This is a genomic window from Rhizobium sp. LEGMi-198b (assembly GCF_054114205.1).
The window spans coordinates 1-53391 of sequence record NZ_JBSYVH010000011.1 but is presented as its reverse complement, the minus strand read 5'-3'; the positions used below and the strand labels follow the sequence as shown (position 1 = coordinate 53391).

65 protein-coding genes (1 of these 65 only partly in view) are annotated in these 53391 nt (G+C 59.3%); 17 read left to right on the top strand and 48 right to left on the bottom strand.

What is annotated here, in order from left to right; all coding sequences use genetic code 11:
• The 6 genes from ACXHXG_RS29860 to wrbA form a co-directional block, all read right to left on the bottom strand.
• A protein-coding gene (locus tag ACXHXG_RS29860) for a terminase small subunit (RefSeq protein WP_457901624.1) crosses the window boundary here: on the bottom strand, positions 1–370 show its 5' portion. It extends 218 nt beyond the left edge of the window; only the first 370 of its 588 coding nucleotides appear in the window; it begins with the start codon at positions 368–370; its stop codon lies off the left edge, out of view.
• 229 nt (positions 371–599) lie between these two features.
• Positions 600–1262, bottom strand: coding sequence for a DUF1376 domain-containing protein (locus ACXHXG_RS29855; RefSeq protein WP_457901623.1), 663 nt, complete (start codon positions 1260–1262; stop codon positions 600–602).
• A gap of 439 nt (positions 1263–1701) precedes the next feature.
• A complete protein-coding gene (locus ACXHXG_RS29850) occupies positions 1702–2025 on the bottom strand; it encodes a hypothetical protein (protein WP_457901622.1) in 324 nt (107 codons plus the stop codon).
• Between the two features lie 83 nt (positions 2026–2108).
• Positions 2109–2771, bottom strand: a complete 663-nt coding sequence (locus ACXHXG_RS29845; protein WP_457901621.1) for a hypothetical protein — start codon at positions 2769–2771, stop codon at positions 2109–2111.
• Between the two features lie 15 nt (positions 2772–2786).
• On the bottom strand, positions 2787–3977 hold the full coding sequence (locus ACXHXG_RS29840; protein WP_457901620.1) for a tyrosine-type recombinase/integrase: 1191 nt from the start codon (positions 3975–3977) through the stop codon (positions 2787–2789).
• Positions 3978–4273: 296 nt separating this feature from the next.
• Positions 4274–4873, bottom strand: coding sequence for an NAD(P)H:quinone oxidoreductase type IV (gene wrbA / locus ACXHXG_RS29835; RefSeq protein WP_457901619.1), 600 nt, complete (start codon positions 4871–4873; stop codon positions 4274–4276).
• 242 nt (positions 4874–5115) lie between these two features.
• Here wrbA and ACXHXG_RS29830 point away from each other — a divergent pair, with 242 nt between their 5' ends.
• The 4 genes from ACXHXG_RS29830 (at position 5116) to ACXHXG_RS29815 (ending at position 12209) form a co-directional block, all read left to right on the top strand.
• Complete coding sequence (locus ACXHXG_RS29830; RefSeq protein WP_457901618.1) at positions 5116–5889, top strand: competence/damage-inducible protein A; 774 nt, start codon at positions 5116–5118, stop codon at positions 5887–5889.
• A 116-nt stretch (positions 5890–6005) separates the two neighbouring features.
• A complete protein-coding gene (locus ACXHXG_RS29825; protein WP_104822884.1) occupies positions 6006–6848 on the top strand; it encodes a universal stress protein in 843 nt (280 codons plus the stop codon).
• 291 nt (positions 6849–7139) lie between these two features.
• The gene (gpt, locus tag ACXHXG_RS29820; protein WP_104822883.1) at positions 7140–7637 is read left to right on the top strand and encodes a xanthine phosphoribosyltransferase; all 498 of its coding nucleotides are present in this window, start codon (positions 7140–7142) and stop codon (positions 7635–7637) included.
• Positions 7638–8405: 768 nt separating this feature from the next.
• Entirely contained in the window at positions 8406–12209 is a 3804-nt protein-coding gene (locus ACXHXG_RS29815) for a vitamin B12-dependent ribonucleotide reductase (RefSeq protein WP_457901617.1), read from the top strand.
• Positions 12210–12607: 398 nt separating this feature from the next.
• Here ACXHXG_RS29815 and ACXHXG_RS29810 read toward each other — a convergent pair whose 3' ends face one another.
• Positions 12608–12778 (bottom strand): hypothetical protein, encoded by a 171-nt coding sequence (locus ACXHXG_RS29810; RefSeq protein WP_457901616.1) that lies wholly within the window; start codon positions 12776–12778, stop codon positions 12608–12610.
• A 100-nt stretch (positions 12779–12878) separates the two neighbouring features.
• Between ACXHXG_RS29810 and ACXHXG_RS29805 the strand changes: the two genes are divergently transcribed.
• Positions 12879–14483 carry an anti-phage dCTP deaminase gene (locus ACXHXG_RS29805; RefSeq protein ID WP_457901615.1) on the top strand — a complete coding sequence of 535 codons (1605 nt, stop codon included), beginning with the start codon at positions 12879–12881 and terminating at the stop codon, positions 14481–14483.
• Positions 14484–14885: 402 nt separating this feature from the next.
• Positions 14886–16508, top strand: a complete 1623-nt coding sequence (locus ACXHXG_RS29800; RefSeq protein WP_457901614.1) for an ABC-F family ATP-binding cassette domain-containing protein — start codon at positions 14886–14888, stop codon at positions 16506–16508.
• A gap of 24 nt (positions 16509–16532) precedes the next feature.
• On the opposite strand, the gene ACXHXG_RS29795 is transcribed toward ACXHXG_RS29800, so the two are convergent.
• Genes ACXHXG_RS29795 through ACXHXG_RS29780 form a run of 4 tightly spaced genes read right to left on the bottom strand, consistent with a single transcriptional unit; the run spans position 16533 to position 20809 of the window.
• Entirely contained in the window at positions 16533–17546 is a 1014-nt protein-coding gene (locus tag ACXHXG_RS29795) for an OmpA family protein (RefSeq protein WP_457901613.1), read from the bottom strand.
• On the bottom strand, positions 17540–18565 hold the full coding sequence (locus ACXHXG_RS29790) for a hypothetical protein (RefSeq protein WP_457901612.1): 1026 nt from the start codon (positions 18563–18565) through the stop codon (positions 17540–17542). The genes ACXHXG_RS29795 and ACXHXG_RS29790 overlap by 7 nt, the downstream gene beginning before the upstream one ends.
• A complete protein-coding gene (locus tag ACXHXG_RS29785) occupies positions 18565–19383 on the bottom strand; it encodes a hypothetical protein (protein WP_457901611.1) in 819 nt (272 codons plus the stop codon). Before ACXHXG_RS29785 ends, ACXHXG_RS29790 begins: the two co-directional genes overlap by 1 nt.
• Complete coding sequence (locus tag ACXHXG_RS29780) at positions 19361–20809, bottom strand: hypothetical protein (RefSeq protein ID WP_457901610.1); 1449 nt, start codon at positions 20807–20809, stop codon at positions 19361–19363. The genes ACXHXG_RS29785 and ACXHXG_RS29780 overlap by 23 nt, the downstream gene beginning before the upstream one ends.
• A gap of 313 nt (positions 20810–21122) precedes the next feature.
• Between ACXHXG_RS29780 and ACXHXG_RS29775 the strand changes: the two genes are divergently transcribed.
• The 6 genes from ACXHXG_RS29775 to ACXHXG_RS29750 all read left to right on the top strand — a co-directional run bounded on the left by ACXHXG_RS29775 (position 21123) and on the right by ACXHXG_RS29750 (position 24576).
• A complete protein-coding gene (locus tag ACXHXG_RS29775) occupies positions 21123–22139 on the top strand; it encodes a ketopantoate reductase family protein (RefSeq protein WP_457901609.1) in 1017 nt (338 codons plus the stop codon).
• A gap of 173 nt (positions 22140–22312) precedes the next feature.
• On the top strand, positions 22313–22540 hold the full coding sequence (locus tag ACXHXG_RS29770) for a hypothetical protein (protein ID WP_104822808.1): 228 nt from the start codon (positions 22313–22315) through the stop codon (positions 22538–22540).
• Between the two features lie 12 nt (positions 22541–22552).
• Positions 22553–23494, top strand: coding sequence for a 4-hydroxy-tetrahydrodipicolinate synthase (gene dapA, locus ACXHXG_RS29765; RefSeq protein WP_457901608.1), 942 nt, complete (start codon positions 22553–22555; stop codon positions 23492–23494).
• 141 nt (positions 23495–23635) lie between these two features.
• The gene (locus ACXHXG_RS29760) at positions 23636–23833 is read left to right on the top strand and encodes a hypothetical protein (RefSeq protein ID WP_104822806.1); all 198 of its coding nucleotides are present in this window, start codon (positions 23636–23638) and stop codon (positions 23831–23833) included.
• Between the two features lie 30 nt (positions 23834–23863).
• The gene (locus tag ACXHXG_RS29755; protein ID WP_283050110.1) at positions 23864–24133 is read left to right on the top strand and encodes a hypothetical protein; all 270 of its coding nucleotides are present in this window, start codon (positions 23864–23866) and stop codon (positions 24131–24133) included.
• Between the two features lie 110 nt (positions 24134–24243).
• Complete coding sequence (locus ACXHXG_RS29750; RefSeq protein ID WP_104822805.1) at positions 24244–24576, top strand: DUF1883 domain-containing protein; 333 nt, start codon at positions 24244–24246, stop codon at positions 24574–24576.
• 8 nt (positions 24577–24584) lie between these two features.
• Here the strand turns inward: ACXHXG_RS29750 and ACXHXG_RS29745 are convergent, their stop codons facing one another.
• Both ACXHXG_RS29745 and ACXHXG_RS29740 read right to left on the bottom strand, forming a co-directional pair.
• Positions 24585–25901, bottom strand: coding sequence for a replication-associated recombination protein A (locus ACXHXG_RS29745; RefSeq protein WP_104822804.1), 1317 nt, complete (start codon positions 25899–25901; stop codon positions 24585–24587).
• Complete coding sequence (locus ACXHXG_RS29740; protein WP_457901607.1) at positions 25898–27301, bottom strand: DegQ family serine endoprotease; 1404 nt, start codon at positions 27299–27301, stop codon at positions 25898–25900. Before ACXHXG_RS29740 ends, ACXHXG_RS29745 begins: the two co-directional genes overlap by 4 nt.
• A 175-nt stretch (positions 27302–27476) precedes the next feature.
• On the opposite strand from ACXHXG_RS29740, the gene ACXHXG_RS29735 reads away from it, so the two are divergent.
• Complete coding sequence (locus ACXHXG_RS29735; protein WP_457901606.1) at positions 27477–27824, top strand: lysozyme inhibitor LprI family protein; 348 nt, start codon at positions 27477–27479, stop codon at positions 27822–27824.
• Between the two features lie 125 nt (positions 27825–27949).
• On the opposite strand, the gene ilvD is transcribed toward ACXHXG_RS29735, so the two are convergent.
• Positions 27950–29788, bottom strand: coding sequence for a dihydroxy-acid dehydratase (gene ilvD, locus ACXHXG_RS29730; protein WP_457901605.1), 1839 nt, complete (start codon positions 29786–29788; stop codon positions 27950–27952).
• 343 nt (positions 29789–30131) lie between these two features.
• Between ilvD and msrP the strand changes: the two genes are divergently transcribed.
• Together msrP and msrQ are read left to right on the top strand one after the other, a co-directional pair.
• Complete coding sequence (gene msrP, locus ACXHXG_RS29725; RefSeq protein WP_283050104.1) at positions 30132–31082, top strand: protein-methionine-sulfoxide reductase catalytic subunit MsrP; 951 nt, start codon at positions 30132–30134, stop codon at positions 31080–31082.
• Positions 31082–31735 (top strand): protein-methionine-sulfoxide reductase heme-binding subunit MsrQ, encoded by a 654-nt coding sequence (msrQ, locus tag ACXHXG_RS29720; protein ID WP_457901604.1) that lies wholly within the window; start codon positions 31082–31084, stop codon positions 31733–31735. The genes msrP and msrQ overlap by 1 nt, the downstream gene beginning before the upstream one ends.
• 52 nt (positions 31736–31787) lie before the next feature.
• Here msrQ and ACXHXG_RS29715 read toward each other — a convergent pair whose 3' ends face one another.
• The 5 genes from ACXHXG_RS29715 to ACXHXG_RS29695 form a co-directional block, all read right to left on the bottom strand.
• A complete protein-coding gene (locus tag ACXHXG_RS29715) occupies positions 31788–32681 on the bottom strand; it encodes an efflux RND transporter periplasmic adaptor subunit (protein ID WP_260303842.1) in 894 nt (297 codons plus the stop codon).
• Positions 32678–32887: a DUF1656 domain-containing protein gene (locus ACXHXG_RS29710; protein ID WP_092844950.1), complete on the bottom strand. Its 210-nt coding sequence runs from the start codon at positions 32885–32887 to the stop codon at positions 32678–32680. Before ACXHXG_RS29710 ends, ACXHXG_RS29715 begins: the two co-directional genes overlap by 4 nt.
• 4 nt (positions 32888–32891) lie before the next feature.
• Positions 32892–34964, bottom strand: a complete 2073-nt coding sequence (locus tag ACXHXG_RS29705) for an FUSC family protein (RefSeq protein ID WP_457901603.1) — start codon at positions 34962–34964, stop codon at positions 32892–32894.
• The gene (locus ACXHXG_RS29700; protein ID WP_457901602.1) at positions 34961–35437 is read right to left on the bottom strand and encodes a MarR family winged helix-turn-helix transcriptional regulator; all 477 of its coding nucleotides are present in this window, start codon (positions 35435–35437) and stop codon (positions 34961–34963) included. The genes ACXHXG_RS29705 and ACXHXG_RS29700 overlap by 4 nt, the downstream gene beginning before the upstream one ends.
• A 146-nt stretch (positions 35438–35583) precedes the next feature.
• Positions 35584–36210: a TetR/AcrR family transcriptional regulator gene (locus tag ACXHXG_RS29695; protein ID WP_457901601.1), complete on the bottom strand. Its 627-nt coding sequence runs from the start codon at positions 36208–36210 to the stop codon at positions 35584–35586.
• A 70-nt stretch (positions 36211–36280) separates the two neighbouring features.
• Here ACXHXG_RS29695 and ACXHXG_RS29690 point away from each other — a divergent pair, with 70 nt between their 5' ends.
• The gene (locus ACXHXG_RS29690) at positions 36281–36799 is read left to right on the top strand and encodes a DinB family protein (protein WP_457901600.1); all 519 of its coding nucleotides are present in this window, start codon (positions 36281–36283) and stop codon (positions 36797–36799) included.
• A 4-nt stretch (positions 36800–36803) separates the two neighbouring features.
• Here ACXHXG_RS29690 and ACXHXG_RS29685 read toward each other — a convergent pair whose 3' ends face one another.
• Positions 36804–37124 carry a ribosomal maturation YjgA family protein gene (locus ACXHXG_RS29685; protein ID WP_457901660.1) on the bottom strand — a complete coding sequence of 107 codons (321 nt, stop codon included), beginning with the start codon at positions 37122–37124 and terminating at the stop codon, positions 36804–36806.
• 297 nt (positions 37125–37421) lie between these two features.
• Here ACXHXG_RS29685 and ACXHXG_RS29680 point away from each other — a divergent pair, with 297 nt between their 5' ends.
• A complete protein-coding gene (locus ACXHXG_RS29680; RefSeq protein WP_457901599.1) occupies positions 37422–38291 on the top strand; it encodes a DUF817 domain-containing protein in 870 nt (289 codons plus the stop codon).
• Between the two features lie 94 nt (positions 38292–38385).
• Here the strand turns inward: ACXHXG_RS29680 and rplQ are convergent, their stop codons facing one another.
• From rplQ to ACXHXG_RS29540, 28 genes are all read right to left on the bottom strand, one after another.
• On the bottom strand, positions 38386–38808 hold the full coding sequence (gene rplQ, locus ACXHXG_RS29675; protein WP_104822795.1) for a 50S ribosomal protein L17: 423 nt from the start codon (positions 38806–38808) through the stop codon (positions 38386–38388).
• A gap of 47 nt (positions 38809–38855) precedes the next feature.
• Complete coding sequence (locus ACXHXG_RS29670; RefSeq protein WP_028753958.1) at positions 38856–39866, bottom strand: DNA-directed RNA polymerase subunit alpha; 1011 nt, start codon at positions 39864–39866, stop codon at positions 38856–38858.
• 103 nt (positions 39867–39969) lie between these two features.
• Positions 39970–40359: a 30S ribosomal protein S11 gene (rpsK, locus tag ACXHXG_RS29665; protein ID WP_004118426.1), complete on the bottom strand. Its 390-nt coding sequence runs from the start codon at positions 40357–40359 to the stop codon at positions 39970–39972.
• A 133-nt stretch (positions 40360–40492) separates the two neighbouring features.
• Entirely contained in the window at positions 40493–40861 is a 369-nt protein-coding gene (gene rpsM / locus ACXHXG_RS29660) for a 30S ribosomal protein S13 (RefSeq protein ID WP_004118424.1), read from the bottom strand.
• A gap of 209 nt (positions 40862–41070) precedes the next feature.
• The gene (locus ACXHXG_RS29655; protein WP_457901598.1) at positions 41071–41730 is read right to left on the bottom strand and encodes an adenylate kinase; all 660 of its coding nucleotides are present in this window, start codon (positions 41728–41730) and stop codon (positions 41071–41073) included.
• Positions 41727–43067, bottom strand: coding sequence for a preprotein translocase subunit SecY (gene secY, locus ACXHXG_RS29650; RefSeq protein WP_104822793.1), 1341 nt, complete (start codon positions 43065–43067; stop codon positions 41727–41729). Before secY ends, ACXHXG_RS29655 begins: the two co-directional genes overlap by 4 nt.
• 224 nt (positions 43068–43291) lie before the next feature.
• Positions 43292–43762 (bottom strand): 50S ribosomal protein L15, encoded by a 471-nt coding sequence (gene rplO, locus ACXHXG_RS29645; RefSeq protein WP_104822792.1) that lies wholly within the window; start codon positions 43760–43762, stop codon positions 43292–43294.
• A 16-nt stretch (positions 43763–43778) separates the two neighbouring features.
• The gene (rpmD, locus tag ACXHXG_RS29640; protein ID WP_007690786.1) at positions 43779–43991 is read right to left on the bottom strand and encodes a 50S ribosomal protein L30; all 213 of its coding nucleotides are present in this window, start codon (positions 43989–43991) and stop codon (positions 43779–43781) included.
• Positions 43992–44004: 13 nt separating this feature from the next.
• A complete protein-coding gene (gene rpsE, locus ACXHXG_RS29635) occupies positions 44005–44574 on the bottom strand; it encodes a 30S ribosomal protein S5 (RefSeq protein ID WP_104822791.1) in 570 nt (189 codons plus the stop codon).
• A gap of 128 nt (positions 44575–44702) precedes the next feature.
• Positions 44703–45065: a 50S ribosomal protein L18 gene (gene rplR / locus ACXHXG_RS29630; RefSeq protein WP_028753963.1), complete on the bottom strand. Its 363-nt coding sequence runs from the start codon at positions 45063–45065 to the stop codon at positions 44703–44705.
• Between the two features lie 12 nt (positions 45066–45077).
• Positions 45078–45611 (bottom strand): 50S ribosomal protein L6, encoded by a 534-nt coding sequence (gene rplF, locus ACXHXG_RS29625; RefSeq protein WP_104822789.1) that lies wholly within the window; start codon positions 45609–45611, stop codon positions 45078–45080.
• Positions 45612–45653: 42 nt separating this feature from the next.
• Entirely contained in the window at positions 45654–46052 is a 399-nt protein-coding gene (gene rpsH, locus ACXHXG_RS29620) for a 30S ribosomal protein S8 (protein WP_104822788.1), read from the bottom strand.
• A gap of 12 nt (positions 46053–46064) precedes the next feature.
• Positions 46065–46370, bottom strand: a complete 306-nt coding sequence (gene rpsN, locus ACXHXG_RS29615; RefSeq protein ID WP_028753966.1) for a 30S ribosomal protein S14 — start codon at positions 46368–46370, stop codon at positions 46065–46067.
• A gap of 33 nt (positions 46371–46403) precedes the next feature.
• A complete protein-coding gene (gene rplE, locus ACXHXG_RS29610) occupies positions 46404–46961 on the bottom strand; it encodes a 50S ribosomal protein L5 (RefSeq protein ID WP_004118404.1) in 558 nt (185 codons plus the stop codon).
• Entirely contained in the window at positions 46954–47262 is a 309-nt protein-coding gene (gene rplX, locus ACXHXG_RS29605) for a 50S ribosomal protein L24 (RefSeq protein ID WP_104822787.1), read from the bottom strand. The genes rplE and rplX overlap by 8 nt, the downstream gene beginning before the upstream one ends.
• Positions 47263–47273: 11 nt before the next feature.
• Positions 47274–47642 carry a 50S ribosomal protein L14 gene (rplN, locus tag ACXHXG_RS29600; protein WP_003573790.1) on the bottom strand — a complete coding sequence of 123 codons (369 nt, stop codon included), beginning with the start codon at positions 47640–47642 and terminating at the stop codon, positions 47274–47276.
• Positions 47643–47867: 225 nt separating this feature from the next.
• Positions 47868–48107 (bottom strand): 30S ribosomal protein S17, encoded by a 240-nt coding sequence (rpsQ, locus tag ACXHXG_RS29595; protein WP_028753969.1) that lies wholly within the window; start codon positions 48105–48107, stop codon positions 47868–47870.
• A gap of 12 nt (positions 48108–48119) precedes the next feature.
• Entirely contained in the window at positions 48120–48320 is a 201-nt protein-coding gene (rpmC, locus tag ACXHXG_RS29590; protein ID WP_007690763.1) for a 50S ribosomal protein L29, read from the bottom strand.
• An 11-nt stretch (positions 48321–48331) separates the two neighbouring features.
• Positions 48332–48745, bottom strand: a complete 414-nt coding sequence (gene rplP / locus ACXHXG_RS29585) for a 50S ribosomal protein L16 (RefSeq protein WP_004118395.1) — start codon at positions 48743–48745, stop codon at positions 48332–48334.
• Positions 48746–48781: 36 nt separating this feature from the next.
• Positions 48782–49507, bottom strand: coding sequence for a 30S ribosomal protein S3 (gene rpsC / locus ACXHXG_RS29580; RefSeq protein WP_104822786.1), 726 nt, complete (start codon positions 49505–49507; stop codon positions 48782–48784).
• Positions 49507–49896, bottom strand: a complete 390-nt coding sequence (rplV, locus tag ACXHXG_RS29575) for a 50S ribosomal protein L22 (protein WP_004118391.1) — start codon at positions 49894–49896, stop codon at positions 49507–49509. Before rplV ends, rpsC begins: the two co-directional genes overlap by 1 nt.
• A gap of 2 nt (positions 49897–49898) precedes the next feature.
• Positions 49899–50177 carry a 30S ribosomal protein S19 gene (gene rpsS / locus ACXHXG_RS29570; RefSeq protein ID WP_004118389.1) on the bottom strand — a complete coding sequence of 93 codons (279 nt, stop codon included), beginning with the start codon at positions 50175–50177 and terminating at the stop codon, positions 49899–49901.
• A gap of 15 nt (positions 50178–50192) precedes the next feature.
• Complete coding sequence (gene rplB / locus ACXHXG_RS29565; protein WP_104822785.1) at positions 50193–51029, bottom strand: 50S ribosomal protein L2; 837 nt, start codon at positions 51027–51029, stop codon at positions 50193–50195.
• Positions 51030–51040: 11 nt separating this feature from the next.
• On the bottom strand, positions 51041–51334 hold the full coding sequence (locus ACXHXG_RS29560) for a 50S ribosomal protein L23 (protein WP_015339600.1): 294 nt from the start codon (positions 51332–51334) through the stop codon (positions 51041–51043).
• Positions 51331–51951: a 50S ribosomal protein L4 gene (gene rplD, locus ACXHXG_RS29555; protein ID WP_104822784.1), complete on the bottom strand. Its 621-nt coding sequence runs from the start codon at positions 51949–51951 to the stop codon at positions 51331–51333. Before rplD ends, ACXHXG_RS29560 begins: the two co-directional genes overlap by 4 nt.
• Before the next feature lie 13 nt (positions 51952–51964).
• Entirely contained in the window at positions 51965–52606 is a 642-nt protein-coding gene (rplC, locus tag ACXHXG_RS29550; protein ID WP_028753974.1) for a 50S ribosomal protein L3, read from the bottom strand.
• Positions 52607–52645: 39 nt separating this feature from the next.
• Positions 52646–52954, bottom strand: coding sequence for a 30S ribosomal protein S10 (rpsJ, locus tag ACXHXG_RS29545; protein WP_003547547.1), 309 nt, complete (start codon positions 52952–52954; stop codon positions 52646–52648).
• Positions 52955–53265: 311 nt separating this feature from the next.
• The coding region (locus ACXHXG_RS29540; protein WP_456320594.1) for an EF-Tu C-terminal domain-related protein at positions 53266–53391 on the bottom strand (126 nt) is incomplete at its 5' end.

The following is a 53391-nucleotide window of genomic DNA, read 5'->3' as shown; positions in this document are numbered from 1 at the left end:
TGGTCGGCAAGGGTGCGGGGGCATGTCGGATGATTTCAAGCTGCGTTGGTGCCAACAATCCAAGTAATTTTGCCTGCAATCCGATGGCGGAAACCACAGCGGCTGGACTTCGGCATCTCTTCGCAAAATCAATGGCCTCATCAAGGTTAACGACCAAGCTTTCGACCGATTTTGCGGTCCGTTTGGCCGCCATTCCCTGCAGTTCGGCGATGCGGGCGGCCACCACAGTATTTCTCAGTAGCTTGGAGCCGTTCACCTCAGCCGTGCGACCGGAAACGTGATAGATGCTGGCATAGGCTCCGGACGCGCTTTCACCCCGGCAGATGGCGCGGCAAAATCCTTCGTGACGTTGATTTCCAAGCGCTGGCATGGGGGTCAGAATACGCGATTGAGGCAGGCTCGCCAACGGTCAACGCGGGCTGCTGCTCACCGATTTGCCTATGGTCATGCTGCTCCTCTCTTAAGCGGGACAAGTTCGCCAGCCTTCCGCGTTGGCGGCCACACCGGCTCAGATGCAATCTTGCGGATAAGCGCAGGCATGATGTCAATAATATCGGCTGAGGGCCGAGACGCCGCCCACTCGAACAGATCAATCTGCTTCATGCCACGCTCTTTCCTTCTGAGAGGATGCCTTCAAGCTCGTACGGGCTGAGATTGCCGCCCATCATTAGGCGAATACACTCGTCCATGCGGGACGGAGGCACGTTCTTGCTATCGAGGAACTGGCGGGCTTTTACTGTTGAAGATGGGACAGCAAAAGCCCGAAACATGCTCCCCCTATCCTCATCTTCCCTTTTATCTAGAGCCAAACCTTGTGCCGGTGGCGCTGATCGTGACGCTGGCGGTAATGGTGATGGTGATGGTGATGAGCTTTCGTTTGGGTTTTGGTTAGCGTTACCCACAGGTTTCGTTTCGGTTTCCGTTAGCTTTTCTTTTGACGTGCGTGGACGGCCACCTTTTTTGCCATTCTCCACCTTGGTTTGACGCAACTCTTCCGATTGACGACGGAGCTCAGCCGTCTTTGCGTGGAGCCACTGCCAATCGAACAAGGGTGCCAAGGCATCACGGATAGGTGGCCACTGATCGCGGTCAATACCGACAATTCGGGCAAGGCGGTCGTCGTCATTAGGAAGCTCACCATGCCGCCATTGATGCAATCTGAGGCGCATGTGAGCGCCATATTCCTCCGGGCTAAGATGGGACGTGTCAGCAAACTCGTCGGCGACGTATATCTGCATCCAAGGGAGAGGGACGTTGGTCATCCGTGTGCCTTTCTGAAAATGCGATACCGATGCGACAGCGCCGCGGCCTCCACCCACGCGGGAAGCCGCTCCGAACTGGCAAGCGCGATGGCATCAGTTTCCCTCCTTCCGTTCGGTGAGAGGCACGGAGAGGCCTCAATCGTGGCATGGTCCATATCAGCACTCATGCAACCCTCCCCCCGATATCGGCAAGCTGGCCTATGAGCCGTGCCGTGGCGGCCGTGGCGACAAATACATCGGCCACGGTTCTTGGTGGTCTCCCAGTCACGCCTGAAGGCTTCGTGCCCGACATTTCAATTGCAATATGGTTGCGGGACATCGTGCACTCTCCATATCGGATGCCACGTTGCGCACGGTGCGGTGCTGGATTATGCTGCCGGTCAATTGGATATAGCCGAATGCATTTGGAGCCCGTCGTCGCGCAAGCGTGGCGGGTTTCTCATGCGGCATCGGCGGAGTTGCGGGCGTCAGCCGTATTCTCGGCAAGCATGTCGCATATTTCTGCTAGGTCGTACTGAGGGCCTTTGAAGCCGAGCGGCCGTGTGTACGCTGGTGGCATGTGTTTGCGTCGGCGAGCCTTCAATGTTGCTGGCAGCACCCCTAGAATGGCAGCCGCCGTTGCGTCATCGACGTGTCCGGGCAATTCAGTATCGGCAGCCAGTGCGCGGAACAGCGCAGCTCCCCGGAGGCCGTTGCCTTGATGATGGCGCTTGCGGCGCTCGAAAAGATGGGAGACTTCGGTTTCAATAATGTTGCTTGCCATAGGGGGGCACCTCAAGCTCCAAGGGAAGGTGTCAAACTATCTACGGCAATTTCCGGCCCATTTCTTATCCACCGGCGCGTTTTTCAGCGGGGCATATGTTCAGGCTTAGTCGTCAAGAACCGATGGATGGTCGCTGATGCGATCTTGATCCCGGCTTCCTTTGCCACTGCTAGAACGAAAGCGATGAAGGGGCTGTAATAGTTTCGCCTGCCTGCCTTATCGACTACTAATGAGGTTGTAGGCCCCGCTCTGAAATGTTTTTCGAATATCGTCCTGAGCTGGTCAATAATCCAATCCGTGGCGCTCTTCTCAACGTTTTCACGGGAGACGGTAAGCATGGCAGCCTTGGCTTCCTTCGTGGAAAGATACGCCATGAGCGCGGGGTGTTCGTGCTGAAGCACAAGATCGGCTTCCCTCGCACCGGCACCGCTCAAGCCCATCAATTCGTGAAGGGTTCGGACCGTTTCGTTAATCCGCATGCTTTGCTTGGTAAGGGCCGATGGATTTTTGATCTCCATGCGTAACCAGTAGCCGCGCGTCGCTGCATCTATATCCTTCCGCAACAGCAGCCGGGGCTTTTTTGACGCCTGCCGCTGATCGACCGGCAACGCCAAAATCTGCTGGCGAGATGGCGTGAGCTTGTCAGGGATTGGAAACTCCTGTTTGCGGTTGCCGCCTCGGACGGCAGCAAGGATCGGATCGAGGTTGCCTACATCGATGTCGGCTTCGTTAACGAACTCGTCCATGCGCGGCATCTCGGATCACGTCTTGAGCTTCAGAACCTCGCCCGCTGGCTTGGAAAAGATGTTGATGGCTTTTGCCGCCTTCTCCGCCCCTGCCCGGCCAAGAGTTTCGGAACGGCTCACGTAGCGGTTCGCCATGGCGAGCGTCCGCCAACCGCCAGCCTCACGCAGTTCATGCGCGGTGGCACCCGCATTTGCCGCCCATGTGGCGAAGGTATGCCTCAGGACGTGGGGGGTGATCCGCGCCACCTCCGCCTTCTCGCAGATGGTCGAGAGGGTCTTGCCCGCCAGCTTGTAGTCGAGTGGGCGACGGCCGTTGCTTGCCGAGAAGACAAAGCCGCTCCGATGCGGCTGCCGGTCAACGATCACGGCAGCGTCGGCCGACAACGGACGATCAATTGCGCCAACCTTGCTGTCTGGAAGGCGTATGAGAAGCCGGGGAAGGTCAACGTCCGCCCAATCCAGCAGCCTCGCCTCCGAAATGCGCCAGCCGCTTACGGCCAGAAAACGCAAAAGCTCCCCGACAGGCGTCTCGATCTCATCCAACGCCGCAAGGAATTTCGGCATTTCCTGCTCGTTCAGCCATGCATCCCTTGCCTTCTCCTTATAGCGTTCGACCTTAAGGCAGGGATTATCCCGCCTGACGCTCTGGCTGATTGCGAACTTCATCATAGCCGAGAGAACGGCCAGCGCCCTATTCGCTTCGGTCGGCGTCCGCCTGTGTTTATGATGGCAGTCGATAACCATCGCCGTCGTTATATCGTCGGCAAAACGGCCCTTGAAGTAAGGCAAGAGAACACGACGGATGCGCCCTTCGTAATCCTTGCGCGTGGCGGGCTTGCGCTTTGAGAGGCGCTTTTCGCGATACTCCTCCACCAGCGTGTCGAACGTCATGCGGGCCTTGCGGGCTGCTTTCTCGCCACGGGGATCGTCACCCCGCTTCACCGCCTGAAGCAATCGCTGCGCCTCCAGTCGGGCCGCGTCGGCATGAAATAGGGCCGCATCACCTATCGCGACCTTGCGGCGAACCTTGCGACCATCCGGCAACGCGACCAAATGATCGATCATGAAGGCCTTGCTTAGCGTTCCATTGGAACGGCGGCGGACACGCATCCAGAAACCCGTGAGCTTGGTATCGCGGACCTCCGCGCTGGTCTTCTCGGACGCCAGTTTATAGCGGGTAACATAGTCTTGGCTAAGAAGCGGCATTTTGTCTTTTCCACCGTTGCAGGGGGCACGTCAGGGGGCACGGAACGCATACCTCGTTGTACATTCACGTTACCCTTGGTTTACTTTTGTATAGCTAAAGCCGTTACAATACAACGCTTTTTGGTAATCTTCAGATACGTATGGTATGCTCCCCCAACTGACTTAAAATCCCTCGGCCTTAGGCTATACGGGTTCGACCCCCGTCGTCCGCACCAAGGACAAATTCCAAATAGGTCCCGACGAAAAAAGGCGCAGCTCTCGCCGCGCCTCGATTCCATGCAATGTCGAAGATCAAATTAGGCGACGAGCTTGGCCGCGATCTTGGCGACGTGGGCGCCCTGGTATTTTGCGGCTTCCAGTTCGATTTCCGAAGGCTGGCGGGAGCCGTCGCCGTTGGTGATCGTAGAAGCGCCGTAAGGCGAACCGCCCTTGACTTCTTCCGTGCCCATCTGGCCCTGGAAAGCATAGGGAAGGCCGACGACGGCCATGCCGTGGTGTAGCAGGGTCGGGATGAAGCCGAGGATGGTGGATTCCTGGCCGCCGTGCTGGGTCGCGGAGGAGGTGAACACCGAGCCGACCTTTCCGACGAGCTTGCCGCCGAACCACAGGCTGCCGGTCTGATCCCAGAAATTACGCATTTGCGATGTCACCGTGCCGAAGCGGGTGCCGGAGCCGACGATGATGGCGTCGTACTTGGCCAGTTCTTCCGGCGATGCGATGGAAGCTTCCTGATTGAGCTTGAAGTAGGAAGCCCTGGCCACCTCTTCCGGCACCAGTTCCGGTACGCGCTTAACGGTTACGTCGGCGCCGGCGGACTTTGCGCCTTCGGCGACGGCATAGGCCATCTTCTCGATATGACCATAGGAGGAATAATAGAGAACCAGAACCTTAGCCATGAACGTCTCCTAGTTGTTGGACGCGTTGATTTTCGGGCTGATTTCTATCAGCGCTAAAACGAAGGCGCAGCCCCAGCAACTAGAACGCACTGTTCACCCGATGAAGACGAAATTTCACTTGCAGTTGCTTTTTCGACCGTCGCCAAGCAAACGAAAACGTCAGTTTGCATTCGCAGCAAACGGCGCTACCTATTTCAAACGTTTTTTCGAACGCGTTACTGCGCAATTCCACGGATATTTCCATGACCAATGAAACCATTGTCACCGCCGCCATGCTGGCTATCGGCGACGAACTGCTCTCGGGCCGGACGAAAGACAAGAATATCGGCCATCTCGCCGATGTCATGCTGCTGTCCGGCATCGATCTGAAGGAAGTCCGTATTGTCGCCGACGACGAAGACGCCATCGTCTCCGCGTTGAACGCCCTGCGCGGCCAATATGATTACGTCTTCACCTCCGGCGGCATCGGCCCGACGCATGACGACATCACCGCCGATGCCATTGCAAAGGCTTTCGGCGTGGCCTGCGAACATGAGGCCGAAGCGATGCGGCTGATGGCGGAGATGTATGCGCGGCGCGAGATGGAATTCACCGAGGCCCGCCAACGGATGGCGCGCATGCCGGTCGGCTCCAAACATATTGCCAATCCGGTTTCGACCGCGCCAGGCTTCAACATCGGCAATGTCTACGTAATGGCCGGCGTGCCGCAGGTCTTTCAGGCGATGCTCGACAACGTCGTCCCGACGTTGCGCACCGGCACCCGCATGCTTTCGACGGCGATTTCCTGCCCTTACGGCGAAGGCGAGATCGGCACGCCGCTCGGCGCCATCCAGAAAGCTCATCCTGATACCAGCATCGGATCCTACCCGCGCTATGTCGGCCAATCCTTCTCGACCGAGATCGTCGTGCGGGGCCGCTCGGCCGAATTGGTTGAAACTGTCGCGGCCGAAGTGCGCGCCATGATCGAAATGATCAGACAGGCAAAAGCAAAGGAAAATCAGTCTACTGAGGCATGACGTTCAGCAAATGCTTTTAACCCGTTGGGGAACCGCGGTCATATCAGCGCATTATTATCGGACGGAACACTGATATAATGCAGCGATAAGGACCTTTCCTCATGGGAGATCACGTCATGCCCTATAAAACCATCCTGGTCATACTCGATACCCCCGACAATACGCGCGTGGCGGTCGATTTCGCCGCCGCGTTCGCTCAGGAGCATGGCGCGCATATCGTGGGTCTGCATGCGGAAATCGTCTCGGCCGTGCCGCTGGTGGCGCCGATGGAGATCCCCGATCCGGTCGCCGTGCAGGCTCTGCAGGACATGGCGCACAGCCAAGCCGTGGAGATCGAGCGGCTGTTCCGCGCGAAAATGGAGCGCGAAGGACTTGCCTATGAATGGCGCAACTTTGCAAGCACCGTCGGCTATGGTTCGGAGCCGCTGATGGAAAGTGCGCGTAGCGCCGATCTGCTGATCGCCGTGCAGCCCGATCCGGCCAAATCTTCGGACTCGCATGTCGATGTCGAAAGCTTCCTGTTCGAAAGCGGCCGTCCCGTGCTGCTCATTCCCTACATCTTTACCGAGCCGAAGCCGATCCATCGCGTACTGATTGCCTGGAACGGATCGAAGGAAGCCGCCCGCGCGACCTTCGACGCCCTGCCGTTCCTGCGGACTGCCGATTCCGTCGAGGTTTTTTCCGTCGACACCTCTGACAGCTCGACGCATTCGCCGAAAGAGACCGGCGTGGAGATTACGGCCACGCTTGTCCGCCATGGCATTCGCGCCAGATTGGAAACGGCGACTTGCGGCGGCAAGACGCCATCGCAGGTCATCGAAAATCGCCTCGCCGACGATAGCATCGATCTGCTCGTCATGGGTGCCTATACACATTCCTGGCTCTGGCAGTTGATCTTCGGCGGCACGACGCGGACGCTGCTGCAATCGATGACGGCGATGACGCTGCTTGCGCGCTGATGCCCATAAGCCTGCCGGATATGCGGTGCAGCGGCGCTCTTGCCTTTTGAGCGCAAATCCAGCAGAAAGCAGCGACCGATGAGAGAATTCCCGCCAGGGAACCCATTCGCGTGGTCCACGGAGCGTGATCCCTAAAGTCCAAAATGGTTTGGGTGGGATCATCTTCGATCGGAGAGCCAGCGAATCGCGTTTCAGGATTTGGTCCTTGGTCCGCGCCCGTCGCGGGGTCTGCTCAGGGTCGCCGGCAGCGCCGGTGCGTTGTTATCCTCTGCCTCCCGGAGCCTTAGAGCCATGTCCCTGCCCGATAAAGCCTTTCCCGTATCCTGGGATCAGTTCCATCGCGATGCCCGCGCCCTTGCCTGGCGACTTGCCGGACTCAATCGCGAGTTCAAGGCGATCGTCTGCATCACCCGCGGCGGCCTCGTTCCCGCTGCCATCATCTCGCGCGAACTGAATATCCGCCTGATCGAGACCGTCTGTATCGCCTCCTACCATGATTATTCCAGCCAGGGCGAAATGAACCTGCTCAAGGGTATCGCGCCGGAACTCACCACCAATGGCGGCGAAGGCGTGCTGGTGATCGACGACCTGACCGACACCGGCAAAACGGCTGTGGAAGTGCGCACCATGCTGCCAAATGCGCATTTCGCCTGTGTCTATGCCAAGCCGAAGGGCGTGCCGACCATCGACACCTTCATCACCGAAGTTAGCCAGGACACCTGGATCTATTTCCCCTGGGATATGGGTTTCACCTATCAGGAGCCGATCGCCAAGGGTCATCGCGGCTGACCGTTAGGAGACTCACCCGAATCAGTTGTGATTCTGTGCGGTGTGCCAAAATCGGACATAGGCATCAGCAATAGATGTGGGCGCGTTAGCGCCCACTATATTTAGTGGTTATCGAGATACCAGGATTACGTGGGATTCAAGGGCTTCGGCGCGAATCATAAGGGGTTGCTGCATGCTTTTGCCCCTCTGCCAATGGTTTCAAGGCCACGGTCACAATATTGTCGCTTTTAATTCCGCCGTCAGTGGTATTCGGCTCATAAGCGGTCGCGCGGAGAACGAACAATTTCCGCCAAGCGCTTGAATCTTTGGGACTCCTGGCGTTTCCCCAATTTCCACAGGCAAGCCCACAAGATATTGTGGTTAAAAATCCGTCGCAAACCACCCCTTGACGGAATCGGGTCTTTCAAAGTTAATGAATGACGTTGCGGCGGCGACTGGACCGGACGGAATAACGGGGGCTGGTCCTTAACTCGAAATCGGATTTGGATTCACGGCGATCATCATGATCGATGGCGCCAGGGAGGCCTTTTGTGCCGAGATCGGTGCTGCCAAAAAAAGACATGCGGGGACTGGCGGCAATAAGCTGTTAATACTATATTTAGTGTTTGCAGCCACCATCACCACAAGATACGGGAAAGACATCTCCGGATGACACCTCCTGTCAGGAAGCGGATTGAACACTGGCTGCGCGCTGAAACCGCGAAGCCGGATCAGGAATTTTGCGCCTTCGTTTCGAGGACGGGCGCCAACGAATTGAGGTAAGGGATCATGCGCATCGAACGTCGATTTACGAAGGCCGGCCAGTCACCTTATGCGGAGATCGAATTCCGCAAGGCGACAAGCGAGATCAAGAACCCTGACGGTTCGATCGTTTTCCGCCTCGAAAACATCGACGTGCCGGCGCAGTTCTCGCAGGTCGCCGCCGACATCTTGGCGCAGAAGTATTTCCGCAAGGCCGGCGTGCCCGCCAAGCTGAAGAAGGTTGAGGAAAACGACGTTCCTTCCTTCCTGTGGCGCTCCGTGGCCGATGATGCGGCGCTGAAGGATCTGCCGAAGGAAAGCCAGACCGGCTCCGAAACCGATGCGCGCCAGGTCTTCGACCGCCTCGCCGGCACCTGGACCTATTGGGGCTGGAAGGGCGGCTATTTCTCCTCCGAAGAGGATGCATCGGCATTCCGCGACGAACTCGCCTATATGCTCGCCACCCAGCGCGTCGCACCGAATTCGCCGCAGTGGTTCAACACCGGCATGCACTGGGCCTATGGCATCGACGGCCCCGGCCAGGGCCATTTCTATGTCGACCCTTTCACCGGCAAGATCACCAAGTCCAAGTCAGCCTACGAACATCCGCAGCCGCATGCCTGCTTCATCCAGTCGGTCGAGGACGATCTCGTCAACGAAGGCGGCATCATGGACCTCTGGGTTCGTGAAGCGCGTCTCTTCAAGTATGGCTCCGGCACGGGCTCCAACTTCTCGCTGCTGCGCGGCGAAGGCGAAAAGCTCTCCGGCGGCGGCCGCTCCTCCGGCCTGATGAGCTTCCTGAAGATCGGCGACCGCGCTGCCGGCGCCATCAAGTCGGGCGGCACGACCCGCCGCGCCGCCAAGATGGTCGTCGTCGACATCGACCATCCGGATATCGAGGAATACATCAACTGGAAGGTCAAGGAAGAGCAGAAGGTTGCCGCCCTCGTCACCGGTTCGAAGATCGTCGCCAAGCACCTGAAGGCGATCATGAAGGCTGCCGTCAATTGCGAAGGCGACAATGACGATTGCTTCGATCCGGCCAAGAACCCTGCCTTGAAGCGCGAAATCCGCGCTGCCAAGAAGGATCAGGTTCCGGAAAACTACGTTCAGCGCGTCATCCAGTTCGCTCGCCAGGGCTACAAGGACCTCGAGTTCAAGACCTATGACACGGACTGGGATTCGGAAGCCTATCTCACCGTTTCCGGCCAGAACTCCAACAATTCGGTCTCGATCAAGGACGACTTCCTGCGCGCCGTCGAGAACGACGCCGATTGGCATCTGACCGCCCGCAAGGACGGCAAGGTCGTCAAGACGGTGAAGGCGCGCGATCTCTGGGAATCCATCTCCTATGCCGCCTGGGCATCTGCCGATCCGGGCCTGCACTTCAACACGACGATGAACGACTGGCACACCAGCCCAGCCGCCGGCCCGATCCGTGCGTCCAATCCGTGCTCGGAGTACATGTTCCTCGACGATACGGCCTGCAACCTCGCTTCGCTGAACCTGATGACCTTCAAGGACGCGGCGACGAAGCGCATCAACATCGGCGACTACGAGCATGCCGTCCGTCTTTGGACCGTCGTTCTCGAAATCTCGGTCATGATGGCGCAGTTCCCCTCGCGCCGCATTGCCGAACTCTCCTACGAATACCGTACCCTCGGCCTCGGCTATGCCAATATCGGCGGTCTGCTGATGTCATCCGGCATTCCCTATGACTCGGATGAAGCCCGTGCGATCGCCGGCTCGCTGACCGCAATCATGACCGGCATCGCCTATGCGACCTCGGCCGAAATGGCTTCCGAACTCGGGACCTTCCCGATGTTCAAGCCGAACCGCGAGCATATGCTGCGCGTCATCCGCAACCACCGCCGCGCCGCTTATGGCGAGACCTCGGGCTATGAGGGCCTGTCGGTCAATCCGGTGGCGCTGATCCACGCCGAAAATCCGGACCAGGATCTCGTTGCCCATGCGAAGGCTGCCTGGGACAAGGCCCTGAGCCTCGGTGAACAGCATGGCTACCGCAATGCCCAGGCCACCGTCATCGCGCCGACCGGCACGATCGGCCTCGTCATGGATTGCGACACGACCGGCATCGAGCCTGATTTCGCGCTGGTGAAGTTCAAGAAGCTCGCCGGCGGCGGTTACTTCAAGATCATCAACCGCGCCGTTCCGGAAGCGCTGCGTGCGCTCGGCTACTCCGAAAGCCAGATCGCCGAGATCGAGGCCTATGCCGTCGGCCACGGCAACCTGAACCAGGCGCCGGCCATCAATCCTTCGACGCTGAAGGCCAAGGGCTTCACCAATGAGAAGGTGGAGGCCGTCAACGCCGCGCTGAAGAGCGCCTTCGATATCAAGTTCGTCTTCAACCAGTGGACGCTCGGCGCCGACTTCCTCAAGGGCACGCTGAAGGTTTCCGACGAGCAACTGACCGATATCAGCTTCAACCTGCTCGACCATCTCGGCTTCTCCAAGAAGGACATCGAGGCAGCCAACATCCATGTCTGCGGCGCGATGACGCTGGAAGGCGCACCGTTCCTGAAGAACGAGCACCTCGCCGTCTTCGATTGCGCCAACCCCTGCGGCAAGATCGGTAAGCGTTACCTTTCGGTCGAAAGCCACATCCGCATGATGGCCGCCGCCCAGCCCTTCATCTCGGGTGCCATTTCCAAGACGATCAATATGGCCAACGAAGCAACCGTCGAGGATTGCAAGAACGCCTACATGCTCTCCTGGAAGCTCGGCCTGAAGGCGAATGCTCTTTATCGCGACGGCTCCAAGCTCAGCCAGCCGCTGAACGCCTCGCTGATCGACGACGAGGGCGACGAGGATGCAGTGGAAGAACTGCTGCAGGCCCCGGCTGCCGCCCAGGCCGTCACCGTCACCGAAAAGATCATCGAACGCGTCATCGAAAAGGTTGTCCGCAGCCAGGAAAAGCTTCCCGGTCGCCGCAAGGGCTACACCCAGAAGGCCAAGATCGGCGGACACACCATCTTCCTGCGCACCGGCGAATATGACGACGGTCGTCTCGGCGAAATCTTCCTTGACATGAACAAGGAAGGTTCGGCGCTGCGCGCCTTCATCAACAACTTCGCTATCTCCGTCTCGCTCGGCCTGCAATATGGCGTGCCGCTCGAAGAATATGTCGATGCCTTCACCTTCACCAAGTTCGAGCCGGCCGGCATCGTCACCGGCAATGACGCGATCAAGAACGCCACGTCGATCCTCGACTACGTGTTCCGTGAACTCGCCATCTCCTATCTCGGCCGTCACGATCTCGCCCACGTCGATACGTCGGACTTCAACAACACGGCGCTCGGACGCGGCGTGTCGGAAGGCAAGGCCGATGTCGTCTCCAAGGGCCTGACCCGCGGCTACAAGCCGACGCTGGTGCCGACATCGGGTGAGCGCCAGGCAGCCGAGGTCAAGGGTTCGTCGACGGCAGCCCCTGCCCGCGCCTCCTCTGGCGCGACGATCACCTCCATCGCTGGCAATACCGCGCGCAAGCTCGAACCGACCAGCGCCGTCTCCACCTCGGAAGTCGTCGCCTTCAAGCGCGATTACGAGGAACGCGCCAAGGAACTGGCTGAAGAGATCGTAGAGGAACTGGCAAACGAAGAAGCCTCCACTGCCCTCTTCACCGACAAGGCAGCGGATGAGGCGGCAACGGCGAAGTCGGAAGCCAAGAAACTGGAATCCGAACGCCGCGCCCGCTCCATCATGCAGGGCTACACCGGCAACATGTGCACGGAATGCCAGAACTTCACGATGGTTCGGAATGGAACTTGCGAGAAGTGCGACACGTGCGGCGCGACGAGCGGGTGCAGCTAAGCGCTGAGCGCGATTGTAGGCAGCAGTCGTCACTCATTTTGACGCATAGCCAACAAAATGACGCAGAATCCGTCCCGCCCGCATAAAATCGGGCGGGAAGAAGTTTAAAGATGCCGCCGGAAGATCACCTTGTAACAGTCGCGAATTGTCTTTATGACAAATCGCGCTTAGTGAACCGACGGTTAAGGCAACCACCGCAGTACGATTCTGACGTTTGCGGAAAGAGACGCTTGTTCATACACAGCATGCGTGGGCCGTTGGCGCATCAATTTCATTGGCCCTGCGGAACGTCGCGGGAAGCAGAACGTCGATACCTGCGATATCGCAAACGGAAGCCGCTTGATTGCACTCGTCGTTTTGGGGAAAAGCGCGAGCGCATGTCGCTCGCGTGAAGGTATTCAGCGCTGTTCGCTGACCTTCAGATCAGCATCACGAATGACATAGGGGCCGCGGAGAGTCTCGGGACGCTCTAGCACGTTTTTGACGGCATTTTTCATGATCGCGCGCAGCTCATCTCCGCGCTCCTTGCTTGTGGATGTGTCCTGCACGGCTAGGTTGGCTTTCATCACTACACCCTCCAAGTGATCGCGACTCGATAATACTCGTATTAACTAAGGCGCGATATGATAATCGCGCCACAGTCCTTAATGTTCCCTTTAGGAGCCACGATTGACCACCGCAGCCACTATCGACAATCCGGAAATCGTCTTTGGACTTGTTGGGCCGATCGGCGTCGACCTCGATGCGATCGTGCGCTTCTTGAAGGAAGCACTAACGGAAGTCCAGTACTCAAGCGAGATGATCCACATCACCCAGGTGATGCGCGATATCCTTCCACACATCGTGGTTGATGAGGATACGTATGGTAAGCGGTACAGATCTCTCATTAATCACGCTGATGAGGTTCGCCGGAAGGTAAACAATAATGGCGCTCTCGCCTGTTTGGCTATCAGCGGTATTCGACGTGTTAGAGCCCGCCGAAACAACAAGGGCCCGGATCAGCCCGCGCTCGGAACGGCCTACATCATTCGTCAACTCAAGCGAGAGGAAGAAATCAATCTACTTCGCGCCGTCTATGGCCGCAAGTTTGTGCAAGTCTCTGTCTACTCCGATCCGGATGAACGCCGCCGACAACTCATGAAGAAGATCAAGGGGTTCGGCACGGAGATAATCGAAGATGCCGATGCAGAAAAAGAAGCCATCGATCTCATCGCTCGCGACTATAATGAAGTCGACGAGGCCTTCGGACAGCGTGTTTCCGATGTCTTTCATCTCGGCGACGTCTTCGTTCCCGGTCAAGGTGGGCGTGAGGCGAAGGAGGTCGTCGTAAGATTCATCAACGCTTTCTTCGGTCACAACGGGCTATCGCCGACGAAGGCTGAGTACGGAATGTACGCCGCGGCCGGCGCGTCGCTACGCTCACTCGACCTATCCCGGCAGATCGGCGCGGCGATCTTCTCCGACCGCGGCGAAGTTATCACGCTTGGCTGCAATGAAGTACCGAAGGCATTCGGTGGGACCTACTGGTGCGACGATCCAGGCGCTGCCCATCGCGACTTCGAAGAAGGCGAGGATGGGAACCATAGTCGCAAGCTTCGTCTTCTCCACGATCTAGTGGAGCGTATGGGTCAGCTAGGTTACCTGTCTGACAAGCTAGAGAAGGAAGGCGCTACGTCTAACCAGGTGAAGAAGATGATGTCCGAGGGGCTCATCTCCGACTCCCGTGTCATGGATATTATCGAGTTCGGACGCATCATACACGCAGAGATGTCGGCAATCACGGATGCGGCCCGCAAGGGCAAGGCGCTGGCCGACTCCATCCTATTCACTACGACTTTCCCGTGCCATATGTGCGCGAAACACATAGTCTCCTCCGGCGTCCGGCGCGTCGTCTTTCTCGAACCTTACCCGAAGAGCCACGCCAAGGATTTGCACGAGGACTCGATTACGTTTTCACCGTCTGAGCAATACACCAAGGTGCTCTTCGAACCTTTCATCGGAATTTCCCCGCGCCGATACCGTGACATATTCGAGAAGAAAAAGCGCAAGAACTCCGACGGGAAGGCGTTGCCATGGGCAGAGAAGAAGCCAGTCCCAAGGATCGAGGACAAAAGCCCTTCGTATATTGCAAACGAAGAGCCCGCGATATCGCTGGTCGTAGAAAACATCCTCGCGCTCGCGAAGGAACCTGTAGATCAGCCCGCCGCGAGCCGAACAACTAAGCGTCCGGCGCGCGGTACCAGGAAGAGGAACGCGACTGGAAATGCTTCCTAGACCGCTCTACTGAGTTACGCCAGCAGAATTGACGAATGACGGCCCATCGCGGCTGCCATATCGCAGCACGCGTCCCCCGCTGAAATGCCCGATTTCCGTCACGAAACCGGCGGGAAATGATCCGCTTTCACTGAAATTATTGCCACGGTGACATCCGACTCGCCGCGCTCCGAGCCGTTCTGCGCGAGAGTCCAGCCTTTCGACTCATTCTATCGCCGAACCGGCCGGCAAGGCGTCGGCGATGGTATTCCGGTCGCGTGAGGCACCGTCTTGAAAATCTCAGAAATCGCCAGCCATGAACACCGATCTGCAACGGATATCATTCTCCTTCCCAAAAAGCTGCGACAGAGCGCACGACCCGTGGCATAAGGCGCCAAAACTTTCTTCGGGCCTCGCGTAGACATGATTCGTATCGAAAACATCAGCAAGCAGAACAGCCATCGCATCCTCTTCATCGAGGCGTCCGCGGCGCTCAACAGGGGTGAAAGCGTCGGGCTCGTCGGTCCCAACGGGGCCGGCAAGACGACGCTTTTCCGGATGATCACGGGACAGGAGCTGCCCGATGAGGGGCAGGTTTCCGTCGATAAGGGCGTCACCATCGGCTACTTCAATCAGGACGTTGGCGAAATGGCGGGCCGCAGTGCCGTCTCCGAAGTGATGGAAGGCGCGGGCCCCGTCAGTGCGGTTGCCGCCGAGCTGCGCGAGCTGGAAGCCGCCATGGTCGATCCGGACCAGGCCGACAAGATGGACGATATCATCGAGCGCTATGGCGAAGTGCAGGCACGCTACGAAGAGCTGGACGGCTATGCGCTCGAAGGACGCGCCCGGGAAGTCCTGGCGGGCCTCAGCTTCAGCCAGGAGATGATGGACGGCGACGTCGGCGCGCTGTCGGGCGGCTGGAAGATGCGCGTGGCGCTCGCCCGCATTCTCCTGATGCGCCCCGATGTCATGCTTCTCGACGAGCCGAGCAACCATCTGGATCTGGAAAGCCTCATCTGGCTGGAAGAATTCCTGAAGGGCTACGAGGGCGCTTTGCTGATGACCTCGCACGATCGCGAGTTCATGAACCGCATTGTCACCAAGATCATCGAGATCGACGCCGGCTCATTGAGCAGCTATTCGGGCGACTACGCATTCTACGAACAGCAGCGGGCGCAGAACGAAAAGCAGCAGCAGGCCCAGTTCGAGCGCCAGCAGGCGATGCTTGCCAAGGAAATCAAATTCATCGAACGCTTCAAGGCACGCGCCTCGCATGCCTCGCAGGTGCAGAGCCGCGTCAAGAAGCTGGAGAAGATCGATCGGGTGGAACCGCCGAAACGGCGTCAGACCGTCGCCTTCGAATTCCAGCCGGCACCGCGCTCTGGCGAAGACGTGGTCAACCTGAAGAGTGTTCACAAGAAGTACGGCAGTCGCGTCATCTATGAAGGACTGGACTTCATGGTACGGCGCAGGGAGCGCTGGTGCATCATGGGCATCAACGGCGCCGGCAAGTCCACCCTGCTGAAGCTGGTCGCGGGCTCGACGCAGCCGGACGAAGGCAGCGTCGCTTTGGGCGCCAGTGTGAAGATGGGATATTTCGCCCAGCATGCCATGGACTTGCTGGACGGCGAACGCACCGTCTTCCAACAGCTCGAACACGAGTTCCCGCAGGCGGGACAGGGCTCCTTGCGCGCGCTGGCGGGATGCTTCGGTTTCTCCGGCGATGATGTCGAGAAGAAGTGCCGAGTATTGTCGGGCGGCGAAAAGGCGCGGCTTGTCATGGCCATGATGCTCTTCGACCCGCCGAATTTCCTCGTGCTGGACGAGCCCACGAACCATCTGGACCTCGATACGAAGGAAATGCTGATCCAGGCCCTGTCGCAATATGAAGGCACCATGCTGTTCGTCTCGCACGACCGGCATTTCCTGGCCGCTTTGTCCAACCGCGTGCTGGAATTGACGCCCGAGGGCATTCACCAATATGGCGGCGGCTACACCGAATATGTGGCGCGCACGGGCCATGAGGCTCCGGGCCTGCGGAGTTAAGCCGCGTCTGGCTGGGAAACGTAGCTAGCGTATGCTGATGGGGACCGCCGTTGCGTCATTGATCACAGCAACGGGCGTGGTCCTGCCGCGTACCCGGATTTCGATGCGCCGGCGGGATTCCACGGAACCCGCCTGCCCTGCCGTGATCGTATCGCCGGGCAGGATCAGTTGCGCGGCCGACATCGGCAGGATGGTGACGTTCTTCAGCTTCGGATTGGCCTTGAGGACATTGGCCACAGCGATGGCGCGCGCAAGTCCCAGCCCGGCATTATCAGCCGGCTCGACCGCCGATATCGGCAATTTGCCATCCATCGCCCCGATCAGCGTATCGTCGAGATTCGAGCTTCCCCGCGATACCCGCTGCTCGTCCGTGTGGCCGATCACCTCGACAATGTCGGCGTCATAGAGGCTCAAGTTGCTCGCAATCTCATTCGAGATCGTGGTGTCGAGCATGCGTTCAAAAGTCTTGGTCAATTCGGCGCTGCCCGACTGGAAATAGTTCTTCTTGGCGTCGTCGAGATTGATGATCGGCGGCCAATCATGGGCGCCCTTTCCAGAACGCTCGCCTGCCAAAAGCTTGGCTACCTCGTCGGGCGCCTTGGAAAGATCGACGCCATGCTGCTTCAACACTTCCGCGAGTTTGGCAAGCTCCTGCAGATCCTCCGGCTTCGTGCCATCAGCGCCCATGCTGTCCAGCGTGTCGCGCGCCGCCACCAGTTCGCGCCATTCCTTTTCCAACGTCGCGCGGTCCGCCGCCGAGAGGTCGCCGGAAATCAGCTTCGATTGCAGTTGCACGATGCGCGCCGCCTGCTCGGATTGCTTTTTTTCCAGGAGTACAAGCCGTTGCTCGGCGTCTTTCAGTTTCCGCTCGGTCTCGTAGCGATGATTCCTCTCCGCCGAAATCATCGCCGCTGCCACCAGAAGCAGGCAGAAGACCAGCAGTAGCATGGATTCGGCCATCGTCAGGCCAAGGATCAGGCCACGATTATAGCCCTTGTGTTCCAGTTTCGGCGTGGTGTCAGAGACGCGCATCACCATAGATACCACCGGCGTCTGCGTCGCACCTTATCGGCCGGCGGTTCGTTTTCGTTGGCCGAGAGGACTACGACAGGCTCGGAGAGCACTTCATCGTCCACGGATGCAACCGGATGATCTGACGGTTTCTCCGCCTGCAGATCGAGCGGTTTGGGCTCAGGCGGCAGCGACCGGACCGGCATATCCGCCATACGGCTCAGTGTCTGTTCGATATTTTTCAGTGGCTGCAATTGCGCCTCAGCCATCTCCTTGATGGCAGCGATCGCCGGCGCCAACTGGGCACGGACGACGTCTTCGGGCGAGTGGATATCCTCGAGCTTCTTGCCTACGGTTTCGACCGCCGTGCCGAATTTGTCGATGATCTCGGAGAGTTGCGACGTCGTTTCCGTCAGTTGCGCCGCCGCCTCGTTGATGGGTTTGACCGCCTGCTTCGCCAGGACCTCCAGGATCTTCTGAATTTCCTCGCCGTTGCGTTCCGCCTGGCGCGCGATCTCTTCGAAACCTTCCGACAGCATCTGATTGCTGACACGCCGGTAGTGAGAAAATTCACGCGACGACGAATCCAGCTCCGTGCGCACGCGCCGCGTCATTTCGGCCAGTTCGTGGCGGACGCTGCGCTCGATGTCGATCGGATCGCGCCGCATTTGGTTGAAGAGAATACGCAGCGTCACGCCGGCGATGGTCGAGGTGACGGCGATGCCGAAATTGCGGACGATCGTCTCGATCGAGGTCTCGCCGGCAAAGAGGTAGAGCGATACGCCGAGGCTCGACAGGGTGAACAGAAATCCCATGTAGTAGAGATTGTCGCCCGCCTGCTCGTTGTGCAGGCGAAATCCCGCGAAAGCCAGGGAGAGCACGAAATAGACCGCCATCAATAGCAGCGGTACTCCAGTGACGATCGGCAGCGGCCAGCCCAGAAGCTTGGACGTCCAGATGAAGATCATGCCGCCGACGGTGACCAGCGCGAATAGGACCATCGGCCCGTAGTCGCGCATGGCTAACCTCGCCTCAACATCGGCCATCAGCGTATCCCCTCCAATCGGACGAAGCCGTCGAAATCGCCATTATTGCCCTTGATCCACTGCGCCCAGAAATTTGCCAGATCCTCCATACTGAACTTCATGTTCGGCCTTTGAAAGGCGAGGATCCTGATCATGACACCATCCAGTGACGTCCGGAATTTATTCCGCGCCGGGCTCTGCTGGAATTTCTGATAGGAGGCGCCGTCGCGGTAGTTCGAGAACGTGTCGGTATGCTCGATCATGTCGGAGGCGATGTAGAGATGCTTCGGAATGCCTCCGGCAGCGCTCGCAAAGACCTCCAGATTGATCTTCTGGATACCGGCCATGATCGGCGATTGCTTGCCGGCCTCGCCGACGCTCAGCTTGCCGGCGATATCGGCAAGCGGCTTTGCAAAGCCTTTTTCCCAGCGCGCCTGCGCCAGGCGCGGATTACTTGTCCATTCGTCGACATTGGCGCCGCTTCCAGGGTTGCAGCCATGGAAGGTCTGAATAAGCTCGCCCTCCTTCTCCGTCAGCGCATAAATGTCGATTGCACCGCCGACGGGCACATCGGCGACGATCTTCTGGAACTGATTGCGCAGATCGAGCGCCGTCGTGTCCGAGATCGGATCGGTGACGTCGAGCAGGATCGCCGTTTCCGCTTTCGGTCCATCCACCGGGCAGAGCGAAGCCTGGTCGACCGCGACATTGCCGCTCGCCTTATAGCGCAGCCAGCCATAGGCGCCGACAATACCGAGGGACAAAACGGCGAGGCAAACCGTCGCCATGATAAGACCGGCCGAGCTGCCACCTCGGCTACGCCGCTTGCGTCGTGCCAATGATGCTCTCCGGGAAAAGATTATCGAGCTTGTGGTATTTCTCGATGGCGCTTTCGAATTCGTCGCCGATTCGCTTGATCTGCTGAGTCAGCTCGGCCTGCGCGCTCTGAATGCGCTCGCCAAGCACTTTGTCGTCCCATTCCTCTCCGGTCTGCAGAACGGGCATCAGGCGCTCAAGCTGATAGCCGGATGAAAAATAGGCCGGCTCCGGTTCCGTGCGCGTGCCTCGGTTGGCCTCGCGATAGACGGTCAGAAGCGTGTTGGCGGTGCGCTCGAGATGATTTTGATGTTCGATGAAGAGGCCGGCCGTTCGGGCGCGATGGGCGATGATGGCGGCGGTCTCCTGCCGGCGCATACTGAGATCGCGGATGATCTCTTCGATCTTGCCATTGTGTTCATCGCGGATATCCCGAAGATCGTCGATCAGATCGAGCTTGCGGTCGATATAGTTACTTCTCGCCGCATCGAGGCGTTTCTGCACGCCGGCAAAGCCTGGATAGGGATCTGTCAGGTAACAGCCGTCTATGAAGGCGAAGAGCGAGAACATCAGGCCGACGGCAAACAGCATCCAGGAATTCAGCTCCTGCAGACCCAGCGGCGCGGCCTTCAGCCGTTGCATTACCTCGGCTCCGGCACCGGTCAGAATGGTTGCCGACACTTCGCGGTAATGCGCCAGTGCGATGTTGATCGCGAGCGCTACGGCGACATAGGCGACCAGGCCGAACAGACCGAGCAGCTTCAGGAAAAACGAGCGGTGCACGAGGAAGCGAACGCAGAAGAAGGAAAACATCAATGCCGAGCCGATGTTCAGAAAGGCGAAGGCCGCCGCTTCCGTGACGCCGCCGACAATTCCCTGCTCGCTTCCCTTGGCGAGGAAGCTGCCGTTCATCACCATCTCGATGAGAATGAGGAAGACGATCAGCGCAACCTTGAAGCCCCAAGCCGCCTTGCTGGAGACCTTCGCCGCGCGCTGCAGCCTGTGCCGGGACTTGAAGTCCACCATCTCGTCCTCGGCAGTCTTCAAATTGCGGCGCAGGCCATGCAGCTCGTCGACGCCGCTTGCGACCTCCGCCTTGAAATCTGAAACGCTGGACGCGTTCGCCTGCCGGATCAGCCCGAACTGCCCTTCGAAATCGAGATTGCGCAGGCGGCTGTCGAAGGTCTGGAACTGATCTTCGAGGACCTGATAGGAGCTCTTCTTCTCCGCCTCGACCCAAGCGATGATACGCTGCTCGGTTTCATCGAGGGACTGAGCGCTTTGCCCCGGCCGGTTGAGACTGCCATTGGCCGCGCCCTGCTCCTTCAGGCTAAGCGTCGTGCTCAGCTTCTCGACATCGACAACGGGAAACACATCGGTAGAGGCCCGAAAATCATGGCTGGTCTCCCGAGCAGTCTCCCAGATGCGGTTTAAGGCTTCGAAACGCAATGATCTTCCTCGGCGACATGATCAACTCTAAAAGGACCACCGACAAACCGATACCGCACTGGTTGTTTCTGGTCCAGCATTCCCGCCGACGTTAAAATGCGATTGTGGTAAAGAATAGCCCGAACAGACAATGCCGGGCCTGAAGACGATATTGGTTTCACGAGGATACGATATTAGGGCTGATCCGGGTTAGCTTTTTGCGGCTGAGCTGCGGTGCAAGGCCGCAGAATTGCGATTACCTCAATAGACCGCTCGCCAAATCATGGCGGTGACCTAACTTGCTCCGATCGGTATAGCCCCGGAGATCAAGGCCATGGCATCCCCTTCCCTCAAAACTATCTGCGTCTATGGCGCAGGTGCGCTCGGCGGTGCAATTGCGGCGAAACTGGCTTTGGGATTGAGGGGGCAGGCAACTGTTTCTGTCGTGGCGCGCGGCGGGCATTTGGAAGGCATTCGTGCGGATAGCTTGCGGGTCTGGGAGGCCCAGGCAGAGAGCCCGCTCGTGGCACAGGTGACCGCAACCGACGATGCGGCGGAACTGCCGCCACAGGACCTGGTGATAACGGGGCTCAAGGGCCACCAGCTCGGCGCGGCAGCCCCCGGTCTTGCCAGGCTCCTGCATGCCGGGACGCGCGTCGTAATGATCCTGAACGGCATACCCTGGTGGTATTTTCATCGGGATCGGCTAAGCGGTCATGCCGAGCGGCAGATGGAGGAGCTCGATCCGAATGGCAATCTCTGGCGGTTGATCGGGCCTGAGCGCGTTATCGGCTGCGTCGCCTATCAGAGCGCCGAGGTCATCAATCCCGGCGAGATCAAGCTCAGCAACAACGGCCATTTCGTTCTCGGAGAGCCCTCGGGCGAGGCAACTGGCGACATCGAAGCGATCGCGGCTCTCTTAAAGCAGGGCGGGATCAATGCCTCGATCTCGCCGCGCATTCGTGACGAGATCTGGAGCAAGCTGATGGGCAATGCCGCCTTCAATCCGATCAGCGCCCTGACACGGGCGCTGATGTCCGACATCATGGGCAATCCGGCTCTGTCGGTCATGGTCGGCCAGGTGATGAACGAGGTGCAGGCGGTTGCGGAAGCCCTGGGTGCGCGTCTGGCGATTTCCGTCGAAGAACGTCTCGAACGCTCCCGCCAGATCGGCCCGGTACGCACGTCTATGTTGCAGGATCTACTGGCCGGCAAGGCGCTGGAAATCACGCCGCTGGTCGGCATGGTCGTCTCGCTTGGCAAGCTCACCGGTGTCGCGACGCCGACCTCGGCGACAATCCTGGCGCTGGTGACGGAGTTGGAGCGGCAGAACTTGCGGGCGGCGGGATAAGCCTGCCACTCCCTCCGCGCGGTTCGGTGCATTGCTCCCGCCATTTAGAACGGTGGCGCGGTTCGCACCACGTCAGCGTCTTTATATCTCGCCTATATCTTCGCCTTCTGCCTCGAATGGATTTCCTATGCCGCTCGGCGCTACCCTCGGGATCGAATGCAGAGGTAGACGCTATGCTCGATACACATTCCCCCAATCTCACCGAGGCCATCCGTTCTCTTGTGCGCGACAGCCGCGAAAGACGCCATCCCATCACTGCTTCTGCCCCCGTCGGCAAAGCCCAACCGAAGCGGCGGCTTCGCAACCGGCAGGTTCGCGAAAGGCGCACTTTCTATGCGATGTTCGCCTTCGGGCTATTGCTAAGCGGCCTCGAGCTTTTCATCGTGCTGCATGCTCTCTGAGCGGCCAAAGAGATGATGAGACCGGCCTTGCAAAGGCGCATCGGCGGCGCGATCACGGCACTCGTCACGCCATTTCGCGGCGGTGCGATCGATACCGTCGGCCTGATGGCGCATGTGGAATGGCAATTGCTAAGCGGCATCGACGGTTTGCTTGCCTGCTCTTTGACCGGTGAAGGACCTGCGCTAACCGAAGCAGAGCGGGTGCGGATCATCGAGATCTGCGTCGAGCTGGCGGAGGGCAAGGTCCCCGTCATCGTTGCCACCGGTACCAATGACACGGCGGCGACGATCAAGGAGACGCGGCAAGCCCAGAAACTCGGCGCCGACGCCGCTTTCGTCACTCTTCCCTATTATTCCAAGCCAAGCCAGAAGGGCGTAGTCCATCACTTCGAGCAGTTGGCGGGCAGCACCGATCTGCCGCTGATCATCCATAACCTGCCTGCCCATACCGCCATCGACCTGATGCCGGCGACAATCGCGCGGCTGGCGGAAATCCCGACCATCATCGGCATTGCCGACGGCAGCGGCGACGTCGCCCGCGTCGGCGCATGGCGTGCTTTGCTGCCGGAAAGGATCGCGCTCTATTCGGCCCATGATGCGAGCGCCCTCGCCTTCACCATGGCCGGCGGACGCGGTTCGTTTTCAAGCGCCGCCAACATCGCGCCGCGGCTTTTCCATTCCATGCAGCTATCGGCCGGATGCGACCATATGGCAGCGGCACGGCTGATCGACGATCGGCTTCGGTTGTTGTTCAAGGCGCTTGCGCGCGAACCCGAACCGGCGACGGTAAAGCATGCCCTTTCTCTGATGCGGCACATGAGCCCGGACGTGCGCCTGCCGCTAACCGGCGTCGATACCGAGACGGATACGGTGATCCAGGCGACGATGGCGTTACTTCAAGCTGGCTGCCATAGACACGCGCCCTCGCCGCTGACTTTCCGCCTGGGATTATAAAAACGCTCTATCCCTATGAGATTTTTATATTTTATCCTTTCCTGCCAAATGGAAATCATACCCGATCACTCATAGTTTATTTGCATGGCGCTTGCGTCGTTCAAAATCGACCGTAGCGCCAGTGACACTTGGAAAGGAACTATGATGTCACGCTACATGCAATACGGCACTGCTGCCGACCCGCTCCAACGCCCTCGTACCGCTGCCCTCGGAGGCGCCAAGCGTCCGACCCCTTCGCATGCGCTGCTAAACGGCCTGCGCGCCATCGCGCCGCGCCTGGCGTTCGTCTTCTTCGCCGCTGCCATCATCCAGATGCTGGTGCACTGGGCCGGCAATTGAGCACACGAAGCCATCTACGAGGGAAAACACATGGCAGACACACAGCATATTCAACGCCGCACGGCTCACATCGCAGCCTCGCCGGCCCCCGCCCGCTTCACAGTCGGCCGCGACCGGCGCGGCACCTGGATCGTCCAGGACCGGCAAGGTCTCGTCGGCGGGCTTTTCACCAACGAAGCGGCGGCACTGCACTTCGCAGCCGAGGAGTGCAATCATAATCCCGCCGATATCTGCCTCGCGCCCGAAGGCTCGGTGCTCGATCTCGACGGCTTCGCAACGCCATTTCCAAACCTGCATTAAGGCGTAGCAATTCGAACGGCCTTCGACCGCCCCCGCTGCACCCGGCCCAACGCTTCCTTAACCCACGCTTGGGTAGAATATCGGCCGGGTGTCACCAGAGTAAAAAAGCAATGTCGAAGCCTGCCTTCCGTTACAGCCACTATGATCTCAACGAACAGCGCGCCGGAACCGTGATCGAAATCACGCTGTCGGCCATCGCCAATGTCCGGTTGATGAACAGCTCGAATTTCGAGCGCTTTACGGAAACTCTGAAGCACCAGTTCCTTGGCGGCGTCGCCAAGAAATCGCCCATCCGGCTGTCCATTCCCGAGTCGGGCCATTGGCATCTGGTGGTCGATATGGAAGGCCATAACGGCATGGCGGAATCGAGCGTCAAGATGATCGACAAGGCCCCCGCGCCGCGCATACAGAAGGCCGCCTCGGAAAACATCACCGCTCGGTGATATCGGATCTACTCTTCACCACGCTCCTTGCGCAGCTTTGCCCACCAATCCAGCCGCTTGCGGATTTCGCGCTCGAAACCACGCTCGGGCGGATCATAGAAGGTCTGACGGCCCATTTTCTCCGGAAAATAATTCTGGCCTGAAAAAGCATCGGGCTCGTCGTGATCATAGCGATAACCGTCGCCGTAACCCTCCGTGCGCATCAGCTTCGTCGGCGCATTGAGGATATGCTTGGGCGGCAGCAGCGAGCCGTTCTGCTTGGCAGCCTGTGTGGCAGCCTTGAAGGCGGTATAGACGGCGTTCGACTTCGGGGCGGTGGCGAGATAGACGCAGGCTTCCGCCAGCGCCAATTCACCTTCCGGCGACCCCAGATAGTCATAGGCGTCCTTGGCAGCGTTGCAGATGACCAGCGCCTGCGGATCGGCAAGGCCGATATCCTCCACCGCCATGCGCACCAGCCGCCTTCCAAGATATAGCGGGTCTTCGCCGGCATCGAACATGCGAGCGAGATAGTAGAGCGCCGCGTCGGGGTCAGAGCCGCGCACCGACTTATGCAGAGCCGAAATCAGATTGTAGTGGCCGTCCTGCGCCTTGTCGTAGACCGGCGCACGGCGTTGCACGATTTTGACCAGCGCATCGGGATCGAAGAGCTCGTCCTTGCGCGCGGCGCGCCAGACTTCTTCGGCAAGCGTCAGCACCGAGCGGCCATCGCCATCGGCCATGCGGATGAGGCTGGCGCGAGCATCCTCGGTCAAGGGCAGCGGCCGACCTTCCGCCGTCTCGGCGCGGCGCAGCAACTCCTCCAGGCTCTCCTCGTCATGCGGGCGAAATGTCAGGACGCGCGCGCGGGACAGGAGAGCGGCATTCAGCTCGAAAGACGGGTTCTCGGTGGTCGCGCCGACCAGAATGACGGTACCGTCCTCCATGACGGGCAGGAAGCTATCCTGCTGGGCGCGGTTGAAGCGATGGATCTCGTCGACGAAGAGCAGCGTCTGGCGGCCATCCATGCGGCGCAGACGCGCGGTTTCGAACACCTTCTTCAGATCGGCAACGCCGGAGAAGATTGCCGATATCTGCTCGAAGGCAAGGCCCGCCTCGCCCGATAGCAGCCGCGCCACCGTCGTCTTGCCGGTGCCGGGCGGCCCCCAGAAGATCATCGAGCCGAGCGAGCCGGAGTCGATCATCCGCCGCAGCGCGCCGTCCTCGCCGGTCAGATGTGGCTGGCCGGTGACATCGGCCAAGGTTTGCGGCCGCAGACGATCGGCAAGAGGCCGCCTCTTGGCGACCTCCTCCGGTATCCTTGGTGCAAACAGATCGTCACTCATCGGAAGAACTGCCGGATGCGTTGGCCGTCACGCTCGATCTCGACGCGCCAGAAGCTCGGACTGCCAGCAACGGCCTGCTGCAGCACGTCCGTCGAGGTGATCGCGACACCATTGACGGATACGACGATATCCTTCGGTGCAAAGCCAAGGCGCTCGGCCGGCGAATCCGCCTTCAGGTTCTCGACGACGACACCGTTCGTATCCGCCGGCAGGTGCAGTTCATCGGCGACGCGCGGCGAGAGGTTGGCGACGGTCGCACCCGAGAAAGGATTGTTGCCCTGGATCAGCTTCTCGTTCCGCGGCGTGGATTCCGGTGCCGCGGCAAGCGTCATGCTCTCCTGATGTTCTTTGCCATTGTCGAGAACGGTCAAAGCAACGGTGGCGCCGAGGCCGGCCGTCGTCAGGCGATAGCCAAGCGCGTCCGGGTGCTCGACCGGGATATTGTTGATCGCCGTGACGACCTCGCCGGCCTTCAGGCCAGCCTTCGCCGCCGGCCCGCCATCGACCACCTTGGTCACCAGCGCACCGCGCACCTTGTCGAGGCCGAGCGCTTCGGCAACGTCTGACGTCACCGGTTCGAAGGAAGCGCCGATATAGGGGCGATCGAAGGTCTTGTCGCCACGATCGGCGGCTGCGAGGAAAACCTTGACCAGGTTGGCGGGGATGGCAAAGCCGATGCCATTCGAGCCGCCGCCCTGGGAAAAGATGGCCGTGTTGAGGCCGATCAGCTCGCCCGTCATGTTCGTCAAAGCGCCGCCGGAATTGCCGGGATTGATCGAGGCATCAGTCTGGATAAAGAACCCGACTTCGTTCTTTACCTGATTGCGGGCGAGCGCCGACACGATGCCGCTCGTCACCGTCTGGCCAACGCCGAAGGGATTGCCGATCGCCAGCACGAGATCGCCCACTTCGACGGCATCGGAATTGCCGATCGGCAGGACGGGGAAGTTCTGGTTCTTGGATTTGATCTTCAGAACGGCGAGATCGACCCGATCATCCTTCAGCACGACGTCGCAGGGAAATTCGCGGCCGTCCGACAGCGCGATCTTGATATCGTCAGCGCCGTCGACGACGTGATTGTTGGTGATGACCGTGCCATTCGCCTCGACGATCACGCCGGACCCGAGCGAAGACTGCTTCTCGGTGCGATTCGGCATGCGCTGGCCGAAGAACTGTTCGAAGAAGGGATCGCCGGCAAAGGGCGACTGCCGCTGCACCATCCGCTCGGCATAGACATTGACCACGGCGCCGGCCGTCTGCTTGACAAGCGGCGCAAACGAAAGCTGCATTTGCATCTGGCTCTGCGGCACAGACTTCGCAGTCTGCGCCTGGGCGGAAAGCGGCATCGTCATGATGAGGGCGATCATCGAAACGGCGGTGCGCTTCAGCAGGACCTGCATGGAATTTTCCTTCTTTAATGCTCTTGAAACAACGTTGTAGCGTCCGACGCTAGAAAGGAAAGAGGGCGGAAGCATGAAGTATAATTGGTCGCTTGCGCGCATGAAGAACAGGCGTTGTGAACAAAAACGCGTGATCGCGCATTTCGTTTCGGAAACCGGCAGATGGAGCAAAAGCATGCGATCAAACAGCCTTGCGGCAATCTTTCTCGTTACCTCTCTCACCGCGGCCAACACATCCCAGACCGCGAGCTTCAATTGCGAGTCGCAGAACCTTCAGCCGGACGAGAAGACGATCTGCGATAACAGGGCGCTCAACGATGCCGACGTGAAGATGGTGACGACCTTCGACCTGCTCTCCGGCCTGCTGGCCATGGGCTCGCGCGGCACATTGCAGGACGAGCAGACAGCCTGGCTGAAGAAGCGGCAGGCCTGTGGCGCGGATGCCGCCTGCATCAAGGGCGCTTATGACGAGCGGCTGAAAGCGCTGGATGAGACGTATAAGCGGATCAATCGGCCGCTATAAAGCATATGCCGATGAGCGTGGCGATGCGGGATCTATCTTACCCGCCAAGGGCGAGATAGATCCCGCGCTACAACCACCTTCTCTCCATCCCTTCGACAAGCTCAGGACCGGGCGACGGGGTTTGATTACTTCCCGCCGAGATCTCTAACAGCACCCCGGTCAGCACTCGTTGCGAAAGCAGCATAGGCCTTCAGCGCCGTGGTGACATTGCGCTTGCGTGCTTCGACCGGATGCCAACCGCTGGCGTTCTGAGCTTCGCGGCGAGCGGCAAGTTCCTTGTCGTCGACGCGCAGGCTGATGGTACGGCTCGGGATGTCGATATCGATCATGTCGCCTTCGCGCACCAGGCCGATCATGCCGCCGTTTGCCGCTTCAGGCGAAACGTGGCCGATGGAGAGGCCAGAGGTGCCGCCGGAGAAGCGGCCGTCGGTGATCAACGCGCAGGCTTTGCCCAGGCCCTTCGACTTCAGATAGCTCGTCGGATAGAGCATTTCCTGCATGCCGGGGCCGCCCTTCGGGCCTTCATAGCGGATGACGACAACGTCGCCGGCCTTGATCTCGTTGCTGAGGATGGCCTTGACGGATGCGTCCTGGCTTTCGAAGACCCTGGCCGGACCGGAGAATTTCAAGATCGATTCATCGACGCCGGCCGTCTTCACGATGCAGCCGTCCAGCGCCAGATTGCCCTTGAGAACGGCGAGACCGCCATCCTTGGAGAAGGGATGCTCAACGGAGCGGATAACACCGTTCTGACGATCGGTGTCGAGTTCTTCCCAACGGGCGTTTTGGCTGAAGGCAACCTGGGTCGGAATGCCGCCCGGTGCGGCGCGGAAGAATTCACGCACGCTTTCGCTGTTGGTGCGGGTGATGTCCCAGCGGTCGATGGCGTCCCCGAGAGTTTCGGCGTGAACGGTCGGGCAATCGCGGTTGATGAGGCCGCCCTTGTCGAGTTCGCCGAGGATCGACATGATGCCGCCGGCACGGTGCACATCTTCCATGTGAACGTCGCTCTTGGCCGGTGCAACCTTCGACAGACAAGGCACGCGTCGAGACAGAGCATCGATGTCGGCCATGGTGAAATCGACTTCGCCTTCATGCGCAGCCGCGAGAATATGCAGAACCGTGTTGGTGGAGCCGCCCATGGCAATATCGAGCGCCATGGCGTTCTCGAAGGCCTGCTTCGAAGCGACGGTGCGCGGCAGGACGGAAGCATCCTCCTGCTCGTAATAGCGCCGGGCGAGATCGACGATCAGATGGCCGGCCTCGACGAAGAGACGCTTGCGGTCGGCATGGGTGGCGAGCGTCGAGCCGTTGCCGGGCAGCGACAAACCAAGCGCTTCCGTCAGGCAGTTCATCGAATTGGCGGTGAACATGCCGGAGCAGGAGCCGCAGGTCGGACAGGCCGAGCGCTCGATGATCTGAACGTCTTCGTCGCTGATCTTGTCATCGGCAGCGGCAACCATGGCGTCGACCAGATCGAGCGCATGCTTCTTGCCGTGCAGGACCACCTTGCCGGCTTCCATCGGGCCGCCGGAGACGAAAACAGTCGGGATGTTGAGGCGCAGCGAGGCCATCAGCATGCCGGGGGTGATCTTGTCGCAATTGGAGATGCAGACCATGGCGTCGGCGCAATGAGCATTGACCATATATTCGACGCTGTCGGCGATCAGCTCGCGCGAAGGCAGCGAATAGAGCATGCCGTCATGGCCCATGGCGATACCGTCATCGACGGCGATCGTGTTGAATTCCTTGGCGACACCGCCGGCAGCTTCGATTTCGCGCGCGACGAGCTGGCCGAGATCCTTGAGGTGGACGTGGCCTGGCACGAACTGGGTGAAGGAGTTCACCACCGCAATGATGGGCTTGCCGAAATCGCTGTCCTTCATACCCGTCGCGCGCCAAAGGCCGCGCGCACCCGCCATATTGCGGCCATGGGTCGTGGTTCTGGAACGATAAGCTGGCATGGTGTCTTCCTCGTCGTCTTGGAAATGTGAGGCGTCGGCCGGCCTGGGCTTTGCGCCGAAGGGAGCGCCGACATTCCTGCTTTTTGAAATTGTCCTAATCCAATCGCACTGGACTGTCACTATCAACTCGATCGAATCCGGTACGCCGTAGGGGCGAACATAGCCTCGAGCTCAATCATCAGCCAGATGATACGGACAACGCAGAAGGCCGTTTATTCCATCACGAACCAACACAAAAAGTTGGTTTCCGTTCAAAAGAAATAACGTCGTAAGACGGTAACAAACCGTGCTTCTCCCGCGTAGAGATCGTATCATCTCTACGATCGTAGAAAGGAATATCGTAATGCCTTCCTATCGCCCGCCGAAGATCGCCTCTTCCGAGATCACGCCGCGCTCGGTGTATCTCAAGCGCCGCGAATTCCTGACGGCAGCGGCCGCCGGTATCGGCATGGCGGCCATCGGCAGCAAGACCGCAATGGCCGAGGCGCTGACAGCGACCAAAAGCAACTATACGGTCGACGAGAAGCTGACTCCAATCAAGGATGTGACCACCTACAACAATTTTTACGAATTCGGCCTCGACAAGTCCGACCCGGCCAACCTCTCCGGCAAGTTCAAGCCACGGCCCTGGACCGTCAAGGTCGATGGCATGGTCGGCAAGCCCGGCACCTTCGATATCGACGCGCTGATCAAGGAATTTCCGCCGGAAGAACGTGTCTACCGCATGCGCTGCGTCGAGGCATGGTCGATGGTCATTCCCTGGGACGGCTTTCCTCTTTCCGCACTGCTCGACAAAGTCGAGCCGCTCGGCAGCGCCAAATTCGTCGCCTTCGAGACTGTTGTGCGGCCGGAAGAGATGCCGGGGCAGTCAGGCGTTTTCCAGTCTCTCAACTGGCCCTATGTCGAAGGCCTGCGGCTCGATGAAGCACGCAATCCGCTGACGCTGCTCGCCGTCGGTCTCTATGGCGAGACACTGCCGAACCAGAACGGAGCTCCGATCCGGTTGGTCGTGCCATGGAAATACGGCTTCAAGGGCATCAAGTCGATCGTCCGCATCACGCTCACCGACAAGCAGCCGCTGAACACCTGGCAGGCGACCAACAGCCAAGAGTATGGCTTCTATGCCAACGTCAATCCGGCGGTCGATCATCCGCGCTGGAGCCAGGCGACCGAACGCCGCATCGGCGAAGGCGGCTTCTTCGGCGCCAACCGTCACCCCACCCTGCCCTTCAACGGCTATGCCGATCAGGTCGCAAGCCTTTATGCCGGCATGGACTTAAGGGCGAATTTCTGATGGCTCTTTCCCTCGCCTTGCCCAAACGCTGGCAACCTGCTTCCGTCTGGGCGCTTTACGCCGTTGGCCTGATACCGGCCGCATGGGAATTCTATCTCGGCGCAACCGACCAGCTCGGCGCCGATGCGGTCAAGACTTTCGAGCTCTTCCTCGGGCTCTGGGCGATCCGCTTCCTGCTCCTGACGCTCGCCGTCACTCCGGCGCGCGATCTGTTCGGCAGGAACTACCTGCGTTACCGCCGGGCGCTCGGCCTGCTCTGTTTCTACTACGTGCTGATGCATCTGGCGGTCTACATGGTCCTCGACCAGGCGCTCGACGTGCAGGCTGTCATCAACGACGTGCTGAAGCGGCCTTTCATCATGTTCGGTATGGCCGGGCTGGTGATGCTGCTGGCGCTGGCCGTGACTTCCAACAATTTTTCCATCAAGCGTTTGGGCAAAAAATGGATCTGGCTGCACCGGCTGGTCTATATCATCGCCGCCTGCGGCGCCCTGCATTTCGCGCTGTCGACCAAGGTGCTGTCGCTGGAGCAATATATCTATATCGGCCTGCTGATGGCGATGATCCTCTATCGGTCGTATCGCCCGATCATGATGGAGAAGCGCAGAGCGGCGCGGACACCGGCCGCGCTTTCCCGCTCCAAAGCAGCTTAAGATTGGAGTTGAAGCCGGATGGTGAGCGGCAGCCATCCGGGGCATCCATTCGTTATTCGATGGCCGACCCGAGGGCGACCTTGCTTTGCTGCTGCGAAACCTCCACCGTCGCCGTCAGGCCAGCGATCAGCTTCGTGCCGTCAGGCACCTTGTCGAGAGCGATGCGCACGGGTACGCGCTGTGCCAAGCGGACCCAACTAAAGGTCGGGGTAATATTGGCGAGCAAGCTGCCCGAGGTGCGTTCGCGATCCTCGATTCCATAGGCGATGCTGTCGACATGGCCTGTCAGCTTCTCGACCTGCCCCATCAGATGAATGGAAACTTCGTCGCCGACATGGATGCGCGGCAGCTTGGTTTCTTCGAAATAGCCTTCGACGCGCAGGGAATCGGTGTCGATCAACGCTACCTTGGCGGTGCCGGCAGAGACATAGTCACCCGGGCGCAGGGTGAGGTTCGAGATCGTACCATTGACAGTAGCGCGGACCTCGGAACGGTCGAGGTTCAACTGAGCGAGTTCGCGATTTGCGGTTGCCTGCCGGAGAGAGGCTTCGGCCTGCTGCTCGGTGGTCTGCGCCTGCTCCTTCTGCTGCAGGGAAGCGGCATCGCCGAGGCGTTCCTGGCGCTGGCTTTCGCGGCGGGCCTGATCGAGAGCCGCTTTGCTGCTGGCGAGCGCAGCATCCGCCTGTTCGAGAGCGATAGCGAAACGATCGCGATCGACACGGAAAAGGACATCGCCCTTCTTGACGGTCTGGTTGTCCTTGACGAGCACATCGCTCACAAGGCCGGAAACATCGGGCGCAATACCGACAACATCAGCCCTCAGGCGCGCATCGCGCGTCCACGGTTCGTCCATGTAATGGCCCCAGAGCTGGCGGCCGACATAGACGGCGGCAACGACGAAGATGAGAGTGACGGCCACACGGCCGATGAGTTTGAACGCGTTCATGTAAAATACCAACGAGAGACGGAGGAGACGGCGCCGAGCAGCAAGACGTAAAGCGCGAGATCGAAAAGACCGCGATGCCAGACCAGGGTGTAGGCTCCGATCCATGCGAGCAGGCGTCGAAGAATGATGACGGCAAACAGCGTCACGAGCATGAGAACGAGAAGGCGTGGGATGTAGACGCCATAGAGATCGAATTCTGCGGGCATGATATTACTCGGCGGCAATGGGAAGAGGTTGAGTTGTATCCGATAGGGGCGGCCGCCAGCTCGCCGGCGGCTCGGCATGGGGGAAAAGCGCCCTGCGAAGGCCGACGAGCGCATCGAGGCTCGCCCGGCCGGAATGCCGCTTTTCCTGCGCGACCGCTTCGAGACTATGGTCGATCGACACGCGCAATTCGTTGGAGGGATCCCCCGCACGCTTGGCCTTTAGCCTCGAGCGATAGAAATCCGAAACGCCGATCAGGACTTCACTGACGGATGCGGCGGCAGCAGCGCTCAGTTGCCCACGCTCCTTCTGCAGCATCAGCACGTTGAAGCCGAGGCGGACATCGGCGTAACCGTCGACCTTCTTCAATTCGCGATCTTCGATGCCTGCAAGGCGCGGCACGAGTTGCCCGAGGCGATCCAGAATGCGGCCGGAAAGGCGCTCGTGATCCGCGCGGCGGATGCCAGCCGCGGTTTCGGCGAGATCGGTCCAGCCGGCCCGCACCAGCCGCCAGGCGGCCAGTTCGGCGCCGAAGGGACGGGTGAGCAAGGTCCAGATCAGGGCAAAACCCACACCTGCGAGAGCCGCGACCGCACTGTTGGAGAAACTGGCGAAATCGGCCGTATAGCGGTCCTGCAGCGCGATGAAGGTCGCGCCATTCACCGCCAGCAGCATGGCGAGCATGTTGGTCTGCGGGCGCGGGATCAACAGGCCCATCACCAGGAAAGGCGGCGCGAAGACCAGCACCAACATTTCGAAACCGGAGATCGACGGCAAGATGCCGAAGATATAGACGCAGGCGATGAGCAGGCTCATGGCGCACCAGATGAACATCGAGGTGATGAAGGGTGCAGGCCGATCAAGCGAGGCGAAAAACGAACAGGCGACGGCCGCCATGGTGACGAAGCCGGCGCCGTCTTGCCATCCGGAATAGATCCAGAAGAAGCAGGCGACGGCGATACCGACGACGACTGCACCGGCCGAGAAAGCAAGCAAGGCATAGTCATAGTGCCGGCTGCGCCCAACGACATTGCGGTGACGAAAGGCGGGCCGCCATGTGCCCACCTGCCGGCCGGACACGATCTGGTCGCGCAGCGTCAGGCAATCCTGCCAGAGATCGACGATTTCTTTGAGGCGATCGAGCGCACTCGACCGGACGAGATCGTCCCAACTGAGATTCAGATCATCCTGTTGCAAGTCGCCAATCTTTTTGAGCAAGCTATCGGCGGTATCGTCGGCCTTGCCGCGACCGCCCTGCCCTAGCCAATCGGCCACTTCATTGAGCACCGTGACCAGTTCCTGCGGCAGCGGCTTTCCACCGGCTTTCAGCGCATGCAGGCGATCGGCGAGAGACGAGAAGAGCGGCAACAGCATCAACAGACGGCCGCGCAGCTCGCGCGAATGCCTGATAATATCGCGGCTGCCCGCGTCATAGCGCAACTGGCTGATGACGAGATCAAGGCCGGAGACGTCGGCGGCGAGCTTCTGCCGCTTCAGGGGCGTTGCGGGAGAAGCCCCCTCGCCGCGCAGTATCTCATCCGCCCAGGTGCCGGCGTCATCCAGCCAGGAGCCGATGCGCTGGCCAAGTACGGTGCCGACGCTGCTCGGGAAGACGATGGCGCTGACGACGCTCGCGCAGACGATGCCGATGATGATCTCCTCGGAGCGGGCAAGCGCGACATCGAAGACGGTTTCGGGCGCGCCGACGGTCGGCAGCGCGATCAGCGGCAGCGAATAGCCGGCCAGCATGAAGACATAGCTGCGCGAGGTGCGGTCGAGCATGGAAATGAACAGCAAGGTGCCGGTCCAGAGCGCGACGACGACGGACAGCAATTCCGGCGCATTGACGAAGAGCGGGACAAGGATCACCGACGCGGTGGCGCCGATGAGCGTACCCAAGGCACGATAGAGCCCCTTGGAGCTGGTTGCCCCGGCAAGGGGATTGGCGACGACATAAACGGCGGCCATCGCCCAATAGGGGCGCGGCAAATCCAGCGACAGCGCTATGAACAGCGCCATGATTGCCGCAATGAAGGCTTTGACCGAAAATAGCCAGTCGCGCCAGGAGGGAATGCTCATAAGACCTTCTCCCGTTCCTGCTCGGCGTCAGCCGCCTTCGGCGGCTCGAATTCCTCAAAAGCCTTCAGGACGCGAATGGCAGCTTCGATATCGGCCGGGTCCACATTGGCCAGAATGTTGCCGCGCAGCTCGTCGAGCGCATCTTCCATACGAGAAGCCAGCTTTTCGCCCTCCGGCGTCAGCCACAGACTTTTAGCACGCCGATCTGTCGGATCATCCTTGCGGATGACGAGATCCATGCTTTCGAGCTGATCGAGCAACCGGACGAGAGACGGGCCTTCGATACCGACATAGGTGGCGAGAACCACCTGCCGCACGCCTCCCCCCAGACGGCCGATCCAAAGCAGCGGCGCGGCCGCGGCCTCCGATATGCCATAGGAGCTCAGCGCAAGATCGACGACCCGGCGCCATTGGCGGCCGGTCGTCAGCAGATTGGCGGTGAATATGCGTTGCAGAGCGTTTAGCGATTTCATGAAATTCCATTAGCACTAAACTAATTAGAATTCAAATTATTATGATCCGAAGTGGTATTTGAAATGCGAAATGCAGCCATGCGAATAGCGAGGAGAGACTGTATTCCCGCTAGGTAGCGGGGCCGCCTCGTCGCTCGAATCACTTCCTATCGATCGACGCCGCCAAGATAAGTGCAGATCATCTTGATTAGTTCCTGCTTCAACTCCGGCGAATCCAATGTGCCCTTTCTGGCTCCATTATGGATCACGCCTTCGACGACGCCGGATAGAAGCTGTGCAAGGACATCGTTGGAAGGCCCGGCATCGGCACTTCGATGTGCTGCAACAAAAGCCCTGTAATGATTTTGATAATCTGCCAGGAAGGCATCATGGGCCGACCTCGACCCCTCAAGCCCCGGCACCTCATCCAGCAACACCCTATGAAGGTCGGGATTGACGCTGTGCGCAGCGATCATCCCCTGGACAAGAGCTTCGACACTCTGCCGCAGCGGCAAATCGCTGGCGACCGCCTGGCGCAGGACGGCGAGGACCTCGTCGAAATGGCGGCGCCTTATGGCTTCGACCAAAGAGAGCTTGTCCGGAAAATACTGATAGAGCGAACCGATGCTGATGCCGGCGACGGCCGCGACGGTATTCGTCGTGAACCCGGCCCATCCGCGATCACCCAAAATGCGAGCACCTGACTCGATAATCGCATCGACCGTTGCCCGCGAACGCGCCTGGCTCGGCTCTTTGCGCATCGGCAAACCCGGCTTTGGAATGCGAGTAGACATGCGCTCCCCACTCCATAAAATGTGAACACTCTACTCGCATTTTTGCCGCCAACGAAAGGGCAACGTCATCATGAGCGAATCGCCATTACTGCAGACTCTTTTCCGCTATCAGGCTTGGGCGAATGAGGAACTGCTCGACAGCATCGGTCATCTCGATCCCGTAGAGCTTGGCAAGGAGCGCCATGTCTCCATACGCCTGATGAATCATTCGCTGGTCGTCGCGCGGATATTTGCGGCGCATCTCACCGGACAGGAGCATGGCTATGCGGACGACAATACGCCCGAGACACCTTCCCTTGCGGATCTTCACGCGGCGCTAACGGCCTCGGATCAATGGTACCTGAAATATCTCGAAACCATTAGCCCTGAGCTCCTGTCCGAAGCTTTGCCCTTTGTCTTCACCGACGGAGACCGAGGCTGCATGACGCGCCAGGAGATGCTGCTCCACGTCGCCACGCATGGAGGCTATCACAGGGGCGAGATTGGCCGCATTCTGGCGCAACTTTCCATCAGGCCGCCCTGGGATACGCTTGCGGTCCATCTTCACCGCAGCGAACCCTCGCGCCGGCTAGCCGCAGCCGCCGAATAAGACGCTAGGATTCAAACCGAAGCGGTGGCCTCGACAGCGCGCAATCAAGCACCAGTGCCGCCGCGATACCGGCGGCATAGGCCAGGATATTCCAGAGCGAAAAGACTCGTCCCAGCAACAGGGCTCCGGCGGTGGTCAGCCGAAACGCATCCAGCGCCGGCGTATGCCAAAGCCTGAAAAGCTCGACAAGGACAGCGACGATCAGCGCCGCCGCGGCGATCCTGAAACGCCCTGTCGCAACGAAGAGGGTAGCCAAAAGCCAGTAGACCATCGCTCCCCACAATAATGAGCCACCATATTTGACTGCGACGAAAGGCAGATGCATCGCATAGCCATAGCGCCGGAGCGCGAGGCCGCTGGCTATCGTCAGCAACAAGGCTGAGCACAGCAGGATCCTTTTCCCTCTATATGGTGTCAAAGCTTTCAATGCGGCTCCATCCCGCGAAAACGGATATGAGTTTCAGGGCACGTTTGCCGCGGCAGCCGGGAAAAGCAATGCCCTTCGCCGATTTTCAACGGAAGAGATAGATCGCACCAATACAAGGTTAAGCTGTAATTTTGCCATGCTCCTCGTGTCAGCAATCAGTCCGGCGATTCACCGGCGCCGCGGGGGGAGCATTTGATGTCCAAAGTCGTTTCATGGGAAAATCGCACGCCGGACGGCGATAGCTGCCTTGATCCAAATCCGCGCCCTTCCGACCTGACGGGCCTTCATCGCTTTGCAATCGAATTCCTTTTCTTCGGGCTGAAAGAGGCCCGCGCCTGTCTCTTCGCCGGATTGTTCTTTCTGGCGGTCTTTACCGTTCCACGCGCTGGGCTTCTTCATATCCCGCGCTACGATGTGTTGCTGATCATTGCGCTGGCCATCCAGATTTGGATGGTTTGGGCAAAGCTTGAAAGCTTTGACGAACTGAAAGCCGTTTGTCTCTTTCATGTCGTTGGCTTTGCACTCGAAGTCTTCAAAACCTCCGGCAACATACAATCCTGGGCCTATCCGGATCATGCCTACACGAAGCTGCTTGGTGTTCCGTTGTTCTCGGGCTTCATGTACGCCGCGGTTGGCAGCTACATCATTCAAGCTTGGCGGCTCTTCGATCTTCGCATCAAACATCACCCGCCCTATTGGATGGCCGGCGCGTCGGCCTTGGTGATCTACGCAAATTTCTTCACGCATCACTATATTGGTGACTATCGCTGGTATATTGCCGCTTGCCTCATGGGCCTTTACGCGCGGTCGACGGTGATATTCCGCCCTTATGATCGTGACCGGCGGATGCCGCTCTTACTGTCATTCGTCCTGATCGGCTTCTTCATCTGGCTGGCGGAAAATATCAGCACCTTTCTCGGCATATGGAAATATCCAAATCAGCTCGGTGCTTGGTCGATGGTACACATCGGCAAGTGGAGTTCATGGTGCCTTCTGGTCATCATGACCTTCACCATTGTCGCCAATCTGAAGCACATCAAACAGCACGTCCATATTCCGGAGTAAGGGCGCGCATCAAAGCTGGCATTTCAAAGTCGTAAACGACAAAAGGCCGGATGATCGCTCATCCGGCCTTTTAATCTTGTATGCGAAGCTGGCCTTAAGCGGCAGCGGCTTCTTCTTCAGCAGCAACGCGAGCCTTGTCGGCTGCGCCCTTGGCATTGATATCGCGATCGACGAACTCGACAACTGCGAGAGCGGCATTGTCGCCCTGGCGGAAGCCGGCCTTCATGATGCGCAGGTAGCCGCCGTTGCGGGTGGCGTAGCGCGTTGCAATCGCGTCGAAGAGCTTCGAGACGACAGCTGCGTCGCGGATCTGCGAGATGGCCTGACGACGAGCGTGCAGGTCGCCGCGCTTGCCGAGGGTAACCAGCTTCTCGACGATCGGACGAATTTCCTTCGCCTTCGGGAGCGTGGTGACGATCTGCTCATGGGTGATGAGCGAAGCCGCCATGTTGGCGAACATCGCCTTACGGTGGCTAGCGGTTCTATTCAGCTTGCGGCCGGCTTTACCGTGGCGCATGGCTATTCTCCTTCACTTGCAGGCATCGCTCGCCTGCAGTTTGTTGGTTAGTATTGGTCTTCGTAACGCTTGGCGAGATCTTCGATGTTCTCGGGCGGCCATGCCGGCACTTCCATGCCGAGGTGCAGGCCCATGGAAGCGAGAACTTCCTTGATTTCGTTCAGCGACTTGCGACCAAAATTCGGCGTGCGGAGCATTTCTGCTTCGGTCTTCTGAATGAGGTCGCCGATATAGACGATGTTGTCGTTCTTCAGGCAGTTTGCCGAGCGAACAGACAGTTCCAGTTCGTCCACCTTCTTGAGGAGCGCCGGGTTGAAAGCAAGTTCGGTGACTGCTTCTTCTTCGGCTTCCTTCTGCGGCTCGTCGAAGTTGACGAAGACGCCAAGCTGATCCTGGAGGATACGAGCCGCGAAAGCGACGGCATCTTCGCCGGTGATCGAGCCATCGGTTTCGATCGACATGCTCAGCTTGTCGTAGTCGAGAACCTGTCCTTCGCGGGTGTTTTCAACCTTGTAGGACACCTTCTTGACCGGCGAATAAAGGCTGTCGACCGGGATGAGGCCGATCGGAGCATCTTCCGCACGATTGCGCTCGGCCGGGACGTAGCCCTTGCCGTTGTTGACGGTGAATTCCATGCGGATTTCGGCGCCCTCGTCGAGCGTGCAGATGACATGCTCGGGATTGAGGATTTCGATGTCGCCGACCGTCTGGATGTCGCCAGCTGTTACTACGCCTGGGCCCTGCTTGCGGACGACCATGCGCTTGCTGTCATCGCCATCCATCTTGATGGCGATTTCCTTGATGTTCAGCACGATGTCCGTCACGTCTTCCCGAACACCCGGGATAGAGGAGAACTCATGCAGCACGCCGTCGATCTGCACGGCCGTCACAGCGGCGCCGCGCAGAGAGGACAGCAGAACGCGGCGCAGCGCGTTGCCGAGGGTGAGACCGAAGCCACGCTCCAGCGGTTCTGCCACGAGCGTAGCCTTGGTGCGGCCGCTCGAGGAAAACTCGACCTTGTTTGGCTTGATCAGTTCCTGCCAGTTTTTCTGAATCATGTTCTTGCCTTCCGTTCGTTGCCACCATCCAATCGTGACAACCGAGCTTGAGAAGCACCAAGCCGGACACATATGCGCCGGCCGGTGTCGTGAGTGGCGATGATCAGACGCGGCGCTTCTTGCGCGGGCGGCAACCATTGTGCGGGATCGGGGTCACGTCGCGGATGGACGTGATCATGAAACCGGCAGCCTGGAGCGCGCGCAGAGCGGATTCACGACCGGAGCCCGGGCCGCAAACTTCGACTTCCAGCGACTTCATGCCATGTTCCTGGGCCTTCTTGGCGCAGTCTTCAGCAGCGATCTGAGCAGCGAACGGGGTCGACTTGCGCGAACCCTTGAAGCCCTTGGCACCAGCGGACGACCAGGCAATCGCGTTGCCCTGTGCGTCGGTGATGGTGATCATCGTGTTGTTGAAGGTCGAATTGACGTGCGCAACGCCCGACGTGATATTCTTGCGCTCGCGACGGCGAACGCGGACGGCTTCCTTGGCCATGGTAGTCCTTTCTTGGATCTCTTCACCGCCGTAATGCCAGCGGCTACACCGGAACGGCACCTACATGGTCCCGCTCCAAACTCAAAAGAGGCCGGCGCAGACCGCCAGCCTCCCAAATCCGGTTTCCCGGAAATTACTTCTTCTTACCAGCAATAGCCTTTGCCGGACCCTTGCGGGTGCGGGCATTGGTATGGGTGCGCTGGCCGCGAACCGGCAGGCCGCGACGATGACGCAGGCCGCGGTAGCTGCCAAGGTCCATCAGACGCTTGATGTTCATCGCGGTTTCGCGACGAAGGTCGCCTTCGACCTGATAGTCGCGGTCGATGGTTTCGCGGATCTGCAGAACTTCAGCATCCGTCAACTGGTTGACGCGACGCTCGGCCGGGATACCGACCTTCTCGCAGATTTCCTGTGCAAACTTAGGTCCGATCCCGTGAATGTAGCGAAGCGCAATTACAACGCGCTTTGCAGTCGGGATGTTGACGCCAGCGATACGAGCCACGCCTGTTCTCCTTGCATTCCCTCTGCCTGAGCAAAAGGTTTTGTTATGCAGCCCTGGAGCTGCTTGTTCAAACTTGGGTCCGCAACACGTCAAAACGACCGTACCCGGACCTCCCTACGGAAATCCGCGCCGATCGCATGGCATGTCGCGAGTTGGCGCGGTGTTTAGCGGAATCAGCGCAAAAAAGCAACCGCCCCGGCAAGTTTATTTTAGGCCATCCAAAGCTTGGACAGGATGGCATCGATATCGGCGGTCACATGCTCGATATCGGCCATGCCGTCGACCGATTGAAGCTTGCCCTTGGCGTAGTAGTAACCGATGAGCGGCGAGGTTTCCTTGTAGTAGACCTGCAGGCGCTCGACCACCGTTTCCCTGTTGTCGTCGGCACGGCGCTTGAAGTGCGTGGAACCGCAACGGTCACACACGCCTTCCGCCTTCGGCTTCAGGTTTTCGTCGTGATAACCGGCGCCGCAGTTGGCGCAGGTATAACGGCCCGAAATGCGATCGGCGAGCACGGCGTCATCCACCTTGATCTCGATCACGACAGAAAGGTTGAGGCCTTTCGCCTTCAACATTTCCTCGGTCGCGTCAGCCTGGATGAGCGTGCGCGGATAACCGTCAAGAATGAAGCCCTTGGCGCAATCCGGTTGATCGATGCGCTCGGACACGATGGCATTGACAATTTCGTCTGAAACAAGCTTGCCGGCATCCATGACGGCCTTGGCGCGCTTGCCTACTTCAGTCCCAGCCGCCACCGCAGCCCTCAGCATATCGCCCGTGGAAAGCTGCGGAATGCCGTACTTTTCCACGATACGCTGGGCCTGGGTCCCCTTACCTGCGCCCGGCGGCCCCAAAAGTATTAATCTCATCGCCCCCTCTTTCCTCCACGCAGCTTCGATTTCTTGATCAGGCCTTCATATTGCTGTGCGATCAGGTGACCCTGAATCTGCGCCACCGTATCCAGCGTTACGCTAACCACGATCAGAAGCGAAGTGCCACCCAGAGACAGCGGAATACCGGTCTGGGACACGAGAATTTCGGGCAGAATGCAGACGAAGACAAGATAGATCGCGCCAATCACCGTGATTCGGGTCAGCACATAATCGATATATTCGGCGGTGCGCTCACCCGGACGGATGCCCGGAATGAAGCCGCCGTGCTTCTTCAGATTGTCGGCCGTATCCTTCGGATTGAAGACCAGCGCCGTGTAGAAGAAGGCGAAGAAGGCGATCAAGGCACCGTAGAGCACCATGTAGATCGGCTGACCATGACCAAGGGCCGCGACGATGGAGGTGACCCAGGTCGGCAGGGCCGTGTTGTTGCCGAGACCGGCGACGGTCGCAGGCAGCAGCAGCAGCGAAGATGCAAAGATCGCCGGAATAACGCCTGATGTGTTGAGCTTCAGCGGCAGATGCGAGGTATCGCCCTGGAACATGCGGGTGCCAACCTGGCGCTTCGGATACTGGATCAACAGGCGGCGCTGGGCGCGCTCAACGAACACGATAAGCCCGATGACCAGGACAGCGACGACAAGCACGGCCAGAATGAGGCCGGTCGACAGAGCGCCCGTGCGGCCGAGTTCCAGTGTACCGGCAAGCGCGGTCGGCAGACCGGCTGCGATGCCTGCGAAGATGATCAGCGAAATACCGTTGCCGATGCCGCGCGAGGTAACCTGTTCACCAAGCCACATCAGGAACATCGTGCCGCCGAGCAGCGTGACGACCGTCGAAAGGCGGAAAAACCAGCCTGGGTCGAGAACCACGCCATTACCGTGCTCAAGGCCGATCGCAATGCCATAGGCCTGCAAGGCGCCGAGCAACACCGTGCCGTAACGGGTGTACTGGTTGATGATCTTGCGGCCCTGCTCGCCTTCCTTCTTCAGGTTTTCGAGCGCCGGCACGACCGAGGTCATGAGCTGCACGATGATCGAAGCGGAAATATAGGGCATGATGCCGAGCGCGAAAATCGCCATGCGCTGCACGGCGCCGCCGGAAAACATATTGAAAAGGCCGAGGATGCCGCCGGACTGATTCTGAAAGGCCTGGGCATAGGCCGCCGGATTGAGGCCCGGAAGCGGGATGTGGGTACCCAGACGGTAGACGAGGAGAGCGCCGAGCGTGAACCACAGTCGCTTCTTGAGATCCTCGGCTTTGGCAAAGGTCGAAAAATTGAGATTGGATGCCAATTGTTCCGCTGCAGAAGCCATGCAAATCTCCGCATTACCAATTCCGGCATAATCGGCCGGGTCCGGAATCAGTCTTTAATTGTTTAAAAGCCGGGTTTTGGACGGATTGCACTGCAATCGGATGCCTCACCCTTGGTTCCCGTTATTCCCTGAAAAGACACTGCTGCATCGCTCAGGTTCGTGAGGCTCACATATGGGAGCAAAATCGCCCGGTGTGAAGCACCCCGGGCGATTTATTGATAAGATTATTCTGCGACAGAAGCGAGCAGCTTGATGGAACCGCCAGCCTTTTCGATCTTTTCGACCGCCGGCTTGGAGGCGCCTGCAACTTCCAGCGAAAGCTTCGCCTTCAGTTCGCCGTCCGAGAGAACGCGAACGCCGTCCTTGACGCGGCGAATCACGCCCGCAGCCTTTAGGGCTGCTGCGTCGACGGTTGCCTTGGCATCGAGCTTGCCGGCATCGACGGCAGCCTGGATGCGAGCCAGCGACACAACGACGTAGTCGGCAGCGAAGATATTGGTGAAGCCGCGCTTCGGCAGGCGACGGTAGATGGGCATCTGACCGCCTTCGAAGCCGTTGATGGCAACGCCCGAACGGGACTTCTGACCCTTCACACCACGGCCGCCGGTCTTGCCGGAGCCGGAGCCGATGCCGCGGCCGAGGCGCTTGCGGCTATGGGTCGAGCCTTCGTTATCCTTGATCTCATTCAGTTTCATAGCGAATACCTCCGGCTCACTTCTCGTCGACAACGCGAACGAGATGCTGGACAGCACGGATCATGCCACGAACAGCCGGAGTGTCTTCCAGCGTGCGGCGACGGTGCATCTTGTTCAGTCCGAGACCGATCAGCGTCTTCTGCTGAACATCCGGACGGCGGATCGGGCTGCCAATCTGCTCGACCGTAACGGTCGCCTTGGCTTCAGCCTTCTTGGTCGTCTTGGCCATAGGTCAAACTCCCTTATTCTTCGGAGGCGTTGCCCGAGGACGCGCGGCGAGCCTGCAGGGTGGCATACTTGATGCCGCGCTGAGCTGCGATGTCCTTCGGGTGAACCTGGTGCTTCAGGGCGTCGAACGTGGCGCGAACCATGTTGTACGGGTTCGACGAACCGGTCGACTTGGCAACGACGTCATGAACGCCGAGCGTTTCGAAAACGGCGCGCATCGGGCCACCTGCGATGATACCGGTACCGACCTTAGCCGAGCGCAGCAGAACCTTGCCAGCGCCATGGCGGCCATGAACGTCGTGATGCAGCGTACGGCCGTCACGCAGCGGTACGAAGATCATGTCGCGCTTGGCGCTTTCGGTTGCCTTGCGGATCGCTTCCGGCACTTCGCGTGCCTTGCCATGACCAAAGCCTACGCGGCCCTTCTGGTCACCGACGACGACGAGAGCGGCGAAACCGAAACGGCGGCCACCCTTTACAACCTTGGCGACGCGGTTGATCGCGACCAGCTTGTCGACGAATTCGCTATCGCGCTCTTCACGGCTCTGGCGGTCTTCCCGCGGAGCCCTCTTTTCCTGTGCCATTGTCCTCTTCCTTTTTCTTTTCCGGGTGCAATCGGCAAACAAAACGAAGACCGCATCGACCTCCCGAAGGAGATCAGCGGTCCGGTGATATCCGGCCGGCGCTCGAAAGCTGCCGGCCGGAAACTTGATCAGAAGGTCAGGCCGCCTTCGCGGGCTGCATCGGCCAGGGCCTTGATGCGGCCGTGGTAGATGAAGGCGCCGCGATCGAACACGACTTCCTTAACGCCGGCCTTGGAGGCACGCTCGGCGACGAGCTTACCTACAAGAGCAGCGGCTGCGGTGTCGGCACCGGTCTTCAGAGAACCGCGAAGATCCTTGTCGAGGGTGGAGGCAGACGCAAGCGTCTTGCCAGCCACATCATCGATGACCTGGGCGTAGATGTTCTTCGACGAGCGATGAACCGACAGGCGCGGACGGCCATTGGCCACCGACTTGAGTTGACGGCGCACGCGGTTGGCACGACGTGCAAGTGCTTCTTTCCTGCTAGCCATTTCGCGTGATCCTTACTTCTTCTTGCCTTCTTTGCGGACGATCCGCTCGTCGGCATACTTGACGCCCTTGCCCTTGTAGGGCTCAGGACCGCGATATTCGCGGATTTCAGCGGCAACCTGGCCGACCTGTTGCTTGTTGATGCCGGAGACGACGATTTCCGTCGGCTTCGGCACAGCAATCGTGATGCCGACCGGCGGCTCATAAACCACGTCGTGGCTGAAGCCGAGCGCGAGCTGCAGGTTCTTGCCCTGCATGGAGGCACGGTAGCCGACGCCGTTGATTTCGAGCTTGCGCTCGTAGCCGTCCTTAACACCCTTCAGGATGTTCTCGATCATCGTGCGGGACATGCCCCACTTTGCGCGAGCATCCTTGGAGTCGTTGAGCGGCGTCACGACAATTGCATTATCTTCCAGCTTGAGACCGATTTCGTCGTTAGCGACGAAAACCAGTTCGCCCTTGGGGCCCTTAGCAGTCACCTTCTGGCCATCAACCGAGGCCGTGATTCCTGCAGGCACCTGAACGGGCTTCTTACCGATACGAGACATTTTTTCAAACCTGTCTGTTTCGAGGGAGATCTCTGTTCGATCTTAGAAGACCGAGCAGAGAACCTCGCCACCAACATTCTGTTCGCGAGCCTGGTGATCGGCCATCACACCCTTCGGAGTCGAAAGGATGGTGATGCCGAGGCCGTTCGCGACCTGCGGAATGGACTTGACCGAGACATAAACTCGGCGGCCCGGCTTGGACACACGGCCGATCTCACGGATCACCGAAGAGCCTTCATAGTACTTGAGCTCGATGTTGAGCTCAGACTTGCCGTTGCCGAAATCGACGACGGAGTAGCCACGGATATAGCCTTCAGCCTGCAGAACATCGAGAACACGCGCACGAAGCTTGGACGCAGGCGTCGAAACCGACGACTTGCGGCGGGAAGCGCCGTTGCGGATGCGGGTGAGCATATCGCCCAAAGGATCAGTCATAGTCATCTAATCTGCTCCTTACCAGCTCGACTTGACAATACCCGGCACCTTGCCGAGATTGCCGAGTTCACGCAGCGCGATACGCGACATGCGCAGTTTGCGGTAATAGGCGCGCGGGCGACCAGATACTTCGCAACGGTTGCGAATGCGGGTCTTCGATCCATCGCGCGGGAGCGATGCCAGCTTCAGAGTGGCCTTGAACCGGTCTTCGATCGGAAGAGACTGGTTCATGATGATTGCCTTCAGGGCAGCCCGCTTCGCGGACTGGTTGGCAACCGTATTGCGGCGGCGCTTGTTCTTTTCGACTGCGCTTGTCTTCGCCATATCAGGGTTCCTTTTCTACGCTCGTCGTTACGGTTATTGACGGAACGGGAAGTTGAACTCTTTCAGAAGAGCCCGTGCTTCGTCGTCGGTCGTCGCCGTCGTGCAAACGATGATGTCCATGCCCCACATCTGATCAACCTTGTCGTAGTTGATCTCAGGGAACACAATGTGCTCCTTGATGCCCATGGCGAAGTTGCCACGACCGTCAAAGCTCTTCGGGTTCAGGCCGCGGAAGTCGCGAACGCGCGGGAGCGCGATGTTGACCAGACGATCCAGGAACTCATACATGCGGGCGCCGCGCAGCGTCACCTTGGCGCCGATCGGCATGTTTTCGCGGACCTTGAAGCCAGCGATGGAGTTGCGCGCGCGGGTGATAACCGGCTTCTGGCCGGCGATCGCTGCGAGGTCGGCAGCAGCAACGGTCGGCTTCTTCGAATCAGCCGTTGCTTCACCAACGCCCATGTTGATCACGATCTTGTCCAGCTTCGGGATCTGCATTTCGTTGGCGTAGGAGAACTTCTCCTGCATCGCTGCGCGAATGCGGGCGACATATTCCTTCTTGAGCCGCGGCTCGTACTTTGCCTCAGCCATCGATCACTTCTCCCGAGGTCTTGGCCACACGGACCTTCTTGCCATCTACAACCTTGAAACCGACGCGGGTCGGCTTGCCGTCCTTGTCGACGATCGCAATGTTGGACAGGTGAAGCGGGGCTTCCTTGCTGATGATGCCGGCTTCCTGGGTCTGCGTCTGGCGCTGGTGGCGCTTGATGACGTTGACGCCACGGACGACCGCGCGGTCTTCCTTCGGCAGCACTTGAATGACTTCGCCGGTACGGCCCTTGTCCTTGCCGGCCAATACGACAACCTTGTCGCCTTTACGGATCTTTTGCATCGCTCCGCTCCTTACAGTACTTCTGGAGCCAGCGAGATGATCTTCATGTGGTTCTTGGCGCGAAGTTCGCGCGGAACCGGTCCGAAGATACGGGTGCCGATCGGCTCTTTCTTGTTGTCGATGAGGACTGCTGCGTTGGTATCGAAGCGGATGACGCTGCCATCCGGACGACGGATGTCCTTGGCGGTGCGAACGACAACCGCCTTCATCACGTCACCCTTCTTCACGCGGCCGCGCGGAATGGCTTCCTTGATCGAAACGACGATGACGTCGCCGATCGAGGCATACTTGCGCTTCGAGCCGCCCAGCACCTTGATGCACATGACACGACGTGCGCCGGAATTATCCGCCACGTCGAGGTTTGTTTGCATCTGAATCATGTCAGGTCGCCTTCTTGTTGTTACCGGAATGGTTGGGCTAAACAGCCCCCTACCCCGGCTTATGGACTAGTGTCTTGTCTGATTTCTCCGACGGTAAGGACCACCTGGGTCACCTTCGCCGGCCATCAATAAAGCAAAAGAACGCCCGTTCTCGAGCGTCCTGCTTCCAAGCTCGTGCTTCATACAGATATTTCGCCCAAGCGCAAGGGCCTGAGCGAAATTCTGTTACTTGGCCTGGGCGGAAACGACCGTCCAGGTCTTGTCCTTGGAAATCGGCGCGCATTCCTCGATGGAAACGACGTCGCCGACCTTGTACTGATTGTTTTCGTCGTGAGCCTTGTACTTCTTGGAACGACGAACGGTCTTCTGAAGCAGCGGGTGAGCGAAACGACGCTCCACGCGGACAACTACCGTCTTCTCGTTCTTGTCGCTGACCACGACGCCCTGCAGAATGCGCTTCGGCATGTTATTCTTCCTTTAGGCCTTTGCTTCTGCCGCCTTCTGGCGGGCAATGGTTTTCACGCGGGCGATGTCCTTGCGGACTTCATTGATGCGCGAGGACTTCTCAAGCTGGCCGGTCGCCTTCTGAAAGCGCAGGTTGAACTGCTCCTTCTTCAGCTTGGCAAGCTCGTCCTTGAGTTGGTCGGCGCTCAGGGCGCGAACATCTGCGGCTTTCATGAGCTTCTTCCTTACTCTGCAATGCGCTGCACGAAGCGCGTCTTGACCGAGAGCTTGGCGGCGCCGAGGCGCAGAGCCTCACGAGCGATTTCCTCGCTCACACCATCGATCTCGAACATCATACGGCCGGGCTTGACCTTGCATGCCCAGTATTCGACAGAGCCTTTACCTTTACCCATGCGGACTTCGGTCGGCTTTGCGGTTACCGGAACATCCGGGAACACGCGGATCCATACACGGCCGGCACGCTTCATATAGCGCGTGATCGCGCGGCGAGCCGCTTCGATCTCACGAGCGTTGACGCGGTTGGGCTCCTGCGACTTCAGACCGAATTCGCCGAATGCGAGGTCAGAACCACCCTTGGCAACGCCCTTGATGCGGCCCTTAAATTGCTTGCGGTACTTCGTACGCTTTGGCTGCAACATTTTCTTATTCTCCGAACTTATCTGCCACGAACGCTATCAAGCGTTTTCGCGGCGGCGGTCTCTATCGCGATCGCGGCTAGCCGGACCCTGGGCGTCGCCTTCGAGCGCGCGGCGTTCGGAGGCCATCGGATCGTGCTCAAGGATTTCGCCCTTGAAGATCCAGACCTTGATGCCGCAGATACCGAAAGCGGTTTCTGCTTCAGCCGTACCGTAGTCGATGTCGGCGCGCAGCGTATGCAGCGGCACACGACCTTCACGGTACCATTCCGTACGAGCGATTTCCGCACCACCGAGACGGCCGGCGCAGGTGATCTTGATGCCTTCGGCGCCAAGACGCATCGCGGACTGAACGGCGCGCTTCATGGCGCGACGGAAAGCTACACGGCGCTCGAGCTGCTGAGCGATCGACTGGGCAACCAGCGTCGCGTCGATTTCCGGCTTGCGAACTTCAACAATGTTGAGGTGCGTTTCGGAATTCGTCATATCCGACAGCTTCTTGCGAAGCTTGTCGATATCAGCGCCCTTCTTGCCGATGATCAGGCCCGGACGAGCCGAGTGGATCGTGACGCGGCACTTCTTGTGCGGGCGCTCGATGACCACCTTGGAGATACCGGCTTGCTTCAGTTCGTTCATGACGAACTTGCGCATCTTCAGGTCTTCGTGGAGGAGCTGGCCATACTCGGCATTGTCCGCAAACCAGCGGCTATCCCAAGTACGGTTGATGCCAAGACGAAAACCGATTGGATTGATTTTCTGACCCATTATGCGGCCTCCCCTTGAGCTTCCACTTCACGAACGACGATCGTCAGGTGCGCAAACGGGCGCTCGATACGAGACGCGCGGCCACGGCCACGAGCGTGGAAACGCTTCATGACGATCGACTTGCCGACGTAGGCTTCCGCCACAACCAGCGAGTCAACGTCGAGATCATGGTTGTTCTCAGCGTTGGCGATCGCAGATTCGAGCGTCTTCTTCACGGCGCCAGCAATACGCTTGCGCGAGAATTCCAGCTCTGCGAGCGCGCGGTCAACCTTCTTGCCGCGGATCGAAGCCGCGACTAGGTTGAGCTTCTGCGGGCTGACACGGAGCGTGCGCGCAACTGCCTGCGCCTCATTGTCCTTCAGCCGGCGTTCGGTTTTTGCCTTGCCCATTGTTACTTCCTCTTCGCCTTCTTGTCCGCACCGTGACCATAATAGGTACGGGTCGGGGCGAACTCGCCGAACTTGTGACCGACCATGTCTTCGTTGACGCTGACCGGAATGTGCTTGCTGCCGTTGTAGACGCCGAAGGTGAGACCAACGAACTGCGGCATGATCGTGGAGCGACGGCTCCACATCTTGATTACTTCGCTACGTCCGCCTTCGCGCACCTTCTCAGCCTTCTTGAGAAGATAGCCGTCAACAAACGGACCTTTCCATACTGAACGAGCCACTTGAGACTTCCTCTCTTACTTCTTGCGCTGATGGCGCGAGCGCATGATCATCTTGTCGGTCGACTTGTTCGACCGCGTACGCTTGCCCTTGGTCGGCTTGCCCCATGGGGTCACCGGATGACGACCACCGGAGGTGCGGCCTTCACCACCGCCGTGCGGATGGTCGACCGGGTTCATGACAACGCCGCGGTTATGCGGCTTCTTGCCACGCCAACGCGAACGACCGGCCTTACCGTCGTTGATGTTGGCATGATCCGGGTTCGAAACCGCACCGATCGTTGCAAGGCAATTGCCATGTACGAGGCGCTGTTCGCCCGAATTCAGGCGAAGGATCGCCATGCCCTGGTCACGACCGACGAGCTGAGCGTAGGAGCCAGCCGAACGAGCGATCTGACCGCCCTTGCCCGGCTTCATTTCCACGTTATGGATGATGGAGCCGACCGGGATGAACTGAAGCGGCATGGTGTTGCCCGGCTTCACGTCCACTGCCTTTTCCGAAGCGACGACCTTGTCGCCAGCAGCGAGGCGCTGCGGAGCGAGGATGTAGGCCAGTTCGCCGTCCGTGTACTTCACCAGAGCGATGTAAGCGGTACGGTTCGGGTCGTATTCGATGCGCTCGACCGATGCTTCAACGTCGAACTTGCGACGCTTGAAGTCGACCAGACGATAGCTGCGCTTGTGACCGCCACCCTGGAAACGCACGGTGATGCGGCCGGTGTTGTTGCGGCCACCCTTGGAGGTCAGGCCTTCCGTCAGCGTCTTGACCGGCTTGCCCTTGTAGAGCGAGGAGCGATCGACGATGACCAGCTGACGCTGGCTCGGGGTCGTCGGATTGAATGTTTTCAATGCCATTTTCTTATTCCTCAGAGACCGGTGGAGACGTCGATCGACTGGCCTTCGGCGAGCGTCACAACAGCCTTCTTCACGTCCTTCTGCTTGCCGACGAGACCCTTGAACCGCTTGGTCTTGCCGAGGCGCAGCAGAGTGTTAACGGCCGTCACCTTGACGCCGAAGAGCGCTTCGACGGCAGCCTTGATTTCAGGCTTCGTCGCGGTCTTGGCAACGTTGAAAACAACCTGGTTATTGTCCGAAAGCAGCGTGGACTTTTCGGTGATCGCAGGAGACACGATCACATCATAATGGCGAAGATCCGTCACTTGAATCGCTCCTCTAGAGCTTCAACTGCAGCCTTGGACAGCACGAGCTTGCCGCGGCGCAGGATGTCGTAAACGTTGATGCCCTGGATCGGCAGAACATCGATGTTCGGGATGTTCTGAGCCGCGAGCTTGAAGTTGCTGTCGAGCTCAGCGCCACCGATGAAGAGTGCATTGGTCAGGCCGAGCGTCTCGAAAGTGCTGGCCAGAGCCTTGGTCTTTGCATCGGCTGCAACCAGGCTGTCGATGACGATGACGTCTTCGGACTTGAGCTTGGCGGACAGAGCATGACGCAGGCCGAGGGCGCGAACCTTCTTCGGCAGATCGTGCTCATGGCTGCGAGCGACCGGGCCGTGAGCCTTACCACCGCCGCGGAACTGCGGAGCGCGAGCCGAATGGTGACGAGCGCGGCCCGTACCCTTCTGCTTGTACATCTTGGCACCGGTGCGCGCTACGTCTGCGCGGCCCTTTGCCTGATGCGTGCCCTGCTGCTTCTTGGCGAGCTGCCAGCGAATGACGCGTGCGAGGATGTCCTCACGCGGCTCGAGGCCGAAAATCGCATCAGAAAGGGAAACCTTCCCAGCGTCTTTTCCCTCGAGGGTCTTGACGTTCAATTCCATTGGTTTGGCTCCCTTACTTCGCAGCCGACTTGACGGCATCGCGCACGATGATCCAGGCACCCTTGGAGCCGGGAACTGCACCCTTGACGAGGATCAGACCGCGATCTTCATCGGTCGATACCACTTCGAGGTTCTGCGTCGTGACGCGGGTCTGGCCCATGTGACCAGCCATCTTCTTGTTCTTGAACACCTTGCCCGGATCCTGGCGCGAGCCGGTCGAACCGTGCGAGCGGTGCGAAACCGACACACCATGCGTGGCGCGCAGACCGCCGAAGCCGTGGCGCTTGATGGCGCCGGCAAAGCCCTTACCGATCGTCGTGCCGGTCACGTCGACGAGCTGGCCCGCCGTGAAGTGAGCGGCCTTGAGCTCGGTACCAACTTCGAGCAGGTTGTCGTCCGTAACACGGAATTCAACGAGCTTGGCCTTCGGCTCAACGCTGGCAACGGCGAAATGACCGCGCAGGGCCTTCGTCGTGTTCTTAACTTTCGCCTGGCCAGCACCGAGCTGAACTGCGGTGTAGCCATTCTTTTCTACTGTGCGCTGGGCCACGACCTGGCAGCCATCCAAACGCAATACGGTTACCGGGACGTGCTCGCCGGCGTCGTTATAGACGCGGGTCATTCCCACCTTCTGTGCAATCACACCTGAACGCATCGGTTCAATCCTTCTCACTCAGCTCGAGGACCAGAGGTCTCAGAGCTTGATCTCAACATCGACACCGGCGGCGAGATCGAGCTTCATCAGCGCGTCTACCGTCTGCGGGGTCGGGTCAACGATGTCGAGAAGGCGCTTATGCGTGCGCATCTCGAACTGCTCGCGGCTCTTCTTGTCGATGTGCGGGGACCGGTTTACCGTGAACTTCTCGATACGAGTCGGAAGCGGAACGGGGCCCCGGACGCTAGCACCGGTGCGCTTCGCCGTCGACACGATCTCGCGCGTGGAAGCATCGAGAATCCGGTGATCGAACGCCTTCAGGCGAATGCGGATATTTTGGCCGTTCATTCGACGTTATCCTTGTGTTTTGTTATCTCGCGTGCCGCTCAAAAAGGGCACGGATTTTTCTTTTTCCTAAGGCGGACCACCGGTTTCAAAGATCGAGAGGGACGCCGGCGACGGCATCCCCATCCACTTTTTTAGACCTTTCGGCCCACCTTATCGTTAATCTCATTGGCCGCTTCGTTATCCGAAGCAGGGCGCAAATCGCGCTCGCGCGCCATTTGCAACATTTCCATGTCATAAGCAAGCGGCTACTGCCGCTTGCATCATATTATTGTCATCGAATCGGCCACTCGGATGGAGTGGCCGACCTCGAATTACTCGACGATGGAGGCGACGATGCCGGCGCCGACGGTGCGGCCGCCTTCGCGGATAGCGAAGCGCAGCTTTTCTTCCATCGCGATCGGAACGATCAGCTCAACGGCAACCGTGACGTTGTCGCC

Excerpts from the sequence above, each read along its gene's own strand:
- ACXHXG_RS29855 (WP_457901623.1), bottom strand. The coding sequence starts at position 1,262 with ATGACCAACGTCCCTCTCCCTTGGATGCAGATATACGTCGCCGACGAG.
- ACXHXG_RS29850 (WP_457901622.1), bottom strand. The coding sequence starts at position 2,025 with ATGGCAAGCAACATTATTGAAACCGAAGTCTCCCATCTTTTCGAGCGC.
- ACXHXG_RS29845 (WP_457901621.1), bottom strand. The coding sequence starts at position 2,771 with ATGGACGAGTTCGTTAACGAAGCCGACATCGATGTAGGCAACCTCGAT.
- ACXHXG_RS29840 (WP_457901620.1), bottom strand. The coding sequence starts at position 3,977 with ATGCCGCTTCTTAGCCAAGACTATGTTACCCGCTATAAACTGGCGTCC.
- wrbA (WP_457901619.1), bottom strand. The coding sequence starts at position 4,873 with ATGGCTAAGGTTCTGGTTCTCTATTATTCCTCCTATGGTCATATCGAG.
- ACXHXG_RS29830 (WP_457901618.1), top strand. The coding sequence starts at position 5,116 with ATGACCAATGAAACCATTGTCACCGCCGCCATGCTGGCTATCGGCGAC.
- ACXHXG_RS29825 (WP_104822884.1), top strand. The coding sequence starts at position 6,006 with ATGCCCTATAAAACCATCCTGGTCATACTCGATACCCCCGACAATACG.
- gpt (WP_104822883.1), top strand. The coding sequence starts at position 7,140 with ATGTCCCTGCCCGATAAAGCCTTTCCCGTATCCTGGGATCAGTTCCAT.
- ACXHXG_RS29815 (WP_457901617.1), top strand. The coding sequence starts at position 8,406 with ATGCGCATCGAACGTCGATTTACGAAGGCCGGCCAGTCACCTTATGCG.
- ACXHXG_RS29800 (WP_457901614.1), top strand. The coding sequence starts at position 14,886 with ATGATTCGTATCGAAAACATCAGCAAGCAGAACAGCCATCGCATCCTC.
- ACXHXG_RS29795 (WP_457901613.1), bottom strand. The coding sequence starts at position 17,546 with ATGGTGATGCGCGTCTCTGACACCACGCCGAAACTGGAACACAAGGGC.
- ACXHXG_RS29790 (WP_457901612.1), bottom strand. The coding sequence starts at position 18,565 with ATGGCCGATGTTGAGGCGAGGTTAGCCATGCGCGACTACGGGCCGATG.
- ACXHXG_RS29775 (WP_457901609.1), top strand. The coding sequence starts at position 21,123 with ATGGCATCCCCTTCCCTCAAAACTATCTGCGTCTATGGCGCAGGTGCG.
- ACXHXG_RS29770 (WP_104822808.1), top strand. The coding sequence starts at position 22,313 with ATGCTCGATACACATTCCCCCAATCTCACCGAGGCCATCCGTTCTCTT.
- dapA (WP_457901608.1), top strand. The coding sequence starts at position 22,553 with ATGATGAGACCGGCCTTGCAAAGGCGCATCGGCGGCGCGATCACGGCA.
- ACXHXG_RS29760 (WP_104822806.1), top strand. The coding sequence starts at position 23,636 with ATGATGTCACGCTACATGCAATACGGCACTGCTGCCGACCCGCTCCAA.
- ACXHXG_RS29755 (WP_283050110.1), top strand. The coding sequence starts at position 23,864 with ATGGCAGACACACAGCATATTCAACGCCGCACGGCTCACATCGCAGCC.
- ACXHXG_RS29750 (WP_104822805.1), top strand. The coding sequence starts at position 24,244 with ATGTCGAAGCCTGCCTTCCGTTACAGCCACTATGATCTCAACGAACAG.
- ACXHXG_RS29745 (WP_104822804.1), bottom strand. The coding sequence starts at position 25,901 with ATGAGTGACGATCTGTTTGCACCAAGGATACCGGAGGAGGTCGCCAAG.
- ACXHXG_RS29740 (WP_457901607.1), bottom strand. The coding sequence starts at position 27,301 with ATGCAGGTCCTGCTGAAGCGCACCGCCGTTTCGATGATCGCCCTCATC.
- ACXHXG_RS29735 (WP_457901606.1), top strand. The coding sequence starts at position 27,477 with ATGCGATCAAACAGCCTTGCGGCAATCTTTCTCGTTACCTCTCTCACC.
- ilvD (WP_457901605.1), bottom strand. The coding sequence starts at position 29,788 with ATGCCAGCTTATCGTTCCAGAACCACGACCCATGGCCGCAATATGGCG.
- msrP (WP_283050104.1), top strand. The coding sequence starts at position 30,132 with ATGCCTTCCTATCGCCCGCCGAAGATCGCCTCTTCCGAGATCACGCCG.
- msrQ (WP_457901604.1), top strand. The coding sequence starts at position 31,082 with ATGGCTCTTTCCCTCGCCTTGCCCAAACGCTGGCAACCTGCTTCCGTC.
- ACXHXG_RS29715 (WP_260303842.1), bottom strand. The coding sequence starts at position 32,681 with ATGAACGCGTTCAAACTCATCGGCCGTGTGGCCGTCACTCTCATCTTC.
- ACXHXG_RS29710 (WP_092844950.1), bottom strand. The coding sequence starts at position 32,887 with ATGCCCGCAGAATTCGATCTCTATGGCGTCTACATCCCACGCCTTCTC.
- ACXHXG_RS29705 (WP_457901603.1), bottom strand. The coding sequence starts at position 34,964 with ATGAGCATTCCCTCCTGGCGCGACTGGCTATTTTCGGTCAAAGCCTTC.
- ACXHXG_RS29700 (WP_457901602.1), bottom strand. The coding sequence starts at position 35,437 with ATGAAATCGCTAAACGCTCTGCAACGCATATTCACCGCCAATCTGCTG.
- ACXHXG_RS29695 (WP_457901601.1), bottom strand. The coding sequence starts at position 36,210 with ATGTCTACTCGCATTCCAAAGCCGGGTTTGCCGATGCGCAAAGAGCCG.
- ACXHXG_RS29690 (WP_457901600.1), top strand. The coding sequence starts at position 36,281 with ATGAGCGAATCGCCATTACTGCAGACTCTTTTCCGCTATCAGGCTTGG.
- ACXHXG_RS29685 (WP_457901660.1), bottom strand. The coding sequence starts at position 37,124 with ATGCATCTGCCTTTCGTCGCAGTCAAATATGGTGGCTCATTATTGTGG.
- ACXHXG_RS29680 (WP_457901599.1), top strand. The coding sequence starts at position 37,422 with ATGTCCAAAGTCGTTTCATGGGAAAATCGCACGCCGGACGGCGATAGC.
- rplQ (WP_104822795.1), bottom strand. The coding sequence starts at position 38,808 with ATGCGCCACGGTAAAGCCGGCCGCAAGCTGAATAGAACCGCTAGCCAC.
- ACXHXG_RS29670 (WP_028753958.1), bottom strand. The coding sequence starts at position 39,866 with ATGATTCAGAAAAACTGGCAGGAACTGATCAAGCCAAACAAGGTCGAG.
- rpsK (WP_004118426.1), bottom strand. The coding sequence starts at position 40,359 with ATGGCCAAGGAAGCCGTCCGCGTTCGCCGTCGCGAGCGCAAGAATATC.
- ACXHXG_RS29655 (WP_457901598.1), bottom strand. The coding sequence starts at position 41,730 with ATGAGATTAATACTTTTGGGGCCGCCGGGCGCAGGTAAGGGGACCCAG.
- secY (WP_104822793.1), bottom strand. The coding sequence starts at position 43,067 with ATGGCTTCTGCAGCGGAACAATTGGCATCCAATCTCAATTTTTCGACC.
- rplO (WP_104822792.1), bottom strand. The coding sequence starts at position 43,762 with ATGAAACTGAATGAGATCAAGGATAACGAAGGCTCGACCCATAGCCGC.
- rpmD (WP_007690786.1), bottom strand. The coding sequence starts at position 43,991 with ATGGCCAAGACGACCAAGAAGGCTGAAGCCAAGGCGACCGTTACGGTC.
- rpsE (WP_104822791.1), bottom strand. The coding sequence starts at position 44,574 with ATGGCACAGGAAAAGAGGGCTCCGCGGGAAGACCGCCAGAGCCGTGAA.
- rplR (WP_028753963.1), bottom strand. The coding sequence starts at position 45,065 with ATGGCTAGCAGGAAAGAAGCACTTGCACGTCGTGCCAACCGCGTGCGC.
- rplF (WP_104822789.1), bottom strand. The coding sequence starts at position 45,611 with ATGTCTCGTATCGGTAAGAAGCCCGTTCAGGTGCCTGCAGGAATCACG.
- rpsH (WP_104822788.1), bottom strand. The coding sequence starts at position 46,052 with ATGACTATGACTGATCCTTTGGGCGATATGCTCACCCGCATCCGCAAC.
- rpsN (WP_028753966.1), bottom strand. The coding sequence starts at position 46,370 with ATGGCGAAGACAAGCGCAGTCGAAAAGAACAAGCGCCGCCGCAATACG.
- rplE (WP_004118404.1), bottom strand. The coding sequence starts at position 46,961 with ATGGCTGAGGCAAAGTACGAGCCGCGGCTCAAGAAGGAATATGTCGCC.
- rplX (WP_104822787.1), bottom strand. The coding sequence starts at position 47,262 with ATGCAAAAGATCCGTAAAGGCGACAAGGTTGTCGTATTGGCCGGCAAG.
- rplN (WP_003573790.1), bottom strand. The coding sequence starts at position 47,642 with ATGATTCAGATGCAAACAAACCTCGACGTGGCGGATAATTCCGGCGCA.
- rpsQ (WP_028753969.1), bottom strand. The coding sequence starts at position 48,107 with ATGCCGAAGCGCATTCTGCAGGGCGTCGTGGTCAGCGACAAGAACGAG.
- rpmC (WP_007690763.1), bottom strand. The coding sequence starts at position 48,320 with ATGAAAGCCGCAGATGTTCGCGCCCTGAGCGCCGACCAACTCAAGGAC.
- rplP (WP_004118395.1), bottom strand. The coding sequence starts at position 48,745 with ATGTTGCAGCCAAAGCGTACGAAGTACCGCAAGCAATTTAAGGGCCGC.
- rpsC (WP_104822786.1), bottom strand. The coding sequence starts at position 49,507 with ATGGGTCAGAAAATCAATCCAATCGGTTTTCGTCTTGGCATCAACCGT.
- rplV (WP_004118391.1), bottom strand. The coding sequence starts at position 49,896 with ATGGGCAAGGCAAAAACCGAACGCCGGCTGAAGGACAATGAGGCGCAG.
- rplB (WP_104822785.1), bottom strand. The coding sequence starts at position 51,029 with ATGGCATTGAAAACATTCAATCCGACGACCCCGAGCCAGCGTCAGCTG.
- rplD (WP_104822784.1), bottom strand. The coding sequence starts at position 51,951 with ATGGAATTGAACGTCAAGACCCTCGAGGGAAAAGACGCTGGGAAGGTT.
- rplC (WP_028753974.1), bottom strand. The coding sequence starts at position 52,606 with ATGCGTTCAGGTGTGATTGCACAGAAGGTGGGAATGACCCGCGTCTAT.
- rpsJ (WP_003547547.1), bottom strand. The coding sequence starts at position 52,954 with ATGAACGGCCAAAATATCCGCATTCGCCTGAAGGCGTTCGATCACCGG.